The sequence below is a fragment of the Limosilactobacillus pulli genome (assembly GCF_947381555.1).
GTDB classification, from domain to species: Bacteria; Bacillota; Bacilli; order Lactobacillales; family Lactobacillaceae; genus Limosilactobacillus; species Limosilactobacillus pulli.
On record NZ_CANCWQ010000001.1, the window covers coordinates 1 to 57,671 of the forward strand.

The following is a 57,671-nucleotide window of genomic DNA, read 5'->3' on the forward strand; positions in this document are numbered from 1 at the left end:
CTCTCACGCACGTTCTTCTCTAACAACAGAGCTTTACGAGCCGAAACCCTTCTTCACTCACGCGGTGTTGCTCCATCAGGCTTGCGCCCATTGTGGAAGATTCCCTACTGCTGCCTCCCGTAGGAGTATGGACCGTGTCTCAGTTCCATTGTGGCCGATCAGTCTCTCAACTCGGCTACGCATCACAGCCTTGGTAGGCCGTTACCCTACCAACAAGCTAATGCGCCGCAGGTCCATCCCAAAGTGATAGCCGAAACCATCTTTTAAGTTTGAATCATGCGATTCAAACTGTTATGCGGTATTAGCATCTGTTTCCAAATGTTATCCCCCGCTTTGGGGCAGGTTACCTACGTGTTACTCACCCGTCCGCCACTCGTTGGTAAACCAACGTCAAGTCCGTGCAAGCACGTTCAATCAGTTGGGCCAACGCGTTCGACTTGCATGTATTAGGCACACCGCCGGCGTTCATCCTGAGCCAGGATCAAACTCTCATATAAAATATAAGAACTTGAAAAGCTCAAATTTAAATTAAGCGAATTGACTTCGCAAATGTTTTTGCATCAATCGTAATGATTGATGACCCTGCACATTTGTGTTCGTCGAAACTGTATTCAGTTTTCAAAGGTCTACCAAGTTGCCGTTTCAAACAAGCAACTCTATCAGTTTAACAAGTTGTCAACTACCTGTCAAGAACTTTTTTATTTAAATTTTCTTGATGGGTAAGCGCTAAGCCGTGAAACCTAAGTGATCAGCAACTCATCGCCGCGACAACGTTATCTAATATACAAAGATTATCATCATATGTCAACGACTTGTCAAAAGTTTTTCAATTATTTTTCAAAATGTGAATATTAAAGCATTGGCATTGACTATCATTCGAAAAAACACGAATTTAAACAGTAACTCCAGCTTTGATCGATCGTTGATTTATCAACGGCAAAATTTACGATTATCTCAACAGATTAAATACCATTGTCGGCTTTGACACGCAAGCAAGCATCTGCTTAAAGCATAGAGCACCAAGCAGCAGAAAAGTTTTGTTTTTAGCGATTGATCAGATTATGATAGCTAAAATCCCTATTATCTCACGAGGCTTCCAAAATGATGCAGCCTAAGGAAGCAACTATTACATCAATTCATAAACTATTACAAGCGGCTACATAGTTATGACACAGGCCAATCCAATTAACGACTTTTATCATCGGCATTGATCCAGTAAACATGATAACTTTAAAAATTTTCCGAAAGCATGCTCGATTTGCTATTCTCAAAGCCAACTATTCAACTTTTTATTTAATCAGTTATTTTCAATAAAATCACCGAAAACACTTGACCTAGAAAATAAAAACGCCGACAAAAACTGCCGACGCTTTTTTTAACTGAGCGCAAAACTATTTGGTTGCATCAAATGTGAACTACCCGTCCATAAATGGCCGGGCTTCGGATCTACACGGCAGCAGAGTACCATGTGATGTGCAGTCGTTAGCCACACTCCGAAGACATTTAGACCATGCCAGAGACTTATGCCTCCGGGGTTTCGTTTTGAAAACTCCACAGCGGTTCCGCTCAGCGTTTTGCCCAAGGGCTCAGAGAGATACGCCAACCACTGTTCTCATAGTCATTAAAGGCAGTAAGGTTCTGTCCCGCCTTGGGAAATTAATCCCTGTTTAATAATGCTGGTTGCTAAATGACTAGACCTATCCCAGTCGTTTTTTTAATGTTTACGATTTTTCTTTGAATTAATTTCGATTAACCAATTTGCCTTGATTTCTTTTGGCAGTTCAGTCTCATCAACACTAGCTTCTTTAGCCTGGCGAATAGCTGCCTGCCGTTCACGGTACTTGATATGTTTCTTAGGTTTAAGGGCCCATGCCAAAATATTTTGACTGGCATTAAGGTCACGGATAATCTTCTTACCCGTGTATTTGGAAACCCATTCCCGCTCCGTTGGATCATGTTTTTCTTGATAGTCGGTGCCATACTCAACCTGACTAGTCTTGTAACTGTCTACCTTAATTAAGGTCTTACCTTCACGATCGGCAACCTGGGTTAACAGCTGTGACAATTCATAAGGTTTGATTTTGGCTAATTTTCGATTTTTAGCGTGATTACCTGCTTTATTAAAGGCAGTTGACTCACGACGCATTTTTTTAGCATCAAGCTGTTCAATAGCAATCAAATTATGTCCTTCAAACAGTTTTTTTGCCATGTGTCGATAAGTTTCCGTTAAAACATTCGTGCGTCGAACATTATAGTAACGAATTAGTTCAGTAAGTTTAACCAATCGCGAACTTTTATGATTAAGAAACTTTTCAAGATGGCTTCGTTGGCTTTTAAGATTGTTGATAATGTGTTCATATTTGTCTGCATCAACAGAAACTTTAGGATTCAAGTAGATTCGCTGATTTTCGGAAGTATGGAAAATCTTGTTGTCCTTCATGTTCCAATCGGACCCAATTTTCTTGGTTGGTTTACGGCGCCGATGTTGATCTTTAAGCACCAACTGCAGTTCAAACAGGCCATCGCTTTTACGCTTAATCTTAGACGTAACAATGGTTAGATGTTTAAAATGTTTGATATTGTCAATCGTCTGCAAGTTTCCATAATCTTGAATCTTAATATGATGAGCCGAAAGTACTTCAATTTGACCATTGCTTGGCAGTGAAACCGTTGTATGGCTCTTGCCATTGCGTAAGTATGCCAACGAACCCTTGCGATACCAAGAACGATGCTGGGGATTATTGCCATATTTATTATTGCGATAATCTTCTTTTTCCTGTTTCGTCATCTTGGCAGCTTTTTTCAATACCTTTCGGTACTCGCCAAAGTTAGTCATAATGGAGACCATGAATTCATCGCGTAGTGCCTGCGAGTGAATTGGAACCTTCTTCCCATCCCATTTATCAATATGGTAAACGTCGTGCAGAAATCTAGGCATAATTTGATCCTTGATAACGTAAATCTTACCCTTCTTGTCAGTTGGATAAGGACGGTTTAGATGCCTATATCCATAGGTTTTTTCCAGATATTTAATGGTGTATTGATATGCCTTATTTAAAACATCAATATTTTCTGCGTAACGTTTTTCCAATTGCGGCGTGGTAACCAAACGACAATGACGAACTCGAATATATTCAGTTTTTTTAGGCAAATCAATCATTATCTGGTCTTTCCTTTACTCGATTTCTGGTGTTGAATATAATGACGAATTTGTTCTTCCGAGCGTTCACTAACGGTAACCGCAAAATAACTTGGTTGCCATAAATGACCACCCCAAAGCTTTTGTTTAATTTCTGGATGGTGCATAAACAGCATTCGCGCCGAAACACCCTTTAAACCCTTCATGATTGAAGAAATTGAATGCTTAGGTGAGGCATCGACCAACATGTGAACATGGTCAGACATAATTTTCATTTCTTCAATCTGCATATCAAATTGATCAGCCAAACTACGGAGCAACGCTTCCAGCTCTTGCTTAACGGAACCTACCAAAACATCTCGACGGTACTTGGTTACGATAATCAAGTGATATTGTAACGAGTACACACTGGTCCGACTGTAATGCAAATCATCAGAATGTGCTTGCATATGTATTCCTTCAATCATTTATATTTTAGTTTTATCATATCATATTTATCTTGCATACTCACCAAAATGAGTGCAAAAAATAAGCTCATTCGGAAATTCAGAAAGCGTTGTGACGCTTTCCTCTTGGCACTAAAGTACCGAGTTTCCTCGCGAGCTTCGCTACAAAGCTTAAAGAAAAGTTGCGAATCCTTTTAGGAGAAGTTTTGAATAAAGAAACGACAAAATGTAAATTTTATACGATATAAATTTTGCGTTTCTTAATTTTTACCTTTAATAAATTCATCAAAAAGTCAATTTCAGCGCTTTTTTGACATTTAGCAAGCTTTTCGACAAATAGCGAAATTTAATCCTATTATTACTTGGTTTTTGCATTATAATAGGAATGTAAGCACTTTAATCACGATAATTTATCAGAAAGGTGGCTGTTCAATGAGTACTCAAACAAAATTTTCTGAAAAAGACATCGTTAAGACCAACCCGATCTTCTCACGGACGCGGACGACGATTGAATCGGCATTTTATGCCAACAATATGACACATATTGCCGATACCGCGACTGCTTATCGTTTGGCGGCTGACAACCCTAATACCATCGTTACCGACCTGCCAATCAAGCATACCGAAGAACTGGGGCTGCCAGCCGATGCCAAGATGCTGGTTGACAACCATGGTCGGATCGTGGGCCGGACCGCGGCAGCACGGCGTTTGATCGGTTCACCAAACGTTGATGCCGAAAAAATCGATGGCGTCTTGCGCGAAGCTATCTATGAAGGTCATGAACGCGACTTTTACACGACGGACGTAATCGTGGGGCTAGATGAAGACTTTATGGTAAAGGCGCACTTGGCTCTGGCAGAAGGCTTTGAGGTCAATCTGCTTTCCTACATGCTCAACTTCCAAACAGCTACCGAAAATTGGCTGAAGCGCTATGACGATTCACGGGCCTATGACGAAGGCGACATCTATCTGTACTGCGACCCATACTGGAGCAATCCTGACTATCCACATGGCCTGGTTGTCATCGATGCTCAGCACAATGCGGCCGCGGTTTTGGGGCTGCGCTACTTTGGCGAGCTTAAGAAGTCTACTTTGACGCTGGCCTGGGCAACCGCGCACCGACATGGTTTTACGGCTTGTCACGGTGGCGAAAAGACTTTCCACTTCAGCGATCGTGATGATCAGACTTTTGCCTTCTATGGGCTTTCTGGATCAGGCAAGTCTACGCTGACCCACGCTAAGCACGACGGCAAGTTCGATATTACCGTGCTGCATGACGATGCGTTCGTAATCAATCGTGAGGACGGCAGCTCCACGGCTCTTGAACCGGCCTACTTTGATAAGACCAACGACTACCTGCCGGGCAGCCGCGAAATGCAGTACTTTACCACGGTGATGAATGTTGGCGTCACGCTTAATGAAGCCGGCCAAAAGGTATTGGTAACTCAAGATCTGCGCAATGGCAACGGGCGGACCATCAAAACGCGCTACGCTTCTACCAACCGAGTGGACCGCGAAATTGCCCCAATCAACGCCGTCTTTTGGATCATGAAAGATGACAGTCTGCCACCAGTCGTTAAACTGACTGATCCCGTCACCGCGGCTACGTTTGGCCTGACGCTGGCTACCAAGCGCTCTACCGCTGAAAACGTGGTGGGAGCTGATCGCAATGCCCTGGTTATCGAACCATTTGCCGACCCATTCCGTGCCTATCCATTAAGCGAGGACTATCAAGACTTTAAGGCTTTGTTTGAAAAACGCCATGTTGACTGCTACATTGTCAACACCGCCAACTTCAACGGCTTAGACATCCCTAAAGAACTGACACTAAAGGCTTTGGAAGACATTGCTCAAAGCCAGGCCGCCTTCCAGCCATTTGGTAAGCTGGCCAACATGGAATACATTGCCTATGATGGCTATCCTGTCGACTTTAACGATGCCGAATACGTGACTAAGCTCAAGACGCGCCTTGAAATTCGGCGTGACTGGGTTAAGAATTATGAAGCTCAACACTCGGACGAAAAACTGCCTGCTGAAATTCTGACCAGTCTGGATAACCTGATCAACTCCCTAAACTAAATACTAACAACCTTGATCTTCCAGCGCTGAACTGCTCAATGCGGCTCAGCGCTTTTTAGATGCGACGTCAAACTTTTTCGCGCAACAAGATCATAGTTTTGATCAGTTTTCATAACATGGTTGGTCAGCCAGATTTGATATTGATCAACATAATACGGATCAATCGGACGACAGCTGGCTTCATAAAAAACACGCTCCCGTTCCATAATATAGATAGCCAACGCGTTCAAAACGGCCGATAAACGTGTGTCGCTTTTGGCTGCCGAGCTGCTTAAGCTTTTTTCTCATTTTTTCTGCTTCCTTTCTCAAATCATCTATCAGCGTCTTCATAAATGCTTTAGTCGATTTAAGCAGAAATGCATTTTTAGGGAGAAAAGTTCTGAATTTACGTAGCATAATATAAAAAGCAATCGCACGCCACCAGTTTCCCAAAAGCTGGTATAGCGGGATTGCTTTTCTCAAAGTCGTTATCGATTATTAATTTTATCTTCCAGCCAGGCCAATTGATTTTCTTGGCGACTGATCGCCCGGGCTAAAATCAAGTAATGACCATAATGCTGATCAATCTGTTTTTGACGGCTGAATAATGCTTGCCGACGCTTGCGCAGATGATTAAGACTGTTGCTGATCAATTGAATCTGGTGCTTAAACAATTTTTCCAGTCGTGGATCATTACGATCATTGATGAAAAAAGTCTTTAAAGAAAATAGGTCTTTGGATACCGGCAGCTTATCAACTGTTTCCATCAGCCAGTCGTTAATAATCTCATATCCATAAGCTGTTAGACGGTAATGTATCTCTTTATCATTATCTTCTTTGGAGTAGCTTTCAATCCAACGATCTTGTTCCATACGCTTTAGCTCTGGATAAACCTGACTATGTGATGATTGCCAAAATTCCCCGATATCAAAGCGAAACTCATCCATAATCTGCTTTCCAGTACAGTCCTTATTAAGCAGGATCCCCATAATAACATAGGGCAGTATCCTTTTTTGCGGCATTTTGCAGCATCCTTCCTTATCTGATTCTGCAAAACATTATATAACAAGCTACTTAGCCAGACGATGGTAATTTTCATCAAAGAAACGGCCATTGCGAATATCGTCAGTCATGCCGGCATAAGGGGCTTCATTGATGACTTCTTCATTATCTTGACCAGCGTCGCCCATGTAGGTAATCGTCGCAAACTCAGGCACTACTAATTTTGGATAGGTTTCATACTTTTCACGCGATTCATGCATTAAATCAATGTGTTCGTTTTGGAAACAAACCGTAATTTCTGGATGTTCCTGTACCCATTTTGGAAAGAAAATCGTACCATTAAGCTTATGTTCATTAGGAACGAAATCCAACGCGACATCAGTTCCCGTTGGTTCAGTCCAGGCAATCTTGTAAATTCCTTCCGTTAATTGATGAATGTGCGCTGGTTGATCCTTAACCCAACGGCCGGCAACCATTCCGCCATGAATCCGATAGTCAACCGTATGATCATTTTTAGCGTACCATTCATATTCCCAGCCATTGTCATACGTATAGATGAAATGTGTTCCCAAAAAGTCATCCAGCGTTTTGAAATGTTTGTCCATATGATTTAAGTTTGCCATATTTATTTCCGCCTTTCATAAGTGTCGTTATCAACATAAAATAGATTATCACTTTATGTCGTTATCGTCAAATATCACCGACTAAAATAATTTGACCCCCATTCCCAAAAATACTTTTGAGAATGAGGGTCTATTGAAAATTTTTGGATTTATTTTAAAGGCTTAATAACACGATTAATCTTCACTTTGTTTGGGCAAAGCAAACGATACGATCAGCGCGATAATTGCCAAAGCCAGCGTAAAGTAAAGTCCCGTGTGTACCCCGGACGTAAAACGCACTGCCTGACTGCCAGCTGCCGCGTGTCGGCCTAATTCCAAGAAACTGGTAGCCAGAGCAGTTGCCAATGCTCCAACAATCTGCTGCATCGTATTCAAAATCGTACTGCCATCACTGGAGGCTGGTCCACGCAGCGCGTTTAGAGCACTGGTCTGCGCTGGTGACATTGCCAATGGACAGCCAATCATCAAGATCACGTGAGCCGCAATTACGTATGCAACTGCAGAATGATCAGTCGTCAAAAGCAGCATGACGATCCCGACGATGGCAATCACAAAACCAATCATGACCGGACGCTTGGCCCCAATTGAATCATACATCCGTCCAGCAAACGCGGAAACCAAAGCATTTACCAGACCACCTGGCAACATGACGATCCCAGTTAAGGCAACGGCCAACAGTAAGCCATTTTGCAGATACATTGGCATCAGATACATGGCCGAAAGAATAATACCAAAATCAAGCATGACCAATACAGCGCCAATTGTAAATGCCTTAACTTTGAAAACGCGCAGATTTAAGATCGGCGTTTCTAGTTTCAGCTGACGAATCACATAGGCAATCAATACCAAAATCCCAACCGCAAACGAGCCTAAAACTGGCCAAGAACCCCAGCCATCCAGACTGGACAGACTCGCGCCAATTACCAGACCAGAAAAGCCAAGCACGGATTCAATGATTGAAAGCAGATCAATGTGAGGACGCGTTGGCTGACTAATGTTTTCCAAAGCTGTTACGGCCAGGCATAAAGCGATGACCAAGAAAATTTCAAATGACCAAAAGATCCAGCGCCAGGAAAGCTTGGCCAGAATCAAACCAGTCAAAGTTGGCCCAATTGCCGGGGCAAACATGATTACCAAAGCGCAGATGCCCATAATGCTGCCAATCTTTTTAGGCGGGAAAATCTGCATCACAATCGTAAACATCAGTGGCAGAATCAAACCGGTACCAATCCCTTGAATCATTCGACCTGCCAATAGAACCGCAAAGTTAGGCGCCAGTGCTGAAATTGCCGCACCGATAATAAAATCCAGCAGGGCAAAAATCACAATCTGGCGAGTCGTAAACCACTTGGCAATCAAACTGGACAGCGGCAAGACGATCCCAATAACCAGCATGTAGCCAGTCACCAGCCATTGTAAGACGGCCGTACTGGTATGAAAGACGATCATCAGCTTTGGCAGCGCGATGTTTAATGAAGTTTCACTAAACATGCCGACAAAAGCCCCCAAAAGCAGACTGGCCATCGTCAAGCCAGGGTGTTTGACGCGAAAAGCAGGTTCAGAAAAATTTTGCATATATTTTGCTCCTTTAATCAAATTGACTTGATTAAAGACCAAACAGCAAGCAGACTTAATTTGATGTATTCAATTAACGCTAACTCTTAATCTTAATCAGCATGTTTGCCATTCTAGCAAAAATTGCCTCGGTTTCGTAAGTACTTTTTTTGGCAAATGGCAAATTTTTTCTAAAATCACCTGTCTTGCGCTTTTATCAAGAAACTTTGATACAATTTGCTGCATTTGGTCATATACAAATGTAATATTTTTAATTACAATTAACACAAAAATATAAAAGAAAGCAGGTATCACAATACGCAAACCAGTTCCCATGTTAGACAGCCATCTGTCAGGCGATGAATTTCTCAAGCTGATTGTCGATAGTTTTCAGTCCGTTGTGTTTGGCACGGTTGATCAAAATGGCGATCCCCATACCAACGTCGCTGATATCGAGGTTTTAGACGGCAACCGGCTGATTTTTGCGACGACCTATCAAAAACCATTTTATCAACGTTTAAAGGCTCATCCCCGCATCTCGATCACGGCTTTAAAAGGCAGCGAAACCCTGGACAGCGTTGGCTTCACCTTAACCGGCACGGCAACTGAGGTCAATCAGCAGTATCTGGAGCAGATTTTTGCCGCTCGACCGGAAATGCAGCAGATTTCATCAAATCATTCTGAACGGCGCAGCATTTTAAGACCATTTCCCATTACGCCGATTGCCGGTTCGATTTACGACCTGCGTCAACAGCCGATTTTCCAGAAGCGAATTGAATTTTAAAGCTGGCTGTCTCAAAATTTATCTAAAACATCACGACCCTGCCGCAAGTTTTGCGTCAGGGCCTTTTTGGTATGCTTAACTCAGATATATCGTTATGGAGGGGCAGTTAGATGTTTTTATAGATTTCATGGCTATAATCCCCTTAAGGGTGACACTTGAAATAATAAAAGTGTTATTTCCTTAAGGGGGGTTGCATTTCAAGTTATTCGACAATGAATAGACTAGAGTTGCTTTATGGCTATCAAAAGACAGAATTCGGCCTCAAAGTATATGCCGATATGCACCATGTCAATCATGAATACGATGACAAGATGGATTCGACAGTTTCTTTTGCATGGTTTGGCGGGAGTTCGCCATCGTTCATTCAATCATCGCTATTCACTAAATACCAAGATTGAAGCCGTCAAAGAGTATCAAGCCGGTTTCCCAGGTGAAAAAATCATTGAAAAGTATGATATTCGTAGCCTCTCTCAACTAAAACAGTGGTCGATCCAGTACAATAATGATGAACTAAAGACTAAGTCAAGAAAGCGAGTCAGAAAAATGGGTCGAAAAGTTAGTTTTGAAGAGAAATGCAAAATCGTACAGTGGGTCTTGGACCATGACAATGACTACCAAGGAGCAACAATTCAGTTTAATGTAAGCTATCAGCGTGTCTACTCATGGGTTCGCAAATACCATGAGGCAGCTGACAGTTGGGAAACCTTAAAAGATAATCGCGGGCATCGCAAGCCACAAAAAACTTTAGAAGAGATGACCGAAAAAGAGCGACTTGAAGCTGAAATTAAGACTAAAGAAAATCAATCGAGAAATGGAGCTTGAGATCGCATTTGCAAAAAAATTAGTCGAAATACGCAATCGGGGGGTGAAGCGACCGGACGATATCAAGCGGTTCAAGAATTAATCAACGAAACCGCAGGTTCCGTTAGCGAACTGACTAAAATTACCAAGGTTTCACGCAAATCATACTATCAGTAGCTCAAAAGACAGCCAACACAAAGAAAAATTGAGAACCAGGCAATTTTGGAAGTAATCTATCAGATTGAAAAACGCCATCAGAACTGTGCTGGTTACAAAAAAGTAACCGCGATTTTGAACAATGAGAACGGGAAAAATCAAGAAATTCCAGAATACACCTTTTCGTTTGACTTTCGTATCAATATTAAGCGCGTGCGTCGAATCATGCGAAAACACGGCATTAAAGCTGATGTCCGTCAGAAAAAGCGCAGTCGCAAGAAAGAACAACAACAGTATCAAGAGGATAATTTATTGGAACGGAAATTTATTCAGATAGCGCCGAATCTGGTTTGGGTGTCCGATACGACAGAACTAACCTACGGCCGCAATAACAAGGTTCGTTTACACGTAGTTTTGGACTTATACGGTCGTTATGTGCTCAGTTATCATATTTCGCCAACTGAGACAGCAGAAGCCGCAATGGAAGTCTTTAAACGCGCTACTAAGCAGGCTGGAACCTTCGCACCAATGATTCATACGGATCGTGGCGCTGCCTATACTTCAAAAGACTTTAACAACTACTTAACCAGCCATAATAGTAGGCACAGTCTCTCTGCGCCCAGCACTCCCGCAGATAACGCAGTGATTGAGCACTATTGGGGCGACTTTAAGTACATCTGGATGGCGTATCATTCACATCCGCAAACTTTGGCAGAACTGAAAGATTTGGTTAATCAAGATGTTAAATACATCAACACAGTCGAAATTTCCAACAAACGAAGCAACCTCACTGCGGAAGACTTCCGCAATGAGGCTGTATAGATTAATTTTTATTTTTTAAGCGTTACCTTGACAGGGTATAGTACCCCCCGTTTGACCGGCTTTTTTTACCTCATCAATTGGGTAGAGCCACCGAATCGCAATGCAGCTTTGGGGATCGTCCGCCAAGGCATCGTTATTGGTATACCAGGCCAGATCGATAATATCGCCAACATTGAGTTTCAGTTTTTCTTGATCAAGTGAACTAATTTTGTAAACTACCGGCTGTTCCTTAGGCTTTAGCTCGTTACCGTAGATATCACGAGTAACGACCAGCTAATCAGCATGCTTTTCAATTACGGCCTGGCTAAATACCTCGATTGGATTGTCATCAGGCATTTCTTGATGATCAACAACTTTACCCAGATAGAATTTTTCATCAGTAAGGTATGGCTTGCCACTAACCTTGACCACATCGCCAGACTGCAGGTGCCGCTTTTTGAGCAGCTTCTCGCCAATGAAAAATGCCTGCTGTCCATTACAATCCAAGAGCTTAGCCCCATTTAAGCGCCGTTTTACAATGTACTCGCCTTTACGCAGATCATAAAGCGGCGAATCGAGCTGCGGCATCGTTTCATCAAGCAGCCTTTGAAAATCTTCATCCGCTGCCGTTTGAGGTTGGTCATTTGTCGACTGCGATTGGCTGTTTTAAGAATTTAGCTTAGCCGCTTGCTCAGTCAGTCGGTGTTCAAATTCTGTAATCTTAGCGGTTTTTAGCCAATTGTTCTGTTTGGCGTTTTCAATCAGCGTGCTGAGTTCGGTCAGTTGGTCAGTATCAGAGGCATCGTTAAGTTTTTCCAGATTATTGATCAGCAGCTGCTCAACCAATTTCGTCATTTTTGTTTGATAGTCTTGGAATGAGTCTGCCAGCTGCTGCGCGCATTTCAGCCGCTGCATTACCAATGAATAGAAAATATCAACGCATGCTCCATCACTTGGCTTTAAGTCATGATGATAGGCTTCCAGATTTTGTTTTAAATCCGCCAGTTTGGCTTCATAATCGGCATTCTTGAGCAGCATCTTCAATTCATTACCAATGGTTTCATTAACTGATTTGAATTTCCGAATGGCGTTGTACTGTGACAGATTCAATACCTGATCAGTCTGTTCAACTGAATTTGCAGCCGATGCCTGGCTATCTTTTTCATTATTGTCAGACAGAGCTGGTTGCGTAGCCGTCTGATTGTTGACAAGATCTTTTTCGCCGTTGAGCTGATCAAATACCGCGCCTTTGTCTTCATCAGTAGGTTTTTGAGAATCCGCCGACCATTGCATATCAGCAGTGATGGCAGTCTGCGGATTGATCGGCTGGCCATCTTCTGCTTTGGAATCTGTTGCAGCTGCGGTTGGCCGACTGATTGACTGTTCATTCGTTGTTCCGGCATCTATCGCGATACCAGTTCACGGATTAATCGGCTGGCCATCTCCTGCCCGCACCTGGCTTACTGGCTGTTCGGCACTGTTAGCAGTTTGTCGATTAGTTGGCATAAAATCATTTTTGTCATTAGCCTTAGCGACTGGTCCTTGTTGAAAGTATTTTTCATAACCGGCTTGATGCTTTAGCAGATTGACTGCCGCCTGTACTGCATCAATTCCTTGTTTGTCGAGCGTTGTTGCATTAATAATTGTAATTAAGTCTTTTTTATAGTTATACATGATTTCCACCTCAATTTTGATTTTATCAAGGGGAAAAGCCTATAAGCACCTGCCGCTTAAAAATCTAATTTTTTTGCAAAATAAAAAGCGCCCAATCAGTATCCAAACTAATGAGCGCTGGGGGTGTTACTTGAACAACCACTTAATTAACTTTTTAGCGTGCTTATTAGGCACGATGATGATCAGAAGGAACCAATGTCCCATAGGAGTCACCTCCTAATACACACAGGCTTAAGTGGGAGCTACCCACTCGGTGCGCAAGAAATATTGTATCATAAATAGAATGTGGTATAATACAAGCATGATGATTAGAAGGCCGGTGCGCAAAACGGTGTTGAGGTAGCTCCTCACGTACCGAACCGGTTGAGGGGCGCTTAATAGGCGCTCTTTTTTATTAGCTCACAGTGTTAATGATGTGGGCTTTGTTTTGGATCTTTGCCAAATCGTAATTTGTAGCTTAAGGGGACGGCTTTTGTCCTCTTTTTTATACCCGAAATCTAATATCAGCACTCACCAATACAAGATAGTGTAGATCCAACATACCAAGCTTAAAATGTCTGAATGGCATAAAACCGACCAAACAAAAACGCCCGCCGGAATGCGCGATGTTGCGCTCTCCAGGCGGGCAGTCGAAATATATCGTGATCGGTACGCCTATGCTGATGGGCATGGCTATCTATTCACTACTAAACATCATACACCGATTCAAATATCAGCGTTCAATACTTTTTTACGTAATGCAGCTAAAAAACTAAAAATTGACAAACCAGTCAGCTCACACATCTTTCGCCACACTCATATCTCTAAGCTGGCTGAACTCGGCGTGCCGATGTATGTCATCCAGCAGCGGGTTGGTCACTCTAACAGTCGGGTTACTCAGGAAATCTACACACACGTTACTCACGAAGCAATTGTGAAAAATCGTGATCAATTGGAAAATTTGTGACAAGTTTGCTACCATTTTGCTACCACAAGCAAATAATTGGCAAAAATTCACAAACTCAATCCATATTTTTAAAATTAGGCAAAAAGAAAAACCCTTGCACAGCAAGGGTTTTGGTCGACACTCGACTACTTAACGTCGCGACGGCGTTCAGGAATACGAGCGGACTTACCAGTACGTTCACGCAGGTAGTACAGCTTAGCACGACGAACGCGACCGTAACGGACAACTTCGATCTTAGCAACACGTGGGGAGTGAACTGGGAAAGTACGTTCAACACCGACACCGTTACTAATCTTACGAACAGTGTAAGTAGCAGAAATGCCTGCACCGTGACGCTTGATAACGACACCTTGGAAGATCTGGATACGTTCACGAGTACCTTCAACGATCTTGGCGTGGACGCGAACCGTGTCACCGGCGCGGAATTCTGGAATGTCATCGCGCAGTTGGCTGGCGGTGATCTTTTCAATCAATTGGTTTTGACGCATAATATTTTTTCCTTTCGTCGATATTCTTGCCCGATTTCAGCAGCGGAATACCGTTGTTATGGCCATAAAAAGCCAAGACATAATATAACATATTCCCCTAACGACTGCAAGGTTAAATCACTTGACAACCTTTTTAAACTGCTGATTCAGGTTTGAATGCTTGATTCCATAGGCAAAGTAGATTATCAAACCAATAACGAACCAGCCAATCATCAGCAGTTTGGCATCAATATTCAAACCAGCAAAAATAACGATTGAATAGACAACCGAGATGGCTGGCAAAACCGGATAGCCCGGCATCTTAAACTTGGCTTCCGGCAGGTCGACGCCTTCCCGTTTCCTTAACGCATAGATTCCCAACGAGACAAAGATAAAGGCAATCAAGGTCCCGGCCGAAACCAGCGTCGCCAAAAAAGTAAATGGAAATACGGAGCCGAGAATCATCGCCAGCACCGTGATCAGCCATAATGCGTGATCGGGAACGTGCTTATCATCAATATGACCCAGCCGGCTTGGCAGCAGACCATCCCGTCCGAACGCATAAATCAGACGCGATGAGGCCAGCAGAATTGCGATCAAAGCTGAAAAAATCCCAATCAAGGCTACTACCGAAAGCAGGTTGGCCGTTAAATAATGACCTGAATGCCGCAGTGCCCAGGCAGCCGGTTCGGCATTATTGGCATAGCGGCTGTATTTAAACATCCCCACTAAAACCAGCGAAACGGCAATGAAAAAGCTTGTTCCCAACAGCAGCGTGCCAATCAATCCTTTGGGCATCGTGTGTTGAGGATCCTTGGTTTCAGCAGTATTGGCCGCAATTGCATCAAAGCCCACATAGGCGATGAAAATCTGCGAAGAGCCAGCCAAGATCCCCTGCCAGCCTCCGAAAGTCGTTCCTGGCTGGTGTGTGGGAATAAACGGTACATAGTTTTGTGGATGAATGGCAGTCGCGCCAATTACGACAAACATGATAATCACGATCAGCTTGACGGCCACGATCGTATTCTCGACGCGACTGACCTGATGAATGCCACGTGCGATCAAGCAGCCGACAATCAATATCGCCATCGCCGCCAAAATGTCGACATACGAGCCCTTAGCCGGATTAAAGCCACCAGTCAGTGCAACTGGCAATTTAACGCCGAAACTGCCCAAAAAGCCCTGCATATACGCCGACCAGCCCGAGGCAACGAACGCTACGGAGATAAAATATTCCGCCAGCAGCGCCCAGCCCGCGATCCAGCCAAAAAACTCGCCGAACAAAACGTTCATCCAAGAAAACGCCGAACCGGCAAACGGCAGCACTGAGGCCGTTTCCGCGTAGGCCAAAGCGGAAAGCCCCGCTCCGATCGCCGCCACGATAAACGCCAATGGCACGGCTGGTCCGGTATGTTCAGCAGCTACGATCCCTGGCAGAGTAAAGATCGCCGTCCCCACGACCATCCCCGTCCCCAGACCGATCAGATCCAAAGTCGTCAATGAAGGCTCCAGCGATGCATCCTTGAGTTGATAGACGGTTGGATCTTCTTTAGCCAGCAGTCGTTTTAAAAACTTATTCTTAATCATGCGCGTCGCCTACTGCATCGTTGGGTCTTCACCCAATTTAATGTCTTGAAGCATAATCTGCTGCTCGCGGGACAGTTTGGCCTGTTCAATCAGATCGGGGCGGCGTTCCCAGGTGCGCTTTAACGATTGATACATCCGCCACTGCCGAATTTTTTCATGATTGCCGCTGGTCAGCACTTCTGGTACCTTCATCCCGCGAAACTCAGCTGGCCGCGTGTATTGAGGATATTCCAGCAGCCCATTGCTGAACGAGTCGCCCATTGAAGAAGACATATTGCCCAAGACACCTGGCACGAATCGCACCGTGGCATCAATCATAACCATGGCCGCCAATTCACCACCGGTCAGCACGTAGTCACCTAGCGAGGCTTCATCGGTTACCAGCTGGCGAATTCGTTCATCATAACCTTCATAGTGACCGCAGATAAACGTCAAGTGTTCTTCTTGGGCCAGTTCTTGAGCGTAGTCTTGATCGAACTTGCGCCCAGCTGGATCCATTAAGATGACACGGCCTTTCGGATAGTTTTCTTTTTGAGCTTCTTCATCAATTGCCGCCATCGCATCAAAAATCGGCTGAGCCTGCAGCAGCATGCCGGCACCACCACCAAACGGCGCGTCATCGACATGATTGTGCTTGTCGGTTGTAAAATGACGAAAATCAGTTACATGAATATCCAAAAAACCATCATCCTGAGCCCGCCCCACGATTGACTGACCCAACGTTGGCTTAAACATGTCCGGAAACAGACTTAAAACATCAATTCGCATTATTCCAGTCCTTCCATTAATTCAACGTCGACTTCGCCCTTGTCCAGATCAACGTTTTTGACAACATCATCAATTACCGGCAATAAAAGATCGCTTTGACCGGTTCGTTTGACGACCCAGACGTCATTGGCACCTGGCGAAAGAATCTCTTTGATTACGCCCAATTCGCGTCCTTCCAGCGTCTTAACCGTCAAGCCAATGATTTGATGGTAGTAGTACTGACCCTCTTCTAATGGCTGCTGTTCGTCTTCAGTTACCATCAATTCGTGGTCACGGAAGCTCTGCACGTCATTGATATTGTCATAGCCTTTAAACTTAACCAGCCACATTCCCTTATGCTGACGCGCGCCGGCAACTTCCAGGCGTAATGGCTCACCGGCAGACTGCTTTAGATAAAGGACCGCGCCATTTTGGAAACGCTCTTGAGGAAAATCAGTCGTGGCAATCACGCGAACCTCGCCGCGAATTCCATGCGTATTGACGATTTTACCAACATTATAATATTGCATTTAAAAATCCTCCGAATAATAGAAAAACTCCCACAGAGTTGGTGTGGGAGTTTTTATTTAATGTCGATGGTCATTAATCACCAACCGGACTTTCTTAGAGTTGGGCCGCTTAGAACGCATGCCTTCGACTACGGTACGCAGTGCGGAAGCAACATGTCCCTGCCGACCAATCACGCGACCGACGTCAGCCGGATGAACGTCGAGGACGTACCGGTGATACCGATCAGTCTCTGATTCGGTGATGCGAACTGCATCCGGATGCTTGACCAACGGCGTGACCAGGGTACGAATCAGTGTCTCTAGATTTGTCTCAGTCATGACTATTTACCACTACTTCTTGGAAGCGTACTTGGCTTCGTGCAGCTTCTTCATGATACCAGCTTTTTGGAACATGTTGCGAACAGTATCTGAAGGTTGGGCACCCTTTTGCAGCCAGTCCATAACGGCGTCTTCGTCGAACTTAACTTCCTTTGGAGTGGTCAGTGGGTTGTAAGTACCCAGCGTCGTGATGAAACGGCCATCACGTGGTGAACGTGAGTCGGCAACCACGATACGGTAGAATGGGCGCTTCTTAGAACCCATACGCTTTAAACGGATCTTTACTGACATTGATTCACACCTCCTTGATTTTTTCTAACAGCTAATAATATACCAGTCATTCAAGTGAATGTAAAGTATTTTTTCTTGACAGGCTAAACTTTTTTCAAAAACATTGCTGCATCAATAATAGTCTATCAAAATTTCTAAAATATAATACAAGCTAAATAAAAAATCCCCGCCTGATTGATAGGTAGGGATCATTTAATGATTAGTCGCGCCGCAGCTGCATGTGTTTGGCACTGATGCGTGAGACCAGCATCATCAATAGCGTCCAGACAACCACGCAGGTGATCAATGTCACGATAATAGCCGTTTCGGCAGCTTGGCCAGTCAGATTGATCGACCAGTTGGCGCCGATGAGTTCAAAGATACCCAGTTTACTTAAAAATAGCATCAGATAGTAAATGACAAACATTGCCAAAATTGGGCCACCGATTGCTACGATAAGCTTCCATTTCCGACTGAGCAAGCCAAAGAAGTAACCGATTGCCGTTGCCGTCATCGTCGTTTCAAACAGCAGCAACAGCTCAAACAACAGCCCCCACCAAATTGAAATCGAGTTATTGTAGATGATTTTCTCAGATAGCGAACCGTTTGCCAAGAAGTTGAAAATAATAATTGCCAATTCTTGGATCAGTGTGATTACTACGGCGCTGATCATTTGCGAGCGCCACAAAGTCTTGCGTGAGATACCGTTTTGAATCGTCCATTTAAAATTGCTGTATGGCGTGATCAAGAAATAAACAAATGGCGTAACGCTGGCAATAAACGTCCAGCCGCTAAAGATCCCGCGTAGATCATCCAATAAGTCACCAAAGCCAATTCCTCCAAAGATCAAGTTGACAATGGCAAAGAAAGCTTGAATTGCGGCTAGCCAGATTGCGGCAATCACAAAGCCCCTGCCGCAGCGGTATAGGTCAGTTCGAATCACGAGTTTTTGTTTTGCTGAAATCATAATGCTCCCCCTACTTCTTCGTCAGATAGATAAAAGCCTGCTGCAGGTCCGGATGCTTGATTTGAATCTGATCCGGAATCTCCTTTTCTTCACTCAGCGCGCCACGTACGAACGCGGTCTTGATGCCAGCTAGACTGCGCGTTCCCAATACGTTTTGATCCTTAACGTACTCTTCAACCAGCATTGCCGGACCGCTGATTACAAACATTTCGCCTAGTAGATCATCCACATCGGCGTCAACGGTAATCTTTTCATTATCCAGAATAAAGATGTGCTCAACCAGCTGCTGGATCTCCTCAATCAGGTGCGTTGACAACACATAGGTCTTGACGTTTTCTTCATAAGCCTTGAGCAGTTCTTGGTAAAAAACGTCGCGATGGTTGGCATCCAGTCCCAGAATCGGTTCATCCAAGAAAACATAATTAGCGTTGACCGATAATGCCACGATCAGCTTAGCCGCCGTCTGCAGACCGGTCGAAAGATTACTCAGTTTTACGTTCTCGTCTTGAATATCAAATTCTTTTAACAGCCGCCGTGCCCGATTAAAATTAAAGCTGCCATAAGAAAGATCCGCCATTTCCCACATTTGTTTTAAAGTCACGTGCTTAGGATAGAGATTGACCTCGCTCATCAGATAAAACTGCGTTAATGCCGCGTCATTATCATTGATATCATCATTCCCCAGCTTAATCGTACCGCTGTTTGGCAGGATTCGATTAACGATCAGATTCAATAGCGTTGACTTGCCAGCTCCATTGCGCCCCAACAGCCCGTAAATCTTACCCGGCGAAAGCGTCAGACTGATATCGTCCAAAATCGTCTGCCGCCCATATTTTTTGGTAAGTTGGCTAACCTTTAATAGTTCCATCTTGATACCCCCGTTTGATCAATTCGAGTAGATGCTCTTCAGTGATTCCCAGCTTGCTGGCCTCTTCCAGCAGGCTTTTAATATAGTTTTCATAAAATGTGTCTTTACGTTCTTCAACTATCTTGGCTTGAGCTCCCGCTGCTACAAACATTCCCAAGCCGCGATGCTTTTCTAACAGCCCCCGATCAACCAGCTGTCGCATGCCTTTGAGCACGGTCGCCGGATTGATGTGCAGCTCTTGAGAAAGCTGCGTAGTTGAAGGCGCCTGCTCTCCTTCCTTCAACAGACCGGTAAAGATCATGTCTTCCAATTGATCAGCAATCTGTTGATAGATTGGCTCCGTTTGGTCAAATTCAAACTGCATGACCAGACCTCCCTATTTATCTCCTTGGTCAATTACATAAGTAACTAACTAAATAATACCAAAGCTTTGTTTTTTTGCAAGTACCAAATAAAAAATATCTGCTGCTAATTAAGCAAAACGCTTGTCCCATAAGGCTTTTGATGATCCAGAATTATCAGTTCGTGCATCATTCAAGATCCATTTTCAATTTGAGCCGACTCAATGAGTAACCAACAACTAACTAGCAGCTGAACTTTCTGGGCATCAATTACAGCTGCTGGTGATTTTGGTTATCCAATGCTGTAGCAAATTTTTTGGACAAATTAAAAACCCTGCCTCGCAGTTGAGACAGGGTTTGAATTAAGTTATTCGTGATTGGTTTTTAACTTGGCTGAATAAAGAAAGTCACCAAACCAAAACCATATTTTAGCGGCGCTTGTGCTTGTTGCGCAGCTTCCGCAGTTTTTGCTGCTGCCGCTTTTTGGCTTGCCGAGCCATGCGATTCATCGCCATTTGACCCATCTTGCCGCCCATGCCAGGCATCTGACCGCCCATCATGTTCTGCAGACCACCAAAATTGCCGTTGGTAACCTGCTTCATCATCTTGCGCATCTGGTTGAATTGCTTGATCATCCGGTTAACCTCAACAATCGGCCGACCAGAACCAGCTGCCAGACGTCGCCGCCGACTTGGGTTCATCAGATCAGGGTTTTCTCGCTCTTCAGGCGTCATTGACAAAATGATGGCCTTGATGTGGGCAAATTGCTTAGGATCAATATTGATGTTCTTCAAAGCCGGATTGTTGGCCATCCCTGGCATCATCTTTAAGATATTTTCCAGCGGACCCATCTTGGTAACCTGATCCATCTGCTCCAAAAAGTCGTTGAAGTCAAACTCGTTGGCGCGCATCTTGTCCATGGTTTCTTGGGCTTTTTCCTCATCGAAGTTCTTTTGGGCCTTTTCGATCAGGGTCATCATGTCCCCCATGCCCAAAATTCGTGAGGCCATCCGGTCGGGATGGAAGACATCGAGATCTTCCATCTTTTCACCCTCACCGACAAACTTGATTGGCTTGCCAGTAACCGCCCGAATCGACATGGCCGCCCCACCACGGGTATCGCCATCCAGCTTGGTCAAAACAACGCCAGTGATATCCAGCTTATCGTTGAACCCTTCAGCCGTCTTGACCGCGTTTTGACCAGTCATGGCATCGACAACCAGTAGGATTTCATTTGGATTAACCAGCTGTTTAATATTGACCAGCTCGTCCATCAGCTGCTCGTCAATCTGCAGCCGCCCAGCCGTATCGATGATTACATAGTCGTTATGATTCTGCTTGGCCTGCTCCATCCCGTCTCTAACAATGTCAACGGGATCTTTTTCGGTTCCTTCCTCAAAAACTGGTACGCCAATCTGATCAGCAACCTGCTGCAGCTGCGTAATTGCGGCTGGTCGGTAAACGTCGGCCGCGATAAACATTGGTCGGGCGTTTTCTTCATTTTTCAGACGCAATGCCATTTTACCGGCCGTCGTCGTTTTACCAGCACCTTGCAATCCGACCATCATGATTACGGTTGGAATGTGTGGTGCCTTGTTCAGCGGTACGGCTTCCTCACCCATCAGCTTGGTTAATTCTTCATTAACGATTTTAACGATCTGCTGAGCAGGATTTAAGCCCTTGAGTACCTCGGCTCCGGCGGCCTTTTCACGAACCGTTTTGACAAAGTCCTTAACAACGGCAAAGTTAACGTCGGCTTCCAAAAGTGCCAACCGGATTTCACGCATGGTTTCGCGCAGATCGGCCTCCGTCACTTTGGGCTTGCGCCGCAGTTTTTCCATCGCCTTTTGCAGACGATCAGTCAATCCTTCAAATGCCATTTTTTACTCCTCTTTTCATCAGGCCGAGCAAATGCAGCCGATGAGGTTAATTTATAGTTCAAACAGTTTCTATTATAACAAAAAGATTTTATCATTATAAACTACTTGGCAGTGAGTTATAAATCTTTTAGCCATTCCACCCGTGTCCTAAGCTGCATCGCGCTAACTTAGACCATTCAATCAGTACTTAAACTATTCTGATCACGTTCTGAGACCTTAATCAGATCCCAAACGACAAAACAAGCAAATATTCGTGTTCTAGGCTGCTGTAGCAATATCAATCAAAAAAGCTGGTCAACTCAATCCGAGTCGACCAGCTTGATTTATTCTTCTTCCATGTTTTCCATATTGGCAATCAGATTATTCAATTCGGCATCATCTGGATAATGCTCCTTGACATAGCGTTGAATCCGATCCGCCTGGCGATTGCGCATCTCAAAATCAGCATAGAGGTGCAATTTGTCCTCATAGCTTTCCAAAATTTTTTCGGTCCGCTTGATGTTGTCATAGACTGCCTGCCGCGAAACCTCAAATTCTTCGGCAATCTCGCCAAGCGAATAGTCGTCGGCATAATAGAGCTGAATATATTCGTTCTGCTTTTTGGTCAGCAGTGGCTGGTAGAACTCAAACAGTGCGTTGATACGCTCGTTTTTTTCAATATCCACGGCCAGCACCTCTTATTTTTCGACAACCAGACCTTTGAACAGTCCGTAGACAAAGTCGCCAGCATCAAACTTCTGCAAGTCGGTAACCTTTTCGCCCAGACCAACGTACTTAACCGGCAGATGGAGCTCATTTCTAATCGCCAGCACGATCCCACCACGCGCCGTACCATCCAGTTTGGTCAAGACGATGCCGGAAACATCAGTACTTTCCTTAAACAGTTTGGCTTGGTTCAAGGCATTTTGACCAGTCGTGGCATCCAAAACCAATAGCACTTCATGCGGTGCATCCGGAATCTCACGCGCCATGATCCGCTTCATTTTAGCCAGCTCGTTCATCAGATTGACTTTATTTTGCAGTCGGCCAGCCGTATCAACCAGTAAAATATCATAGTTCTCTTCTTTGGCCTTCTTGACACCGTCAAAGACAACTGCGGCTGGATCACCATTGGCCGGGCCCATAACGATATCAACGCCATCACGCTTAGCCCAAACGTCCAGCTGCTCAACAGCCCCAGCTCTGAACGTATCACCAGCTGCCAGCAGCACGCGCTTGCCTTCATCCTTGAAGCGCTTGGCCATCTTACCGATTGTCGTGGTCTTACCGGCACCATTGACCCCGACGAACATGATGACAGTTGGACCTTCTTTTGCAAAGTTGAGGTCGGGATTTTCATCAATCCCCGCGTCCTCATAAAGATCAACCATCTTTTCAATGATGACGTTGGAGACATCCTGCTTGCTCTTGGCATTTTGTAGCTTAACCTCTTCACGCAGTTCATCAGAGATCTTCATTGCCATATCATAGCCAACGTCGGATTCAATCAAGAGGTCTTCAAGATCTTCAAAGAAATCCTCATCAACGTGACGGAAATTAGCCAAGAAGTGGTTCAATTTGGCTCCAAAACCGGTCCGTGACTTTTTCAGACCGCGATCATACTTTTCAGTCGTCGATTCTTCAGTCTGACTTTCCGTTTCGTTTCCAGCTGCGACAGCTTGTGAATCACTCTCCGTGTTTTTGTCATCATCAGCCTCAGTTGCTTTATCTTTCGTAACGTCAGCCGACTGTTCTGCTGCTTCGCTAGCCTCGCTTTGAGTTGATGCTTTTTCGGTTACATCCGCAGTCTCACTTGTAACAGTATCGGTTACTGATGCAACTTCATTGGTTTCAACCGTTGATTTGTTTTCATCATTAGCTTCTGACTCAACTGCTTGTACCTTTTCAGCAACTGCTGACTGTGCCTGTTTTGATGCCACTGCTTCATCACTAGCTGCCGATTCAGTAACTGATTGAGCTGATTGGACCGCTTGTTCTTTGGCCGCAACAGCACTTTGTTGAGCAGCCTGTGATTGAGCTTGTTCGGCTGCTTCTTGGGCTTCTTTACGTGCTGCATCAGACTGAGCGGCCTGTTCTTTGGCCGCAGCAGCACTTTGTTGAGCAGCCTGTGATTGAGCTTGTTCGGCTGCTTCTTGAGCCTCTTTACGTGCTGCATCAGACTGGGCCGCCTGTTTTTCGGCAATTGCAGCGGATTTTTGCATGGCTGCAGTCGTTGCCGCATCTTTTTCATCAGCCTGGTCAGCTGGCTGAGTAGATGCTGAAGCGACCTCACTGACTGCAGATTCTACTGATGCTTGGCTTGCTGCGTTTTCAGTAGTTTCGCTTTCAGTTGCAGCACTCTCACTGGCTACAGTTTCAGCGACTGTACTTTCGCTAGCCGCAGCTTGGCTTTCAGCATTTTCGCTAGCCGCGGATTCCGGTACTGCTTCTTTTTTATGCTTGGACTTGCGACGAAAAATATCAAATAATCCCATTATTGCGCCTTCTTTCTAATCTAGTTCTGATCTTCGCCATTCAACGCTTCTTGTACGTCAACCGAAACCATCTTGGAAACCCCGGACTCCTGCATGGTGACCCCATACAAAACGTTGGCATTCATCATGGTCCCTTTTCGGTGCGTAATCACGATAAACTGTGGTCCATCCTCACCGAAACGCCCCAGATACTTGGCAAATCGATCAACGTTAACCTCATCCAAAGCAGCTTCGGGCTCATCTAAAATGGCAAATGGCACCGGCCGCACCTTTAAGATGGCAAACAGCAGAGCAATCGCTGTCAGTGCCTTTTCCCCACCAGAAAGCAGACTCAGCTGTTGGTTACGCTTGCCAGGCGGCTGGGCCATAATGTCCACCCCGCTAGTCAAAACGTCATCTGGATCCGTCAGTACCAATTTAGCCTGACCACCCTCAAAAATTGTAGCGAACGTTTCGGCAAAAGCGGCTGAGACCTCCTTAAACGTCTTAACAAAGCGCGTCTTAACCTGTTCATCCATGGCATTCATGGTTTCTTGCAGCTGATCGCGAGCCTTTTCCAAATCGGCTTTTTGATTGGTTAAGAAGTCGTAGCGCTCTGAAATCCGTTCATATTCCTGAATGGCTCCGGTATTGACCGGTCCCAGTTCGTCTAGACCGCGCTTCAAAAGCTTCAGCTGACGGTTCAGCTCGTCATCGCTCAATGGACTGAGTTCCTGTCTGGCATCAGCCAGCGTCATTGAATAAGTCTCACTCAAACGATTCAGGCCCTGGTCAATTCTCATCTCCAGACGTGCCCGCTGCGCCTTGATGCCAGAAAGGTCTTCGATAGCTGCCCGTTGCAAGGCCTGTAGCCGATCATTTTGCTCATTGGCGTCCTGCAGCTGATCATTTAGCGTTGTTAGTTTTTCATCACAGCTTTCCAGCTGCTTTTGCGCATCCTGCAGCTGCTGTTCAGTTTCTTTTAAGGCCGCGGCCGTCGTTTGACGATCATCGGCCTGCTGCTGATCATTCTCATCCAGTAACTGCAGCTGCTGCTTGAGCTCAGCCAAACGTTTTTCAATATCCTGGCTGCGTTCTTCAAGCTCAGCTGCCTGTTCTTTAGCCTGGCGCAGTCGTTCCCGTGCCACGGCCAGCCATTGCTGCATTTCATGGAGCTGCTCAAGCTGCGCGCTGGCGTTGTTTTGCAGATCACTTTGCTGCTGCTTGATCTTTTCCATATCGGCCTTTAGCTGCACCAACTGATCAGCCAGCTGCTGCTCGTTTTCTTTGGCCGTAGACATTTCGCGTTCAAACTGTTCTGGATTGCCGGCTGCATTGGCTTGGTAATCTAACGCCTTAAGTTGGCGCTTGAGTTCAGCCAGCTGACTGTCGGCCAGTTGCTGATTGGCCTTCGCCTCATTCAGCTGCTGATTGGCCTGGGCCGTCTCATTTTGAAGACTGGCAAGGGTCTGCTGGTTGCTTTGACGAGCCTGTTCGAGCTGTCTAACCTTTTGCTCTAATTCACTGGCACGCTGCTGTTGGGCCTGCAGCTCTTGTTTCATCTTTTCGACCATCTGCTGCTGGCTCAACAAACCAATCCGCTGACTGCGGCTGGCCCCACCGGTCATGGCACCGCTGGTATTGATCAGCTGACCATCCAGTGTAATCACGCGAACCTGATGCTGGCCGGCCTTGGCGAGCTGCGTGGCATGGTCAAGATTATCAGCCACGATCGTATTGCTCAATAAATGATCGATGACGACCTGGAAACGTGGATCATATTGAATCAGTTCACTGGCCCGACCGACGAAGCCTGGCAGCGCCCGCAGGCGATCTAGATTTCTTGGCTGATAGCCGCCACGGAGCGTATCCAGTGGCAGAATCGTTGCCCGACCGCCACGCTGTCTAACCAGATAATTGATGATCTGCTTACCATCGTTTTGCGTGGCTACGACCAGATGCTGTAATTGTCCACCCAGCACTGTTTCCAGAGCCGTTGTGTATTCTTGCGGTACCTTGATCAGCTCACTGACTGGACCAAACAGGCCATTAAACTGCCGACGCCGCTTTAAGACGTTTTGAACACCACTGTAGTAACCAGTGTAATCAGCAGCCATAGCTTGATAGTTGTTGACGCGCGCCTTACAGGATCTAACGTCGCCCAGTACTTGATACCATGCTTGCTGGATATGTTCATATTGCTGCTGCAGCTGACTTTGCTGACTGCGTTCTTGATTGAGCTGAGCCGTTTTTTGTACCAATACGCTTTGGGCATTTGAAACGGTCTGGGCCTGTTGATCAGCATTTTGCTGAGCGGTCTGCAGACGTTCTTGGATATTCTTCAATTCGTCGCTGTACTGTTGATACTGACTGAGCGCCTGTTCATGACTGCGCTTTAAAAAAGTCTGCTGGTTGCGAGCCGTTGCCTGTTTTTGCAACAGATCAACCTGCTGATCACGCATATTTTCCAGTTGCTGAGCCAACTGTTGCGAGCGCTGTTCGGCACTTTGCGACTTGGCCTCGTTTAGCGCCTTTTGATGCTCTTTGATAGACTGCTGTTGTTTGGCAATCGACTCGTTTTGCGATTTCAGCGTGTGATTTGTTTCAGCAAGCTGTGCTTCAAGCTCATTTTGCTGAGCCATTAAACGTTGCTTTTCATTCTCACGCTGCTCAAGGCGAACTGATGAAAGCGACTGTTTGCTGTTGAGCTTGCCGATCATCGTAGTGGCATCCAGGATCTTTTGCTGCAGCTCGTCTTTGACCGTTAACAGCCGTTTTTGCTGTGCTTGTTGCTGCGCCAGTTTTTGGGCAGCCGCTTTAGCCTGCTCATCATATTCGGCTGCCATTGATTGTGAATTTTCCTGTCTGGCGACAACCTGTTTTAGGGCTGTCTGACCAGCATCCAGCTGGCGGACCGTTTTGGTTTTGTCCAACAGATCAAACTTGCCCTTTTGCTCCAGATAATCTTGAGCCAAGGCACTCTGTTCGGCTAGCGGTTCCAATTGATCTTCCAGTTCGGATACGATGTCGTTGACGCGGTTCAGATTTTCACGCGTGGTATCCAATCGTTTTTCAGCCGTTGCCTTGTTTTGCTTGTATTTTGATACACCAGCCGCCGTTTCGATGATGGCACGGCGATCGGTTGGCTTGCCATTAAAAATCTCGGCAATGCGGCCTTGTGAGATCACAGAAAACGACTCACGACCAACGCCAGAGTCAACAAACAGATCAACGATATCTCGCAAGCGGACCTGCTGATTGTTGATCAGATACTCGCTGTCGCCGTTGCGATACAGCTTGCGCGTGATCTTAAGTTCAGAAAAGTCACTGTTCAAGTAGTGGTCGCTGTTGTCAAAAGCAATCGAAACCAGAGCCCGATTCAACGGTGCCCGGTCTTCAGAACCATTAAAAATGACATCTGCCATTTTGTTGCCTCGCAAGGTCTTGGCTGACTGTTCACCCAAAACCCAGCGAATAGCCTCGATGATGTTTGACTTACCACTACCATTGGGACCAATAATCCCGGTCATTCCTGGGCGAAATTCAATTGTTGTTGGTTGGGCAAATGACTTGAAGCCATCCAACGTAAGCGACAATAAGCGCATCGGGATTCCCTGCCTTTTAGTTGTTTTTGCGCAGCTGATTCAAAGCTGCCTGGGCCGCCTGCATTTCAGCATGCTTCTTGGAGCTGCCAATGCCTTGTGTGATTGGCTTGCCATTCACACTGACGCTGACTTTAAACTGTGGATCGTTTTCGGTACCTTCTTCACTCAAGAGATGGTATTCAATGTCGACATCCCCATTGCGCTGCAAGAATTCCTGCAGACTGGTCTTGGCATCAACGGCATGATCAAACCAGCCCATGTCCAGCTTAGGGAAGATAACACGATGAATAAACTTTTCGACGGCATCACGGCCTTGATCTAGGTACAGCGCACCAATAAACGATTCAAAAATGTCACACAATAGGCTGGCCCGCTGACGTGCACCGGCCATCTCTTCACCATGGCCCAGCCGAATGTATTGATCAAAATGGCATTCCTTGGCAAACTTGGAAAAACTGTCCTCACATACCATTGCTGCTCGTAGTCGTGTCAGTTTGCCCTGTGGCAGCTTAGGGAAACGCTTGTAGATATATTCAGAGACAAACAGCTGCAAAACGGCATCGCCTAAAAACTCAATTCGTTCATAGTACTTGAGCCCCTGGTGTGGATGCTCATTAACGTATGAAGCCTGCGTAAAGGCCTCCGCCAGCAGATCTGGGTTGTTGAAATGAATGCCAAACTCCTTGGCAAGATAGTCTTCTAATTCCTTAATGGGGAAAACTTCCTTTCTGTTTGATCGAAAATCTTTGGAAAAAAAGACCGCCGACAAAGTAATGCTTCATCGCGGTCCCGGTGATTTTGCTTATTTTTTGTCCTGTTGATGGGCAGCGATGTAATCAACCACTTCACCGATCGTGCTGAGCTTTTCGGCTTCGCCGTCTTCGATTTCAGCACCAAAAGTGTCCTCGACTTCCAGAACGAATTCTACAAAGTCAATGGAATCGGCATCCAGGTCGGTCTTTAAGTTCAGGTCTTCCGTAATTTTGGCCCGATCAATGTCAAAGTGATCGGCTACGATTGATGAGACCTTGTCAAAGATTTCCTTTTTATCCATCGTCTGTTCTACCTCACAATTTTAATTTGAACTAACTTTTCCTATTGTATTAGTTTTTGGCTTGATTGTCCATGTTTTCCTCGGGACTGAAGTAGTCAACGGCCTCTTTGATAACGCCCGTTTGAATCATGGTGCGAATCTGACCGATCGTATTTTTAACCGCTACTTCATCAGCCGAGCCATGAGTCTTAACGACTGGTGCCTTAAGACCCAACAATACGGCCCCACCATAAGTTGACGTGCTCATCTGTTTGGCAATGTTTTTAAAAACCGGCTTTAAGAACAAATAGCCCAGCTTGGCCCGCAGACCGCCATTTAAGATTCCGTTTTTAATCAGCTTCAAAAACATCTTGGCAGTTCCCTCGGTGGCCTTTAAAGCCGCATTGGCCGTCCAGCCGTCACTGACTACGACATCCGCCTTGCCTGCCAACAGCTCGCCAGCTTCCACGTTGCCGATGAAGTTTAAGTTATCCTCTGCCTTAAGCAGCTGGTGAACCTCTTTATGCAGTCGATCACCCTTGTCTTCTTCGGCACCATTATTAAGCAGAGCCACGCGCGGATTCTTGACGCCCAGCACGCTTTCGGCATAGAAACGGCCCAGGTGCGCGTATTGAACCAGATTGCGCTCCTTGGCCTCTGCATTGGCACCACTGTCAAGGTAGACAAAACTGTGACGATCATTGCCCGGCTCAACAATTGGCAAAACGCTGGTCAGTCCAGGACGATCGATCCCCTTGATGCGACCAACGATCAAAAGTCCCGATGCTAAGATGGCGCCGGTATTGCCAGCAGAAAAGAACGCATCGGCCTTGCCTTCCTTAACGGCTTGAGCAGCACGAACGATTGATGAGTCTTTTTTACGGCGAATGGCCCGCACTGGTTCCTCGCCCATTTCAATTTCTTCGGTGGTTTCAATCAAATGCAGCCGCGTCTTGTCTTTAATCAGTGGCGCAACTTTTTGCGGATCGCCATACAGATCAAACTCCAGATCCGAATACTGATCGCGTGCGGCTTCAACTCCGGCAACGATTGCCTGGGGGGCGTGGTCGCCTCCCATGGCATCTACGGCAATTTTAATCATATTTTCTCTCCTTAATCAAAATGCGTTTCCAGCTGATGGCGTCTGAGATATAGTACCAGCGGCTGATTCTCGTCTTTTTCATCCCAATGCGGCGTATCCAAAAGTGCTCCGGCATCAGCCCGGGCCGTCTGCAGCATCTTTAAGTCACCGATCGGATCGCCAACCTTAAATTGTGGCAGCCCTGATTGATTGGTGCCCAAAACGTCGCCTGAGCCTCTCAGTTCAAGATCACGCTGCGCCACTTCAAAGCCATCCGTGGTTTCGGTCATTGTCTGCATCCGAGTCTGACCGTCTTCGGTTTTAGGATCGGCAATCAGCAAACAATAGCTCTGCCGCTGACCACGACCAACTCGGCCGCGTAATTGATGCAATTGGGCCAAGCCAAAGCGATCCGCGTCATAGATCAGCATCACTGAGGCATTCGGGTTGTCGACACCGACTTCAATAACCGTCGTTGCGACCAGTACCTGTAGCTGATTATCCTTGAATTTTTCCATAACCGCGGCTTTTTCATCGCTGCTCATACGGCCATGCAGTAAGCCAACCTGATAGTCAGGCGCGAAATATTCAGCAAACTTTTCATATAAGTCAGTAGCGTTTTGTACATCGATTGACTCCGATTGCTCGATCAATGGACTGACCACATAGACTTGGGCACCTTTAGCCAATTCCTCTTTTAAAAACGACAGTGCCGCGCCGCTTTGATTCTCTCGCAGCCAGCGCGTTTCGATCGGCTTGCGTCCTGCCGGTAATTGATCAATGATCGAAACATCCATCTCACCATAAGTCGTAATTGCCAGCGTCCGCGGAATCGGCGTGGCCGTCATTGCCAATACGTCAGGGTTATTGCCTTTTTCGCGCAGGAGCTGACGTTGGCGAACCCCAAATCGGTGCTGTTCATCGATAATGGCCAGTCCCAGATTGGCATAGTCGACCTTGTCTTGAATCAAAGCATGCGTCCCCACGATTAGGTTAACGGTACCGGATTTGATCTGATCAACCAGCTGCTGATGCTGTTTGGCCGTCATCGAACCGGTCAAAAGGCCTACATTGACGTGCGTACCTTCAAAAATTTGGGCCAGTTTGGCGGCATGCTGAGCTGCTAAAATTTCAGTTGGTGCCATTAAAGCAGCCTGATAGCCAGCATTGACCGTGGCTGCGATTGCTAGAGCAGCCACGATCGTCTTGCCTGATCCTACGTCACCTTGCAAGAGTCGATTCATCTGATAAGGTGCGCGCAGATCACGACAGATTTCGTTGACCGAGCGTTTCTGCGCGTCAGTCAGCTCAAAGGGAATCGTTTTGATGAATTCCTTGAGTTCTTGATTATTATACAAAATCTGGTTGCCATCAGTTTGGCGGTGTGCCTTGCGAATCGCCTGGAGCCGCAGCTGAAATAAGAAAAATTCCTCATAGGCAGCTGCTTTTTGGGCCTGCTTAGCAACAAAGGGCGTGGTTGGCCAGTGCATCTGTCTGATCATTTCACGGCGCTCCATCAACTGATAGCGCTGACGCAGCGAAATCGGCAACAACGTAGCGATTACGTCTTTATATTGATCGTAGGCCTGTTTGATTAATTTGCGCAATGTTTTTTGTGAAACATGCTTGTTGGCCGGATAAATCGCACCCAGCTCCTGTTCGTGTCCTTGTGTGATCAGCTTGGTACCCAGAATCTGCTGGCGTGCGGCATCCCATTTGCCCATTACGGTGACATGCGTATTTAAAATCGCACTGTTCTTTAAGTATGGCTGATTAAAAAAGGTCGTCATGACCACGTTGCGATCAACCAGCAGCCGAAAGCTCAAGCGGTTGCGGCGGTAGCCATAGCGCGTCAAAATCGGTTCAGATGTTACCGTACCATGAACCGTAACTTTTTGACGATCTTTAGCAACACTCAGATCAGTTGGGGCAAAGTCGTCATAACGTGATGGAAAGTACGTCAGCAGGTCCTCAACCGTTTTGATGTCCAGCGTTGCCAGATTCTCAACCGTTTTAGGCCCGACCCCTTTGATGCTTGCGACCGGATCCTGCAGACTCTTCAAGAAAATGCCCCCTTTTTCTTAGTAGCTAAAAAGTCGTGCCGCCTGCTGACGACACGACTTGATTACGCCAATTCAGCGCTGATATTTATTCAACGGAGATCAGGTATGGGTAGACTGGTTGTCCGCCATCGTAGATCTGGACATCCAATTCATCATCAACATCCAGAATAGCTTCTTTAATAGCTTCAGCAGTCTCTTTATCGCCATCGACCCCGTAAAGAATCGTTACGATCTCGCTGTCTTCATCCAGCATCTGCTTGACCATTTCAATTGCCGCCGTCTTAACGTCAGCGGCCGTGTTGATGATCTTGCCGTCTACGATGCCCATGAAGTCGTCTTTTTTAATCGTTTGACCATCAATCGTAGTGTCGCGCACTGCGTTGGTAACTTCACCACTCTTAACGGTATCCAGGTTGCCTTCCATGTTAGCCTGATTTTCTTCCAGATCTGCCTCTGGATTAAATTCCAGCATTGCGCTCATGCCTTGTGCAATCGTCTTGGCATGCACAACTTTAGTCGGAATGTCGGCCACCTCAGCAGCTTGGTCAGCCGCCATGAAGATATTGCCATTATCTGGCAGTACCAGCGCCTGCTTGGCACCACTTTCATTGATGGCTTCGGCAATTTCTTGAATGCTTGGATTCATGGTTTGACCACCATTGATCACGTGGGTAACGCCAAGACTTTCCAAAAGCTTGGCAATCCCATCACCGGAGGCTACAGCAATCACTGCCGTATCCAAAGCCGGCTTTTCAGCTTCCTTGGCCTTTTCCAGCGGCGTTGGCTCACCTTCGTCTTTTTCCATGATCTCCTCTTGCTGCCAGCGCATGTTGTCGACCTTGACCGTTTGCAGATCACCAAACTGCTGACCCCAGGAAAGTACCTTGCCAGGGAATTCAGTGTGGACGTGAACCTTAACGACCTCATCGTCATTGATTACCAGCAGACTGTCACCTAGCTTGGCCAGATAGTTATAGAAGGTATCGTAGTCAAACTTTTGCGTGACCTGCTTACCGCGACCGATCCGCACCATCATCTGCGTGCAGTAGCCATACTTGATGTCGTCAGGATTAAGCTTGCCTTGCGCACTTTGGTGATGCTTGGCATTGATCATCTCGTCGATTTGCGCATTATCAGGCTTAGCCAGGTCGTTTTCGACTACCTTGCCGCTTAATGATTCATAAAATGCCTGCAGCACGAATACCAACCCCTGGCCACCAGAATCAACTACGCCGACTTCTTTTAGAACCGGCAACAGATCAGGCGTCTTTTGCAAGGCTGCTTCGCTGGCATCATAGATTTTTTCCATGATGTCAACCAGATCCTCATTACCGGCCTTAACCTCGTTCAAACCAGCCTGAGCCGATTCGCGAACAACCGTCAAAATCGTCCCTTCCGTCGGTTTCATGACTGCTTTGTAAGCCGTTTGGGCACCGTTGGCATAAGCATCAACAAAATCCTTGGCCGATAATTCCTGCTTGTCAGCACATCCCTTAGCAAAGCCACGGAAAATCTGTGACAGGATCACGCCGGAATTGCCCCGTGCACCCATCAAAAGGCCCTTTGCCAATGCTTGCGCCAAATCGCCAACGCTGGTGCTGGTGGCATCACGTTCATACTTGGCACCGCTGGCCATTGACATGCTCATGTTGGTTCCCGTATCACCATCCGGAACCGGGAATACATTCAATGAATTAATAAATTCGGCTTGAGCGTTCAGTTTGGCGGCTGCCGCTTGAACTATCTTACCAAATTCAAGATTAGTAATCTTGGTAACTGTCAAAATCAATTCCTCCCGTGGCACGTCTTAATCATCGCCCAAAACGCGAACGCCTTGAACGTATACATTGACCGCATTGGCCGTGACGCCCAGCATGGATTCGAGGTTGTACTTGACCTTTTCTTGGACGCTCTTGGACACTTCTGAAATCTTCGTGCCATAGCCAACAATGATGTTAACGTCAACGGAAACGCCATTGTCTTGCTGACGAACAACAACGCCCTTGCTATAGCTGTCATGCCGCAGAATCTGGTTGACGCCGTCCTTCAATGGATTGCGACTGGCCATGCCTACCACGCCATAGTTATCGGTAGCGGCGCCGCCTACGACCGTTGAGATCACATCATTAGCAATATCGATCGTGCCAGACTTTGTTTTAATCTTAACTGCCATCTTCAATGGCCTCCCTTAATCGTTTGTCATCAAGTTGATATCTCTATCATCTTACCATAGCACAGCAATGTCAAAAAGCAAAGTAGCCCACATTGCTTGAATCTATCGACAAAAAAATAAGCCGCCCGCAAGGCGGACAGCCTATGTTTTTGGACTAAACCCGAGTCACTTTACCCGACTTCAGGGTACGTGCTGAAACGTAAACCTTCTTTGGCTTGCCATTTACCAAAATGGTAACCTTTTGCAGGTTTGGCTTCCAGGTACGACGACTTGAGTTAAGGGCGTGTGAACGCTTGTTGCCGAAGCGCGTCCGCTTACCGGTCATGAAATCCTTAGCCATGTGGAACCCTCCTCTCCTCATCAGTTATTTTCTCCGCGCTGAGGTGCGCGCTGTAACTCACCTAAATAATTTACCATAGGGGGGCCTTCAATGCAATAGTTTTCTTTCAAGTATTTTCACTTGACACCTTGCAAAGGCCCCTGTGAATAGGCATCACGACTTTGAATAACGGCCATGATACCACTATCAAAAGAAAAATGATTGACCGTTCCGACAAACTCGTTGCTGGACCATGAGATGGGCAGCGAGCTGTCAAAATGATCCAGATTGTACTTTTCATCCGGCAGCGTCAACCCCGTGACCGGCGTCAGATTGACAAACGCCAGATATGGCATCTGGGGCACCTTATGAATCTCATAACTACCTGGCTCATAAAAATCAACCGTATTTTGCCGATCAATCAGATGAATTCGATCCAGATACTGACGATATGGATCCATTAATGGCGTATACAGATTGGCCAACAATTGATCGAGCCTGCCACCCGTAGTCCCCCAGATCGTAATTGATGCCGGCTGATAATGTTTCATCGCCAGTAAAATCCCAATCTGAGTATCAGTATAGTCTTTTTCTGGTGGGTAGATGTCTACTTGCTGCACTGCAGCTTGCACTCTAGCCAGCTGCTCAGGCGTGCTGGAGTCAAAGTCGCCCGCTGCATACGCGGGAACAATGCCGTGCTCAAGCAGGCGAGTGGCACCTAGATCAACTCCCAGCCAGGTCTCAGAACGTCTTTTTTCAACTTGATCATAGGGAATCAGAGTTTCTGGTCCGCCCACCATGATATTGATTTTTTCGTCCATTAATGATTATCCTCTAAAAAAACGCGACGAATTTCTTCGTCACGTTTTTGTTCTGATTACTTGGTAGCGTCGCGCAGTGCTTGAATGCGAGCCAGTGGGTCTTCAGCATTGTAGACGTAGGAACCAGCAACGGCAACCGTAGCCCCGGCCTTGTAGCAGTCAACAACTGTTTCATTGTTGATCCCACCGTCGATTTCAATATCAAAGTCGTAGCCATTAGCCTTCTTGATGGCATCCAATTCAGCAATCTTGGCAACCGTTTCTGGCAAGAACTTTTGACCACCAAAACCTGGGTTGACCGTCATAACCAAGACTTGGTCTACCATGTGCAGGACCGGCTTGATCATTTCAACCGGCGTACCTGGGTTGATAACGACTTCAGCATCCTTGCCGGCGTTTTTGATCAGCTGCAGCGCACGGTGAATATGCGGCGTTGCTTCAACGTGCACGCCAATGTTGTCGGCACCTGCTTCAGCCATTGCTGGAATCAGGTGTTCTGGGTTTTGAACCATCATGTGAACATCCAGGTACATGTCCGTAATCTGGCGGATGGCCTTAACAAAACCAGGTCCGTAAGAAATACTTGGAACAAACGTACCATCCATCACGTCAATGTGCAGTTCTTCGGCACCAGCTTGGTCAACCAGCTTGATGTCTTTTTCAAGATTCATGTAATCGGCGCTCAAAATCGATGGAGCTACTTTAATCATAATCCTATTCCCTCGTTTCAATAGTTTGGTTTTTGGCTGACAATCAGATCATTAAACTGAACGTAATTGTCATACCGGCTCTTCATTATTGTACCATGCTCAACCGCGTTCTTCACGGCACAGCCAGGTTCTTTTAGATGCAGGCAGCCGCGAAACTTGCATTCTGGGGCCAATTGCCGCATTTCTGGAAACAGTTTTGGCAGTTCCGTGACATCCATGTCAAAGTCTTCATAAGAAGAAAAGCCTGGCGTATCGGCAATCAAGGCTTCGCCGACATGCAACAGACTGACCTTGCGCGTGGTGTGTCGTCCTCTCTTCAAGGCCTGTGAAACCTCACCCGTTGCCAGATTCAATTCCGGTGCCAGATGATTTAAAAGCGTTGATTTGCCAGCCCCGGTCTGACCCATCATCGTAACGATATGATGACTGAGCAGCTGCTGGAGCTGAGTCAGTGATTCTTTACCAAACGGCTGGCGTTGGGCAATCACTGCATAGCCGATCTGGCGATAGCCGTTTAAGACTGGCTGCAGCTCATGCCATTCATCATCACTTAACAGATCAGTTTTTGAAAAATAGATGATGGGTTCAATGGCTTGTTTTTCTAAAGCAATCAGCTGACGATCCAGTAAGTTGCTGGAAAACTTGGGTTGTTTGGCAGCCGTAACCACGACAGCCTGATCAACATTGGCTACTGGCGGCCGCCGCAATTGGTTTCTGCGGGGCAATACCTTTAGCAAATAGCCATCTTCAAACTCGACTTGATCGCCTACGATCGGCTTGATGCCGCGCTTGCGAAAGTTGCCACGGCCACGCGTGCGAAAGACCGTACCGTCGGCAAGCACGTCAAAAAAGCCGCTGAGCGATTGTTGGATGATTCCTTGTTGCACTTTGCACCTCAACTATCCTGTAATATTCGTCGCGCTCATAATCGTCTGACCGTTGCGAATTACTCGGTAGGCACCGGTCTGGCCACTACGCAGCGTAAATGGTACGTTGATCGTTGTTTCTTGGTTGATGGTAATGTCTTGATATTCCATTGTCAGATTGTGGTAGGCATCACGGATATATACCTGTACCCGATTTTCTTTTTTGCCGCCACTGCTATCAAACGGAATATTGATTTGAATGTTAGTGGTACGCAGCTCATCAGAATTGCTGGCAATCTGAACGGTCAGCGTATCGCCATGCGTCAGTTTGCCGCCTGCTTTTGGCGTCTGCTGAATCACATGGTTGGTTGCGACGGTCGTTGAGTTCTTTTGTGTTGTCGTCAGCTGCAGCTGATGCTTATTGGCAAAATCCTGTACCTCGCTGATGTCCTTGTCCTTAAAGTTTGGAATCGTAATCTGCTTTTTGCCGGCACTGACCGTCAGCGTAACCGTCTGTTGGCTGGGATTAATCGTCGTACCGGAACTGACGCTTTGCTTGATGACCTTGCCAGTTGCGACAGTATCAGAGTACTTTCTGGTCTGTTTAACGACAAAGCCTTTGTCACGCAATTCATCGGCCGTATCCGAATAGTTGTCGCCAACGTAATCAGCCATCTTCCAGGTTTTGACGCCGCGGCTGACAATCAGATCAACCGATTGACCGGCATGCGCATGACGCTTGTTGCCGGCCACCTTGACCACATGATTTTTGGATACCGTCTGACTGGTCTTTTCGGTAACGTTGCCTAGGCGCAGGTGATGCGCCTGCAGCTTTTTTTCAGCCTGCGCCGTAGTCAAACCATCGACATCAGGAATCGTGACCGTTCGATGCATGTACATCCCGACCCCGGCACCGATCAAGGCCAATACCACCACGATCACGACCGCCCACTTGCGGATAGGATGTCGCTGGATGGTACGCTTCATACGGCTTTGCCGAGTCGGCGTCAGCTGTTTGGTGTCGTCATCAACTTTTTGGGCACTGGCTGCTTGTTGATCAGCAGCTTCTTTGATGGCGTTAAGATCCAATACCTTGGTCTCTTCGTTGCTGGACTGCTGACCAACGACGTACTTAGGCTCATTGGCACGTGACGGATCCAGCGAGGTCTGCAGGTCAGCCGCCATTGCCGCTACATCTTGATATCGATCACAAGGGTGTTTGGCCGTAGCACGATAGACCACATTTTCCAAGGGCTGCGGAATCTGTGGGTTGAATTTGCGTACTGAGGGAATCTCATCGCGGAAGTGTTTTAATGCAATCGATACCGCCGTTTCGCCTTCAAACGGTACTTGGCCGGTCAAAAGCTCAAATAAAATAATTCCCAAAGAATAAATATCTGACTGCGGCGTTGCAATGCTGCCGCGTGCCTGCTCTGGTGAAAGGTAATGTACCGAACCCAGCAGGCTGTTGGTTTGTGTCATTGAATTTTGCGATGCCGCCATGGCGATCCCAAAATCCGTAATTTTAATATTTTTATTGTCATCGATTAAGATATTTTGCGGCTTAAGGTCGCGGTGAATAATACCATTGGCGTGGGCCGTCTGTACCGCGGCTAAGACTTGCTCCATGATATCGATGACTTGCGGCAATGGAATTGGGTAGTGATCCTGAATATAGGTCTTCAAATCAGTCCCCTTAACATATTCCATAACCATGTATTGGATGCCATGCTCCTCGCCAACGTCATAGATACCCACAATATGGGGATCGTTGAGCTGCGTGGCCGCCATGGCTTCTCGTTCAAAGCGGCGTTTAGTGCTGGGATCATCGCGCAGGTCCAAGCGCAATAGTTTGACCGAGACATCGCGATCCAGCACCAGATCGTGAGCCAGGTAGACATTGGCCATGCCGCCCTCACCCAGCGATTTGATTATCTTATACCGGTGATTAAGCTCATATCCGGATTTCATTGATTTTATCTCTCCTGATCATTTTGGCTGATCAGAACGGTGATATTGTCCGGACCACCAGCTGCATTGGCTTTTTCAACCAAAACGCTGCACTTGTCTTCCAGCGGTGCATCGCTTTGCAGCACCTGGGTCAATTCCTGTTTGTCAACAGTTTTGGACAGGCCATCCGAGCACATTAGCAATTGATCACCGGGCTCAAACGGAAACACATTGACATCGATCTGCGCGTCATTAGAGATTCCAATTGCCCGGGTTATAATATTGTTCTGTGGTGACACGGCAGCTTCCTGTTCGGTTAAATCGCCGTTCTTGACTAACTCATTTACCAAGGAATGATCAACCGTGACTTGAGTCAAGACGTTTTGATGCATAATATAGCCACGGCTGTCGCCAATATTGGCAACAACGATTTTTTGTTGATCATTAAAGAAAATGGCGGCTACCAAAGTGGTCCCCATTCCTTGATATTTTTTATTCTTGCGTGATTCGTCAATGATTTGATCATTGATCTGCTGCACCTGATCAGCAAGCCACTGTTTGGCAGCTGCCTCATCATTGGGCGCAGACTTTAAGAAGCGCTGACCGAGAGCCTGGACAGTCGTTTGTGCAGCTACATCGCCGCCTCGATTGCCACCAATTCCATCAGCAACCAAATCCAGCTGCTTTCCAGAATTCGTGGTGAAACTATCGACGCGATCTTGATTTTCAGATCGCTGTTGACCAATATCAGATTGATAGGCTGTTTTCATGGGTCTAAGTTCCCTTCTACAAACGTTGCAGGCTGCTGATAAAGAATCCATCAGAGCCATAATCACTTGGCAAAATTGTCAAGGTTGCCCCCGTTCGCGCGTTTTTCAAGGCACGCGCCGTTTGAGTTTTAAGCAGCTTAAAATCTGGATGGGCAGCCAGAAATGCCTGCACGGTACCATCATTTTCCTGCTGTAAAATTGTGCACGTACTATATGTTATTATACCGCCTTTTTTCACTTTTGGGGCAACTGCATTTAAAATTGCCAGTTGAATTTCGTGCAGCTGCAGACTATCGCTAAGTTTTTTATCGTAGCGAATCTCTGGCTTGCGGCGTAAAAGCCCGATGCCACTGCATGGTGCATCAACTAAGATCTTATCAAAAAATTCATCGGCAAACTTTTCATCAACCTTGCGCGCATCTAACTGACAGGCATGCACGCGATCAGCTACGCCTAAACGCTGCGCATTTTTTTCAATCAGCTTGATCTTGTGAGGGTGAATATCCAATGCCGTAACGCTGCCGCCAGATTTAACGTCTAAAGCTGCCGCACTCTGAACGGTTTTACCGCCAGGTGCCGCACAAGCATCCAAGACCTGATCGCTCGATTCGACTTGCATGCTTTCTACAGCCAGCATGGCACTTTCGTCTTGGATCGTAACCAGACCATCCAAAAAGGCTTGCGTATTGATGACATCCCCACTTTTGACCACCAGGCCATCTCTTGCAACCTGACTTTTTTCAATCTCAACGCCCTGCTCTTTTAAGACATTAATTGCCTGGGAAATGGTCGTCTTAGCCAAATTGACCCGCAATGAGACACGTGCTGGTTCGTTAATGGCAGCAAAAATCTCATCAGCAGTCCGCTGACCATACTGCTTGGTTAACTCTTCAACTAGCCATTTTGGCAGGCTGAATTCAACTGAACAGCGCTCAATCGGATCCTGGATATCGCTAGCGCTGCGTAGGCCTTGACGCAAAATCGCATGCAAAACGCCAGTCACAAAGCGTCGCGTGCCCGGATTGCCAAGCGTTTTGGCCAACTCAATCGATTCATTGGTAACCGCCCAATCTGGTATGCGATCCAAATATTGGTACTGATAAATTGACATCAAAAGAAGCGTCTTAACCCAGCTTTCGGTTTTCTTGCCCTTAATAAACGGAGCCAGCCAATATTCTAGCGTTAATTTATGCTGCAGTACACCATAGACCAAGTTGGTAGCCAAGCGCTTATCAACTGCGCTTAACTGACTGTTTTTTAAGACCTGGTTTAACTGCAGATTGGAATAGGCGCCTTTTTGCAGGACCTGATCAAGCGTTTTTAAAGCGGCGCCCCGTGCGGTATTGATCTGCTTATTCTTCATCGGTGATTGCCTGAACTCCTTGCTTTAGATTCTGATGACCATTCAAATAGGAAGTAATGTCCATCTCGCGCTTGCCCTTTGGCTTGAGGCGGTTGATCCGGTAAGTCGTACCATTGCCGGCCGCCAAAATCAAGGCATGTTTTTCAACGCGTACAACTTGACCAGGCGCCAGATCAGTCTTTTCATCCAGTGGCGTGACGTCATAAATCTTGGTCTGAATACCATCGATGATCATGTTGCCAATTGGGAATGGACGCAGACCACGAACCTTGTCATCAATACGATCAGCTGGCAGGCGATAGTCAATGCGCTCTTGTTCACTGCTAATATTTGGTGAAAAGACGACTTTTTCTGGATCCTGCTTGACTGGCTGAACATCGCCTTTTGCCAATTTGGGCAGAGTTTCCATCAAAAGATCGCGTCCCAATCGACTCAGCTTTTCAAACATCGTACCGCTATCGTCATTTTTGGTGATTGGAATCGCCTTTTGGGCAATAATATCGCCAGCATCCATGGCCTTAACCATATACATGATCGTTACACCGGTTTCTTGATCACCGTTGATAATTGAGTACTGAATTGGTGCTCCACCACGATATTTAGGCAAAAGCGAGCCATGTACGTTAATCGCCGCGATTTTGGCTGCTTCAAGCATCTTGACGGGCAAAAACTGGCCAAACGCTGCCGTAATCTCAAAGTCAGGTGCCAAATCGATCACCCGCTGCATCTCGGTACTGCCGCTTAGTTTTTCTGGCTGCAGTACCTCAATTCCATATTTAACGGCCAGTTCCTTAACCGGCGTGGCCCGCAGCTCATGTTTGCGGCCTACTCGGCGATCAGGCTGCGTAACGACGGCCTTAACGTCATATTGATCATCATTAATCAAGGCTTGCAGAATCGGTACAGCAAACTGTGGCGTTCCCATAAATACGACTGATAATGACATAATAAAAATCCTTTCTCGTTACATAAAGTACTGTGGTTCCGGATCAATGCTGACCAAGGTATCCTGTCTGCTCTTGGCCTGCGTTTGTTTCATGACATCAAGCAGCAATTCGTGCAGCTTTTCATCATGCTTGTATTTAACGATAATCTGATAATAGTATCTTCTTTTCATCCGGGCAATTGGCCGTGGCGTTGGGCCCAAGACAACCGTATCCTTACCCAGACCGGCGTTCAATTGATCTTTGATTGCATAAATCGCCTTGGCAGCTGCATCTTCATCCTCGTTGCTGGCCATAATACGCACAGTGTAGTAGTAAGGCGGATAACCGGCCTGATAGCGAATGTTCATCTCCGCTTTAAAAAAGTCTTCGTAGTCATGCAATTGAGCATAGCGAATCGCGTAGTTATCTGGATTAAACGTCTGAATCACGACATGTCCCGGCTTATCGGCTCTTCCGGCTCGTCCACTAACTTGACTGAGCAGATCAAACGTCCGCTCACTAGCCCTAAAGTCTGGTAAATCAAGCCCCGTATCGGCATTCAAGACCCCCACCAAGGTAACATTGGGAAAATCCAGTCCCTTGGCAATCATCTGCGTGCCCAATAAAATATCGGCCTGATGGGCACCAAATTCTTTTAAGAGCTTGGCATGCATCCCCTTGTGCCGCGTCGTGTCAACGTCCATGCGAATCACACGAGCATTGGGCAGCAGTTTTTGCAATTCGGCAGCGACCTTTTCAGTCCCCGTACCATAGTAGCGAATATGGCAGCCATGACACTGCGGACAGACAGAAGGAATTGGCTCTTCATGACCACAGTAGTGACACTTCATGGTATGTGAGTCCATATGCAGGGTCAAAGAAATATCACAATTGGGACATTTCAGCACAAAACCACAGTCCCGACACATGATAAATGAAGAAAAGCCCCGGCGATTCAGCATCAAGATACTCTGCTCGCCTTTTTGCAGCCGATCGGTTAATAGACCCAGCAAGCGATCCGAAAAGTTGGTCTCGCCATTGCGCTGCATTTCCGGGCGCATATCAACGACTTCAACCGGTGGCAACGGCCGCCGATTGACTCGCGTTGGCATCTTCAATAATTGATAGACACCAGCCAGAGCCCGGGCGCGACTTTCCAGACTGGGCGTGGCCGATCCTAGAACCAATGGCGCGTGATGATATTTAGCGCGCCAGCTGGCAACGTCGCGGGCATGATAGCGCGGCGTTTCGTCTTGCTTATAGCTGGTTTCGTGCTCTTCATCCATGATAATCAATCCTAGATTTTCTAATGGTGCAAATACCGCTGAACGGGCACCAACCACGACCTGAGCCTCGCCACGCTCAATACGACGCCATTCGTCATAGCGCTCGCCATCCGAAAGGCTGCTGTGTAAAACGGCCACACGCTGACCAAAGCGCCGCCGCACACGATTAAACATCTGCGGTGTTAATGAAATCTCCGGCACCAGCAGCAAGGCCGTCTTGCCCATTTTAATTGCCTTTGCCATCGTCTGCAGATAGACCTCGGTTTTGCCAGATCCGGTAACGCCTTGCAGCAAAAAGGTCTGATTCTGTTTTTGTTCAATGGCCTGATCGATCTTTGCAACGGCTTGTTTTTGATCGGAATTCAATTTTAACGGCGCATCCAGATGCTGATCATCAGGAATCATGCCGCCTGGCGTTCGGTAGGCCTCAACGGCGGTTTTCTTAAGCCAGCCACGCTTTTCGCCGATGTTAAACGTTGCCGCCTTTAAACCCGATTGCTGCATCGCCTGCTTTAGTTTAATGGTTTTACTATCAAGACTTTGCAGATATGAGATCAACTGCTGCTGGGCATGGGCGTTGGCCCGAATCCCCATCCGCTCGTCTTCATACTGCTCAAACGACATCAAAGGCTGAATCGCCGTTTCTTTTTTGATGCGAGCCCGGTCCTCAACCTGGTATTCAAACGAGACCCTGCCTTGACGCTTGAGCTTAAGCAGCTGACTGACGACTTTGGGATCGTTTTGGCATCGTTCAAAGTCCAGTTCATCTTTTCCATGAAATAATTCCAGTGCCGTCTGCTCGTCAATTTCGTCAATAATACGGACGACCCGATGACTCTTGGCTTTTAAGGCGTTGGGCAGCATCGTGTACAGACACGAGATCCAAAAAGCATAAGTCTGATCGGCCATCCATCGACTCAGTTTTAAAAGTTCTGGATTGACGACCGGCACCAAATCCATCAGCCCGGCAATTGGCTTGAGCGTCCCATCGTATTCGGTCGGCTGATCGATACCAACGACAAAGCCCTGTACTTCACGCTTGCCCCGACCAAACGGCACGATTACGCGCATCCCGACTTGAATCTGGTTTTCCAGTCGCTTGGGGATTGCGTACGTATATGGTTGATCAGTCTGCATCGTTGGTACGTCAACGATTACCTGTGCCAGTTCGGCCATCTAATCACCAGCTTTCAACAGTTGATTTGCCAGGTCAACGATTTTTGCGGCAATTTTTTGCTTGGACTGACGCGGCCATTTTAAAGGTGCCTGGTTCGGCCGCAAAATCGTAACGGCGTTGGCATCTGAGCCAAAACCGATGCCTGGTTTGGAGACATCGTTAGCCACGATCACATCGGCATGCTTTTTAGCCAACTTGGCATTAGCATTTTGCAAAAGATCGTTAGTTTCGGCCGCAAAACCGATCACTGCCTGCCCCGGTTTTTTTTGGGCACCCATCGTAGCCAAAATATCTTCAGTTGGCACTAGATGCAGCGTCAGGGTGCCGTCACCATGCTTTTTGATTTTTTGATCAGCCAAAACAGCCGGACGAAAATCAGCAACGGCCGCGGCCATGATCAAAGCATCCGCATGGGCAAACTTTTGTGATACGGCGTCAGCCATTGCCTGCGTAGAAAGCGCTGTTGTAATCGCGATGTTTGGTGATTGCGGCAATTCAACCGAAACGCTGCCGACAATCAATTCAACCTTGGCTCCTGATGCCGCTGCTGCCTGGGCAATTGCAATCCCCATCTTGCCTGAGGAACGGTTGCCCAAATAGCGAACTGGATCCAATGCCTCTCTGGTACCACCGGCCGTAACTACGATTGTCTTACCCTTCAGTTGACCATTGGCAGCCGATGATTGAAGCGGTTGTTTGGTCAAACAGTTTTGTACCTGCTTGACGATCTCAGCTGGTTCTGGCATCCGCCCCTTGCCGGCATATCCTTCCGCCAACATACCATCTGCCGGTTCCATAATGATCACGCCGTCTCGTTTAAGCTGAGCAATATTTCTTTGGGTGGCAGGATTGTTCCACATGTGAACATTCATAGCTGGGACTGCCATCTTGGGCGCACTGGTAGCCAAAAGTGTGGCTGAAACGGCATCGTCAGCCAGTCCATTTGCCATTTTTGCCAAGATGTTGGCGGTTGCTGGAACCACCAGTGCCAAATCGCTCCAGTCGGCCAGTTCGATATGCGGTACCTGACCATTAAGCGTGGCTGACCATTGATCAATCAAAACCGGATGCTTAATCAGAGCTGCCAGAGTCGCTGGCCCAACAAAGCGCGCAGCATTTTTGGTCATCGCCACGCGTACTTCGTGTCCCTGCTTTTGCAAGCCACGAACAACTTCAACTGCTTTGTAGACGGCAATTCCGCCTGTCATATGCACTGCAATCTTTGCCATGTTTGCCCCCTTGATGAAAATAAAAAGAGCAGCACCAAACCCTTGTCTGGTGTCGCTCTTTGGCAGCTGCAACTAGTCTTGCAAGTCTTCCGTATGATCAGTATCAATCGTTACCTTGCCGGCTTCGATTTCTTCTAGCGCCATCCCGACCGACTTGATTGAGTCGTAGTGATCCAGCAGCAGTGGATGATCTTGTGCCAATTCCTCGGCTGCGTGGTTGTCCTTTGACTGATCTGCGTTTTCTGCCCGCCACTTGTCTGCACGGTACTTATCGATTTCGTGTGCCCGCTTGCTTGCCAGCATAATCAGCGAGTAGCGAGAGTCAACGCACTTCAGCAATTCATCGACTGATGGAAAAAGAATCATTTTTCTGAATCTCCTAACATTTCAAGGTAATCCGGCATTACGCGAGGTACCCGCAAGCGTTCGGAACGAATGATGTCCTTGATCTTGGTAACGGCATTGTCGACCTGATCGTTAACCACGGCATAGTCGTAGTTTTGCATCATTTGAATCTCACCGAATGCTTTGTGGATTCGTTTGTTGATGACCTCCATGCTGTCGGTGCCACGATGGATCAAGCGCTGACGCAATTCCATCAGGTCCGGCGGCGTAAGAAAAATGAAGACGCCATCAGGACACTTGGAGCGAACCTGCATGGCACCGTTGACTTCAATTTCCAAGAAGACATCTTTACCTTCATCTAGCGTATCATTTATATATTTTAAAGGGGTGCCGTAATAATTGTCAACATACTTGGCATATTCCAGCATCTGCCCTTCGCGAATGTGCTGCTCGAACTCTTCTTTTGATACAAAGAAGTAGTCCTTGCCATTGACCTCACCTGGCCGTGGCTGCCGCGTCGTCATTGAGACTGAGTATTGAAAATCATTGCCAGGCTGACTAAACAGCGCCTTTCTAACTGTTCCCTTACCAACGCCTGATGGACCAGACAAAACAATCAGCATTCCTCGCTTGCTCATATTGCTTCCATACCTTCTTTTCTCATTGCTCTTTTAATGATTAATGATAACATATTCTGCTTTGGTTTCGCGCATAAATTTAGCGATCATGTGGCATGAATCTGTATTTTCAATTACTGCGGCTGCCCAATGCCAGTTAAAAATTTAGACGATCCGGTTCGTTTTTCAAGCCAATGGCGAACCCTCAAATGACAAAACCTTCAAACTAAACGAGATCGTTTTTCACTAATGAAAGATAGCCAAACAGCCTGTCATTAAATGAATCTAACATGATCTCAGCACTATTAAAAAATTAATTGGAATTTACTGCTTGCGTTTTTGAACACTTGTTCGTATACTATAGTCACAAACGAGTGTTCGGAGGAATGATCATGCAAAATCAGCGGCAATCTATCATCAATCGTAGTACCAAAATTATCTCGCAAGGTCTGCACCACTTGTTCGAGCCAATTGAGTTCGCCCCAATTCCAGACCTGCTGAATCCCCAACCAGATTTTCAAAGGAAGCTTTTTATAAAAAAGGCCCTGGCTGATCACTTGTTGGTCTATGTGCAGCTGATGCCCAAAACCGCTGCCGGCCAACCAGTCGAAGCCCGTGGCTATTTAAAGTCGTTTGGTCAGAACCGCTACCTGATTCAATCAAAAAATCTTTCCTACTTCTTTGATTTTGATCAATTACGCTACATTGCCCATCCCGTTAGAGGTCGGGAATAAAGTCCGAAAATAGAAAAAAGGCTGAAGATTGCGTCATCCAAAACGTTGATCTTCAGCCTTTTATAATCACTAGAACAATTACTTTTTCCAACTTCTTTTATTTATTACGGAACGATTTACAACATATGTCTTATTACGGAATATCTCGCTTAAATAAACTACAACATGTAGATTGTCATCTACATTTAGTAATGTTATATTATTCTGGTTAAAAAAGTAAAGGAGGGATTTCATGACAAAGCGACGAACCCTTGATCGGGAAAAAGTACTTGCTACTGCTGAAAAATTAGCCGATGAACAAGGGCTTGAAGCTTTAACCATGCCCAATCTGGCTAAGGCACTCGATATTCGCTCGCAATCGCTTTATAACTACGTTGCCAACCGCGAAGAAATGGTGTCGCTGACTGGTGCTCGGTTGATGCAGCAAATGTACCGGCGGGTCGTTGATGGCATTATCGGCCTTTCCGGTTCCAAAGCCTACTTGAAATTCGCGGATATCATTCGTGATTTTTTGTTGGCTCATGCCTCTTTATCCGCAATTTTGTACCATGCCCAGCGTTTCTCGACTGACTCGGCAATGTATCACGAAATCAAGCGAATGATCAAACTGGTGGATCAAGTCGTCGATGTTGATGGCAACCGGCTGATTTCATCGCATGTGTTGGTAGGTGCCGTTTTAGGCTATATTTTCCTTGAAACGGCACCGCTCTACCAAGATGAGGATGAAGAAACCGCCACTGCAAATTACCATCAAATGCTTTTTCGGCTGATCGACCCGGTTGAAAAAGCCTCGGGCATGTAAGCTGCAATTTTTGTACATTATTTTTTATATAAATAGGTAAGGAGAAATTTTGAGATGCGATTTATTAAAAACCACGTTGGATCCTTGATCGCGTGGATTCTCATCGTTGTGATCTCGATCTTCATGCTGCCTAATGTCAATCAATTAACGCGTGAGCACTCGACAATCTCACTGCCTGCTAACGTGCAAAGTGAGGTTGCCAGTACGATTGGCAATCATTGGGGACATCATCAAAACAACACTTATCAAGTCGTTGCCGTCTTTAACAATAAAAACGGCGCGATGTCTAAATCGGATCAAAAAAACGTCAATAAGACGATCCGCTACTTAAAACGGCATAAATCCGAACTGGGCATTAAGTCCATGTTGACCCCATATGAAAACTCGGCTACCAAGAAGAACCTGATCTCTAAGGACAAGACCACTGAACTGGTCCAAATGAACGTTTCGAAAAAAGAAACCGTTTCAAACATCAACAAAAAATTAACCAAAGCCGTCAAGACCAATGGCATTCGGACCTACATTACTGGGGCCGATATCCTGCAAGACGACTTTTCCGGAGCTATTCAAGAAGGGATCAAGAAGACTGAGGTCATCTCGGTTATCTTCATCTTTATTGTCTTGATACTGGTCTTTAGGTCACCGATCGTTCCATTGATCTCACTGTTGACGGTTGGGGTTTCGTTCATTACTGCCTTTTCAATCGTTACCAACTTGGTTAAGAACTTTAATTTCCCATTCAGCAACTTCACCCAGGTCTTTATGGTTATCGTTTTGTTTGGGATCGGGACCGACTACAACATTTTGCTCTATGATCGGTTCAAAGCCAACCTGGGGAATGGAATGGATAAGTTTGAAGCCGCCAAAAATGCCCAGTGGAATGCCGGCAAGACGATTTTAATGTCGGGATCTTCCATTTTGATTGGTTTCTCAGCCCTGGGTCTAGCCCGCTTCTCGGTTTACAAATCAGCATCCGGGGTTGCCATCGGGGTTGCCGTTTTGCTGATCGTTTTGCTGACGTTAAACATGTTCTTTATGACGACCATGGGCAAGACCATGTTCTGGCCGGTCAAGACATTCAATGGTGAAACAGAAAGTCCATTCTGGCGCTTCTTGTCCAAGCATTCCCTAGCCCACCCAATCATTGCATTGGTCTTGGTATTGGCTGCTCTTTCGCCATTTTACTTCACTTATCAAAACAAGCTGAACTATGACGATACGGCCGAAATTTCTGACTCAACGCCATCCAAGCAAGGATTCCTGGTTGTACAAAAGCACTTCTCTAAAGGGACGGCTGAACCGGCTACCCTTTACATCAAGTCCAACCACACGCTGGATAATGAAAAAGATCTGAAGCTGATCGACCAGTTAACGGAACAGATCAAACATACCAAGGGCGTTAAGACCGTGGCTTCCGTTACTCAGCCGTCTGGTTCCAAGATCAAAAAGCTTTACGTTACTAGTCAAATGAAGACGGTCAACAATGGCGTCTCCACGGCACGTAACGGGATCAGCAAATTAAGCGCCGGCAGTCAGCAGATGACAAATGGGCTTAACTCGGCCGCAACTGGTACCAACCAGCTGAATAGCGGGATCAACTCCGCGGCTACTGGTGCCAATCAACTGACTTCCGGTCTGGCGCAGCTTAGTTCTGGCGGCAACCAAATGACGAATGGTTTAAACCAGCTTAGTGCCGGCAGCCAGCAGTTGGTCAACGGCATGAACCAGATGAGCCAGCAGCTCAGTTCCCAATTGACCGGCGCCAATGCCTCGCAGCTGCAGCAGCTGGAAAGCGGTCTGCCACAGATCAATAATGGGATCCAACAGCTGAACAGCGCTCTGCAGAGTCAAGGAACGTCAATTGATACGACTGGCATTCAAAACAACCTGCAAAACGTTGCCAGCCAGGCTCAAATCATCGGTGATCAACTGACGCAAGCCGGCAACACCTTAAAGAGCATTCAAGGAGCTACCAGTTCTTCTAGTTCAGCCAGCCTTAGCTCGATTATGACCCAGTTTAAGGCTGCGGAAAGTCAAGCCAACCTGAACGATCAGCAAAAAGCCGTGATGGAAGGTGCCATGCAGCAGATTCTTGGCGGTATTCAAAGCCAGATTGCCTCTCAGACCAACAGTCAAACCAGTGCTTTGAGCAGTCAGCTGCAAAGCGTGGCTCAAAACCTGCAGGCGGCTGGCAATGCGGACAAGTCACTGGCTGGCTCACTGCAAAACGTCGCCGGTTCGGCATCCAGCCTGCAAAATCTCAGCACCCAGGTTGCAACGCTGAAGGTTCAGGTTGCTCAATTGGCCCAAGCCTCTAACGTTGCGCTGCCAGGTGCCGTTTCAGCCTTGCAGCAGTTAACCAGCGGTCTCAACCAGATTCAAAGTGCGCTGGGTCAAGGTACCAGTGCTTTAGGTCAACTAAACACTGGGATCAATAAGCTGGCAGCCGCATCGCCACAGTTAAGCAACGGCATCAACTCAGCCTACTCTGGCAGCCAACAGCTCAGCTCCGGTATGGGACAGCTCAGTTCCGGCAGTCTGCAGCTTAACACCGGCATCAACAAGCTGGCTCAAAGCTCGCCGCAGATCACCAACGGCCTTAACCAGCTGAACTCTGGGCTGGCATCTGGTCAAGGCTATCTGACAGGCCTGCAAAAGTCAGCAGCTGCTGAAACCTTCTATATTCCAAAGTCGGTTCTGCACAGCAAGACCTTTAAGCCGGCAATTGACAACTACATGTCATCCAACCGCAAGATCACCAAGATTACGATTGTCTTTGACACCAATCCTAGTGACGAAAAAGCCACAAAGGATGCCGAAAACATCTCCAACATGGCTCGCAAGTCATTGAAAGGCACTGCTCTTAACAACGCCACGGTTGCCATGGGCGGTCAGTCTTCACGGATCAACGACATTAAGAACACGGCCAGCGGCGACTTTGTGCGGACCGCAGCCATCATGCTGATTGGGATTGGCATTGCACTGATCCTGATCACGCATTCACTGCTGCAGCCAGTCTACATTCTGGGTTCGCTGTTGTTGGCCTACATTTCCTCACTGTCAATCAACCACTGGCTGGTCGGTATCTTCATGCACCGCAGCATGTTGGCTTGGAATACGCCGTTCTTTAGCTTCATCATGCTGATTGCCCTAGGGGTTGACTACAGTATCTTCTTGATGACGCGTTATCGTGAAATCGACGAAAACAAGTATCTGCCAGGCGAACGAATCTACTATGCCTGTGCAATCATCGGGACCGTCGTTATCAGTGCCGCTATCATCTTGAGTGGTACGTTTGCTGCTTTGATTCCATCTGGCATTCCAACGCTGATTGAAGTTGCCATGACGGTGATCGTTGGTCTGATTATCTTGGTAATCATCTTGCCAATCGTTATGACCAGCACGATCTACTTGAGCTATCCAATTCGTAATCACGTCAAGGATAATCAAAACAAGCGCAAAGATTAATCAAGCATAAATCAAAAGAGCTCGCTGACTGGCGGGCTCTTTTCTTATATCGACATCCGGAAATTCGGCAGTCCCAATGTCCCAATACTGAGGGCCATTTATGGACGGGTAGTTTATCCGATTGTCTTGTTATTCAGCTCCCGACATCCTTGAATTGATCATCGGTAGCTTAACATCACTAGTCGTAGAATGATCCGTCTTCTGCAAAAACTTTGGTCAGTCCATCAACCGCCCGCTTAAGTTTTTCCATTGAAGCCGCGTATGAAATTCTAAAGTACCTTACCGGGAGCTTGGTGAAGGCCGCTACCGGAACAATGGCTACTTTGGCTTTTTCCGCCAGATGCTCTGCATAGGCCATTGAATCACCATCAAAACTGTCTGGAATTTTGACCCACAGATAAAAGGTCCCCATCGGCTTAGTGTAGTGGAAACCAATCTTATCCATGGCGTCCATTAAGAACTGTCGACGCTGATCATATTCCGTCTTCATTTGAGCAGTATCAGCCTTGCCATGACGAAGCGCTTCTTCAGCGGCATCCATGTTCATCGTAGCATTAGTCGAAATTGCTGCTTGATGAACTTTAGTAAGAGCTTTTAAGACATCACTCGGTCCACAGATATAGCCGACCCGCCAGCCAGTCATCGCGGCATTCTTGGATACCCCATTGACATAAAGCGTCTGGTCTGGCAAAAGCTTAGCCATTGGCAGGTGCTCGCCTTCGTAAAGCAGATCAGCATAGATCTCATCATCCAAGATAGCAACGTTGTAGTTCTTGAGCAGATCAGCCAGTGCCCGTACCTCGTCAGGAGTGTAGATGACACCGGTTGGGTTGACTGGATAGTTAAGTACCAAAACCTTTACTTTTTCACCATATTTATCCAACGCCTTTTTCAGTAATTCTGGCGTCACCTTAAAGTCAGGCTCTGTCGTTTCCAGTTCAACCGCTTTGGCATCACGCATCTCAGAGTTGATTCGATAAAGCGCGTAGGCAGGACAAGGAACCAGCACGACATCACCCGGCTGACACAAACCTGTAATGATCGTACTGATGGCCCCACTGGCACCTTCTGCAACGAAAATCTCGCTTTCCGGATCGTAATGAAGGTCTAAATCGTCTACCAGATATTCACTGATTGCGCTGCGCAGCCCTGGCGTCCCTCAGTTATGCGCGTAATGCGTATGGTCGTTAAGGATGCTTTTAATGGCCGCCAGCTTAACATGATCAGCCGTCTTGAAATCTGGCTCACCGATAGTCAGGTTAACCATTTCTGGATCACTGCCATATTTATTGTTAAGGACCCGAATCAATGATGCCTTGGCAAACTTTAAGCTTTCTGGAACCAACGATGCAATTTTACTCATGGAAACTTCCTCCTTATGACTTATCGACATAATAACAATCTGTTTTTACTTGACTACCAGCACATCGGCCTTAGCATGACGAACAACATAATCTGTGTGAGATCCCTGTACTGCTAAGGACAATGAGATCAATATCGTGCCGCTCCGGAAAATCATAGGCAAGAATGGTTTTGATACTGCCGATAACGACCTCGGCACTGGCATCTGCTCCCTTATCCTGCGCTTTTTTCAGATATGGCTGTAAACGTTGCTTGGTACGCTTGGTAAAGTCTTGATAAAAGTCTTCGTTGACCCCAAATGATGAATCCATCCCGCGGTCACGATTGACTACCCAAACCAAATACAGTTTCGCTGAAAAAACCTTGGCCAGATCAACTGCAGTTTCAAAGGCTTGATCAGCACGCTTAGACCCGTCAATTCCGACTAAAATATTTTTATAGGCCATTTTAATCAGCTCCTTTATAATCTAGATTTAAAAATTAATGCAAATATCCCCAAAACAAATATATTCTGAACCCAAACTCAGCTGACAAATTTCAATTTAATAGGCGTTTAATATAAAAATACCCTGCCATCATCAGCTTATTTCTGCTGACAATCACCGGGCATTTTTAATTATTATTTTCCATTTGATTCGTAGAAAACTGGGCCATCATCTTCAGGTTTCTTGGGCAATGCGTCTGGGATAATCATCGCCGCAATTACATAAAGAACGATCGATGGCACAATCGCGGTGAAAAGAGCCAGAGCAGCAATTACAAGTCGTACGATCGTTGAGTCAAAGCCAAAATAATCCGCGATCCCGCCACAAACACCAGCGACAATCCGATCGTTTGATTTCGTCAGTTTTTTCATAATGATCCCCCTATTTAATGGTCACGTCACCATCTGAAGCATTGACTTGCAGACGGTTTGGCGCAGTTTCGTTTTGAGTAAGCGTGCCACCATTTTCACTGGACTGATTGAATAAACGATTGTCGCCGTCACTAACCGAGGTCGAGTAGCCATCAGCTTTAGTGTTCAATGCTTCCACATCGCCATCCTTAGCTGTAATCGAGTAACCATTGGCAATCGTGATGTCGTTAAAATGAACGTCGCCATCCTGGGTACTGAGATTGCCACTATCCAAGGCAACAGAATTCATCGTAATATCCGAATCGGCCGTCTGAACCAGCGTCTTGGTTAAAGTAGAATCATTAACGGCAAGATCGTTATCGTTAAGGTGCAGCTGGCCACTATTGATCGTTAAGCCATTAAAAGCAGTATCCGTATCGTTAAACCGGAAGTCGGCCCGCTCAATTTCCAAATTACTCAGACTTACCTGACTGGCATCATTTACCTGCAAGTCATATTTTTCGATTTTCATTTTGGCAGCTGGTTCTTGAATGACTTGGCCATCATTAACCCGTAGCTGCAAATGCTTGAGCTTTACGTTCTTAGGTACCGTGATCGTCAGTCTGTCGTTTGCGACGCCATGATAAAAGCCAGTTGAAGAAAAACTAAAGCCATTAAAGCTAAAACCATGCTTACGACTCTTGGAATTGATGATTATCGTGCCGTTTTTCTTTGCAATGGTTGGCTGATTGCTCTTCTCACCAGCATACTTAACAGAGAAAGTCTTGCCCTGTTTGACAACGACATTCATATCGCTTACGTCTGCCTTAATTCGCTCAGCCTTAGCATAGGTCTGGGTCCGTGTTGTCTTGGATTTTGATACCACATGCGGAGTCAAGCCGTCAAAGATTACTGCTCGCTGACCATGCATTCCAATGCCAAACGCCAGCATAACAGCGCCAATCACTGTGATGACCAGGCCACTTACGATAGTCTTTTTCATTTTGCTGCCTCCCTTTTGATGTACCGGTAGTAGACGTGCTGAACGAGGCGCGTGCATGCCTTAACGATCCAGACAGAACAGCCCCAGACGAGCGGAATGACGATCAATAACAGTCCTAGTCCAATCAAGCCGATTCCCAGATAGAAAAGGGCCGTCCCCAGGTTGGTAAACAAAAGACTCAGACCAGTAAAAATGGCTGCCGCCGTTAGGAAGATGCCACCACCAGCAAGCGATATGACCACCACCACTCCACTAAAGACGACTGCAAAAATGGCAATCAGCACGCTCAGCAGAATCAAACCGACAATTAAAGTTGCCGGGGTGGCCAACAGCGCAAGGATAATCAGCCATGTCGTCTTAATCTTGGTTTTAGAGACAACCCGCTGATCTTTAGCCTCTTCTTTGATAGAGTGATCGGCAAGAATTTTTAAGGCAAGCTGACGCGGCGTTCCTAGTTCCCGCTCAATTTCTGCTTTGGTATCAATGCCGGCATCTGCCAGATACTCACTGTAAAATTCAATGACGTCATCAATCTCATCATCGGGCAGCTTGCGAAGGTAACGTCTTAACATCTGCATGTACTTTGCAGTTTCAGAAGTCATGTGTCTGATCCTCCTTTAAAGGATAATTGCTGGCCTCAAAAATCGAATCGAGGCTTTCCTTATAGTCTTTCCATACTTGCTTGACACGTGCCAGATGCGATTCACCAGCAGACGTAATGCGATAATAACGGCGATTGCGTCCGTGATATGGCTGATCGTACGTTTCGACGAACTGATCCTTTTTTAGCCGGCGCAGCACTGGATAAAGAGTGGATTCTGAAATCGTAATCGCTTTTTGCATGTCTTGCGTCAGCGCATAGCCGTAATAATCTTTGCGTTCAAGCAGCGCCAGTACCAAGCCATCCAAAAGATCAGCTGAAACTTGAATTTTCATTCCTCGTTTCGCCTCTTTTCACTTTTATTTTATAATATTATATCGTATATAATATATTGAGGCAAATAGATACCGCTGAATTTTAATTGAAACGCATACCGTGCTCAACCGTAGATAGCAAGCCAATAAAAAATGGGACTCCTGTCACTTGACAAGGCGTCCCTTTTTGATCTTCATCAATTAAATTTGATAAAGTTTCTTTAATCTATTCTTAATCGAAAATTCCGCAACTTCAGATAGTGGCTGGATAATCAATCGCATCTATATATTTCAATCCAACTTCCGTGCGTTCACAAAGGTAAAGCACCAAGAAGTTTAACGTGATGCACTCAGCAAATACCGAGCCTAGCGCGAATCATGAATGTGCCATCTGTAGCAGTTCTTTGGCATGCTCGCGACTCAGCTTGGTGATCTCTTCGCCCGAAATCATCCGTGCCAGTTCGTTGATCCGCTCGGCTGGCTTTAAAATCGTCACATGTGTGGTCGTCCGATTGTTTTGAACAGTCTTTTGAATCAGAAAATGATGCTGGGCAACGGCGGCAACCTGTGGGAGGTGTGTAATACACAGGACCTGTGAATGCTGGGCAATCAGCTTGATTTTATCGGCAATGGCCTGAGCAACGCGTCCGCTGACCCCGGTATCGACCTCGTCAAAAATAATCGAGGTGACGCCTTCATGCTGAGCAAAGATCGTCTTCAATGCCAGCATGACCCGCGAAAGCTCTCCACCAGAGGCAATCTTGACTAATGGCCCCATGCTTTCACCAGGGTTGGTTTGAATATAGAACTCAACGTTGTCAATGCCATCTGGGTAGAAGGTCATTGAATCGTTTTGATGGAACTTCACCTCAAAAACAGCCTTATCCATGTAAAGTTCTTTTAACTGTTGATGTACCTGACCGTTTAACTGATGGGCAGCTTTTTGACGGACCTGACTCAATTCACTGCCCAATTTCTGCAGCTCGCCAGTCACCGCGGCCAGCTGCTGCTTGAGCTCATCGTCTGAATCAGCGGTCTGCTCCATCGTCGATAGTTCCTTATGAATCTTTTCATAGTATGCCAAGACATCTTCAACCTTATCGCCATACTTACGTTCCAGGTCACCAATGATGGTCAATCTTTCATTGATCTGTTCCAGACGGCCATCATCAAATTCGAGCATATCTAACTGACGACTGGCAGCATTGGCAGCGTCTTGAAGCGAATAGTAGGCATCCCCCAGCGACTTGCTCAACTCATCATAGGCCGCATCAAACGGCGCGATTTCTTGAACCTCATTCATTGCCTGAGCAACCTGATCAAGGACCGGTGCCTCACCTTCATTTAAGACACCAACGACCAACTGCAGGGCATTGTTGATCTGTTGAAAATGCTCCAGGCGATCGCGTTCGCTGGTCAGCTCATCTTCTTCATTGGCGTGCAGATTGGCATCACTGATCTCTTTAACCTGGTAGCGCAGCATGTCCAAACGCTGTGCCCATTGCTGCGAGTCAGCCTGTTTACGACTCAGTGTTGCCTTTAGCTTAGCATAGTGCTGGTAAGCTTCTTGATATTTAGACAACAGCGGCTTAACCTGAGCGGCCGCAAACTGATCTAGCATGTGCAAATGGTTTTCCGGCTGCATTAGTTGCTGATGATCGTTTTGCCCTTGAATATCAACCAGATGCGCGCCGATTTTACGCAGCGTAGCAGTATTGATTAAGGAGCCATTAACGCGAATCACGTTGCGGCCGTTACGATGAATCTCGCGGGAAATAATCAGCGTGCCATCCTCGTGCTCGATTC

The 57,671-nt window shown here is 46.5% G+C and carries 54 protein-coding genes, 1 rRNA gene and 1 pseudogene (1 of these 56 running past the window's edge); 8 read left to right on the plus strand and 48 right to left on the minus strand.

The window, feature by feature from the left end; translation table 11 throughout:
• The 3 genes from QOS03_RS00005 to tnpA all read right to left on the minus strand — a co-directional run.
• Positions 1 to 497: ribosomal RNA gene (locus QOS03_RS00005) — 16S ribosomal RNA — on the minus strand; the annotation flags it as partial.
• 1,217 nt (positions 498 to 1,714) lie between these two features.
• On the minus strand, positions 1,715 to 3,160 hold the full coding sequence (locus QOS03_RS00010) for a transposase (protein ID WP_283574924.1): 1,446 nt from the start codon (positions 3,158 to 3,160) through the stop codon (positions 1,715 to 1,717).
• On the minus strand, positions 3,160 to 3,588 hold the full coding sequence (gene tnpA, locus QOS03_RS00015) for an IS200/IS605 family transposase (RefSeq protein WP_283574925.1): 429 nt from the start codon (positions 3,586 to 3,588) through the stop codon (positions 3,160 to 3,162). The genes QOS03_RS00010 and tnpA overlap by 1 nt, the downstream gene beginning before the upstream one ends.
• 429 nt (positions 3,589 to 4,017) lie before the next feature.
• Here tnpA and QOS03_RS00020 point away from each other — a divergent pair, with 429 nt between their 5' ends.
• Positions 4,018 to 5,664: a phosphoenolpyruvate carboxykinase (ATP) gene (locus tag QOS03_RS00020; RefSeq protein ID WP_283574926.1), complete on the plus strand. Its 1,647-nt coding sequence runs from the start codon at positions 4,018 to 4,020 to the stop codon at positions 5,662 to 5,664.
• Positions 5,665 to 6,131: 467 nt separating this feature from the next.
• Here QOS03_RS00020 and QOS03_RS00025 read toward each other — a convergent pair whose 3' ends face one another.
• From QOS03_RS00025 to QOS03_RS00035, 3 genes are all read right to left on the minus strand, one after another.
• Positions 6,132 to 6,665, minus strand: coding sequence for a PadR family transcriptional regulator (locus tag QOS03_RS00025; protein ID WP_283574927.1), 534 nt, complete (start codon positions 6,663 to 6,665; stop codon positions 6,132 to 6,134).
• A 48-nt stretch (positions 6,666 to 6,713) separates the two neighbouring features.
• A complete protein-coding gene (locus QOS03_RS00030) occupies positions 6,714 to 7,250 on the minus strand; it encodes a phenolic acid decarboxylase (protein WP_033935200.1) in 537 nt (178 codons plus the stop codon).
• A 192-nt stretch (positions 7,251 to 7,442) separates the two neighbouring features.
• Positions 7,443 to 8,843, minus strand: a complete 1,401-nt coding sequence (locus QOS03_RS00035) for a DHA2 family efflux MFS transporter permease subunit (RefSeq protein WP_283574928.1) — start codon at positions 8,841 to 8,843, stop codon at positions 7,443 to 7,445.
• 295 nt (positions 8,844 to 9,138) lie between these two features.
• Here QOS03_RS00035 and QOS03_RS00040 point away from each other — a divergent pair, with 295 nt between their 5' ends.
• From QOS03_RS00040 to QOS03_RS00050, 3 genes and pseudogenes are all read left to right on the plus strand, one after another.
• Positions 9,139 to 9,606 (plus strand): pyridoxamine 5'-phosphate oxidase family protein, encoded by a 468-nt coding sequence (locus QOS03_RS00040; RefSeq protein WP_283575023.1) that lies wholly within the window; start codon positions 9,139 to 9,141, stop codon positions 9,604 to 9,606.
• Positions 9,607 to 9,840: 234 nt separating this feature from the next.
• Positions 9,841 to 10,428, plus strand: coding sequence for a helix-turn-helix domain-containing protein (locus QOS03_RS00045; RefSeq protein ID WP_283574929.1), 588 nt, complete (start codon positions 9,841 to 9,843; stop codon positions 10,426 to 10,428).
• 81 nt (positions 10,429 to 10,509) lie between these two features.
• A pseudogene (locus QOS03_RS00050) lies at positions 10,510 to 11,385 on the plus strand (IS3 family transposase).
• A gap of 273 nt (positions 11,386 to 11,658) precedes the next feature.
• Here QOS03_RS00050 and QOS03_RS00055 read toward each other — a convergent pair.
• From QOS03_RS00055 to QOS03_RS00065, 3 genes are all read right to left on the minus strand, one after another.
• Positions 11,659 to 11,952 carry a hypothetical protein gene (locus tag QOS03_RS00055; protein WP_283574930.1) on the minus strand — a complete coding sequence of 98 codons (294 nt, stop codon included), beginning with the start codon at positions 11,950 to 11,952 and terminating at the stop codon, positions 11,659 to 11,661.
• 78 nt (positions 11,953 to 12,030) lie between these two features.
• Complete coding sequence (locus QOS03_RS00060; RefSeq protein WP_283574931.1) at positions 12,031 to 12,657, minus strand: hypothetical protein; 627 nt, start codon at positions 12,655 to 12,657, stop codon at positions 12,031 to 12,033.
• A gap of 126 nt (positions 12,658 to 12,783) precedes the next feature.
• Positions 12,784 to 13,038, minus strand: coding sequence for a hypothetical protein (locus QOS03_RS00065; protein ID WP_283574932.1), 255 nt, complete (start codon positions 13,036 to 13,038; stop codon positions 12,784 to 12,786).
• A 553-nt stretch (positions 13,039 to 13,591) separates the two neighbouring features.
• On the opposite strand from QOS03_RS00065, the gene QOS03_RS00070 reads away from it, so the two are divergent.
• Positions 13,592 to 13,984: a tyrosine-type recombinase/integrase gene (locus QOS03_RS00070; protein ID WP_283574933.1), complete on the plus strand. Its 393-nt coding sequence runs from the start codon at positions 13,592 to 13,594 to the stop codon at positions 13,982 to 13,984.
• A 125-nt stretch (positions 13,985 to 14,109) separates the two neighbouring features.
• Here QOS03_RS00070 and rplS read toward each other — a convergent pair whose 3' ends face one another.
• The 31 genes from rplS to gmk all read right to left on the minus strand — a co-directional run bounded on the left by rplS (position 14,110) and on the right by gmk (position 46,767).
• Positions 14,110 to 14,472 (minus strand): 50S ribosomal protein L19, encoded by a 363-nt coding sequence (rplS, locus tag QOS03_RS00075; protein ID WP_006499633.1) that lies wholly within the window; start codon positions 14,470 to 14,472, stop codon positions 14,110 to 14,112.
• Between the two features lie 117 nt (positions 14,473 to 14,589).
• On the minus strand, positions 14,590 to 16,038 hold the full coding sequence (locus QOS03_RS00080) for an APC family permease (protein WP_283574934.1): 1,449 nt from the start codon (positions 16,036 to 16,038) through the stop codon (positions 14,590 to 14,592).
• Positions 16,039 to 16,047: 9 nt separating this feature from the next.
• Positions 16,048 to 16,806, minus strand: a complete 759-nt coding sequence (trmD, locus tag QOS03_RS00085) for a tRNA (guanosine(37)-N1)-methyltransferase TrmD (RefSeq protein WP_006499630.1) — start codon at positions 16,804 to 16,806, stop codon at positions 16,048 to 16,050.
• Positions 16,806 to 17,315 (minus strand): ribosome maturation factor RimM, encoded by a 510-nt coding sequence (gene rimM / locus QOS03_RS00090; RefSeq protein ID WP_006499629.1) that lies wholly within the window; start codon positions 17,313 to 17,315, stop codon positions 16,806 to 16,808. Before rimM ends, trmD begins: the two co-directional genes overlap by 1 nt.
• A gap of 57 nt (positions 17,316 to 17,372) precedes the next feature.
• Complete coding sequence (locus QOS03_RS00095; RefSeq protein ID WP_033935154.1) at positions 17,373 to 17,633, minus strand: KH domain-containing protein; 261 nt, start codon at positions 17,631 to 17,633, stop codon at positions 17,373 to 17,375.
• A gap of 12 nt (positions 17,634 to 17,645) precedes the next feature.
• Positions 17,646 to 17,924, minus strand: coding sequence for a 30S ribosomal protein S16 (gene rpsP, locus QOS03_RS00100; protein ID WP_033935155.1), 279 nt, complete (start codon positions 17,922 to 17,924; stop codon positions 17,646 to 17,648).
• A 199-nt stretch (positions 17,925 to 18,123) separates the two neighbouring features.
• On the minus strand, positions 18,124 to 18,870 hold the full coding sequence (locus QOS03_RS00105; RefSeq protein ID WP_283574935.1) for a hypothetical protein: 747 nt from the start codon (positions 18,868 to 18,870) through the stop codon (positions 18,124 to 18,126).
• A gap of 10 nt (positions 18,871 to 18,880) precedes the next feature.
• Positions 18,881 to 19,738: an ATP-binding cassette domain-containing protein gene (locus QOS03_RS00110; RefSeq protein ID WP_283574936.1), complete on the minus strand. Its 858-nt coding sequence runs from the start codon at positions 19,736 to 19,738 to the stop codon at positions 18,881 to 18,883.
• The gene (locus QOS03_RS00115) at positions 19,719 to 20,102 is read right to left on the minus strand and encodes a GntR family transcriptional regulator (RefSeq protein ID WP_283574937.1); all 384 of its coding nucleotides are present in this window, start codon (positions 20,100 to 20,102) and stop codon (positions 19,719 to 19,721) included. Before QOS03_RS00115 ends, QOS03_RS00110 begins: the two co-directional genes overlap by 20 nt.
• Before the next feature lie 405 nt (positions 20,103 to 20,507).
• Entirely contained in the window at positions 20,508 to 21,959 is a 1,452-nt protein-coding gene (gene ffh / locus QOS03_RS00120) for a signal recognition particle protein (protein WP_283574938.1), read from the minus strand.
• 323 nt (positions 21,960 to 22,282) lie between these two features.
• Positions 22,283 to 22,624: a putative DNA-binding protein gene (locus QOS03_RS00125; RefSeq protein ID WP_033935160.1), complete on the minus strand. Its 342-nt coding sequence runs from the start codon at positions 22,622 to 22,624 to the stop codon at positions 22,283 to 22,285.
• 12 nt (positions 22,625 to 22,636) lie between these two features.
• Positions 22,637 to 24,433: a signal recognition particle-docking protein FtsY gene (gene ftsY / locus QOS03_RS00130; protein WP_283574939.1), complete on the minus strand. Its 1,797-nt coding sequence runs from the start codon at positions 24,431 to 24,433 to the stop codon at positions 22,637 to 22,639.
• A 20-nt stretch (positions 24,434 to 24,453) separates the two neighbouring features.
• Positions 24,454 to 28,017 (minus strand): chromosome segregation protein SMC, encoded by a 3,564-nt coding sequence (smc, locus tag QOS03_RS00135; RefSeq protein ID WP_283574940.1) that lies wholly within the window; start codon positions 28,015 to 28,017, stop codon positions 24,454 to 24,456.
• Positions 28,018 to 28,033: 16 nt separating this feature from the next.
• The gene (rnc, locus tag QOS03_RS00140) at positions 28,034 to 28,729 is read right to left on the minus strand and encodes a ribonuclease III (RefSeq protein ID WP_283575024.1); all 696 of its coding nucleotides are present in this window, start codon (positions 28,727 to 28,729) and stop codon (positions 28,034 to 28,036) included.
• Between the two features lie 90 nt (positions 28,730 to 28,819).
• Positions 28,820 to 29,071, minus strand: coding sequence for an acyl carrier protein (gene acpP / locus QOS03_RS00145; RefSeq protein WP_283574941.1), 252 nt, complete (start codon positions 29,069 to 29,071; stop codon positions 28,820 to 28,822).
• Positions 29,072 to 29,120: 49 nt separating this feature from the next.
• Entirely contained in the window at positions 29,121 to 30,149 is a 1,029-nt protein-coding gene (gene plsX, locus QOS03_RS00150) for a phosphate acyltransferase PlsX (RefSeq protein ID WP_283575025.1), read from the minus strand.
• 14 nt (positions 30,150 to 30,163) lie between these two features.
• Positions 30,164 to 32,194: an ATP-dependent DNA helicase RecG gene (recG, locus tag QOS03_RS00155; protein WP_283574942.1), complete on the minus strand. Its 2,031-nt coding sequence runs from the start codon at positions 32,192 to 32,194 to the stop codon at positions 30,164 to 30,166.
• An 85-nt stretch (positions 32,195 to 32,279) separates the two neighbouring features.
• Positions 32,280 to 33,977 carry a DAK2 domain-containing protein gene (locus tag QOS03_RS00160; protein WP_283574943.1) on the minus strand — a complete coding sequence of 566 codons (1,698 nt, stop codon included), beginning with the start codon at positions 33,975 to 33,977 and terminating at the stop codon, positions 32,280 to 32,282.
• A 24-nt stretch (positions 33,978 to 34,001) separates the two neighbouring features.
• Entirely contained in the window at positions 34,002 to 34,367 is a 366-nt protein-coding gene (locus QOS03_RS00165; protein ID WP_006499614.1) for an Asp23/Gls24 family envelope stress response protein, read from the minus strand.
• 154 nt (positions 34,368 to 34,521) lie between these two features.
• A complete protein-coding gene (gene rpmB, locus QOS03_RS00170; protein WP_006499613.1) occupies positions 34,522 to 34,707 on the minus strand; it encodes a 50S ribosomal protein L28 in 186 nt (61 codons plus the stop codon).
• Positions 34,708 to 34,823: 116 nt separating this feature from the next.
• Complete coding sequence (locus QOS03_RS00175) at positions 34,824 to 35,507, minus strand: thiamine diphosphokinase (protein WP_283574944.1); 684 nt, start codon at positions 35,505 to 35,507, stop codon at positions 34,824 to 34,826.
• A 56-nt stretch (positions 35,508 to 35,563) separates the two neighbouring features.
• A complete protein-coding gene (gene rpe, locus QOS03_RS00180; RefSeq protein WP_034540451.1) occupies positions 35,564 to 36,217 on the minus strand; it encodes a ribulose-phosphate 3-epimerase in 654 nt (217 codons plus the stop codon).
• Positions 36,218 to 36,234: 17 nt separating this feature from the next.
• Positions 36,235 to 37,104 carry a ribosome small subunit-dependent GTPase A gene (gene rsgA / locus QOS03_RS00185; RefSeq protein WP_283574945.1) on the minus strand — a complete coding sequence of 290 codons (870 nt, stop codon included), beginning with the start codon at positions 37,102 to 37,104 and terminating at the stop codon, positions 36,235 to 36,237.
• Positions 37,105 to 37,116: 12 nt separating this feature from the next.
• Positions 37,117 to 39,054, minus strand: coding sequence for a Stk1 family PASTA domain-containing Ser/Thr kinase (pknB, locus tag QOS03_RS00190; protein WP_283574946.1), 1,938 nt, complete (start codon positions 39,052 to 39,054; stop codon positions 37,117 to 37,119).
• A 5-nt stretch (positions 39,055 to 39,059) separates the two neighbouring features.
• On the minus strand, positions 39,060 to 39,803 hold the full coding sequence (locus QOS03_RS00195) for a Stp1/IreP family PP2C-type Ser/Thr phosphatase (protein ID WP_272209283.1): 744 nt from the start codon (positions 39,801 to 39,803) through the stop codon (positions 39,060 to 39,062).
• 16 nt (positions 39,804 to 39,819) lie between these two features.
• Positions 39,820 to 41,166 carry a 16S rRNA (cytosine(967)-C(5))-methyltransferase RsmB gene (rsmB, locus tag QOS03_RS00200; RefSeq protein ID WP_283574947.1) on the minus strand — a complete coding sequence of 449 codons (1,347 nt, stop codon included), beginning with the start codon at positions 41,164 to 41,166 and terminating at the stop codon, positions 39,820 to 39,822.
• On the minus strand, positions 41,156 to 42,112 hold the full coding sequence (gene fmt / locus QOS03_RS00205; protein ID WP_283574948.1) for a methionyl-tRNA formyltransferase: 957 nt from the start codon (positions 42,110 to 42,112) through the stop codon (positions 41,156 to 41,158). Before fmt ends, rsmB begins: the two co-directional genes overlap by 11 nt.
• 18 nt (positions 42,113 to 42,130) lie before the next feature.
• Positions 42,131 to 44,554, minus strand: coding sequence for a primosomal protein N' (priA, locus tag QOS03_RS00210; protein ID WP_283574949.1), 2,424 nt, complete (start codon positions 44,552 to 44,554; stop codon positions 42,131 to 42,133).
• Positions 44,555 to 45,784 (minus strand): bifunctional phosphopantothenoylcysteine decarboxylase/phosphopantothenate--cysteine ligase CoaBC, encoded by a 1,230-nt coding sequence (coaBC, locus tag QOS03_RS00215; RefSeq protein ID WP_169462167.1) that lies wholly within the window; start codon positions 45,782 to 45,784, stop codon positions 44,555 to 44,557.
• A gap of 72 nt (positions 45,785 to 45,856) precedes the next feature.
• The gene (rpoZ, locus tag QOS03_RS00220; protein WP_283574950.1) at positions 45,857 to 46,150 is read right to left on the minus strand and encodes a DNA-directed RNA polymerase subunit omega; all 294 of its coding nucleotides are present in this window, start codon (positions 46,148 to 46,150) and stop codon (positions 45,857 to 45,859) included.
• A complete protein-coding gene (gmk, locus tag QOS03_RS00225; RefSeq protein ID WP_006499602.1) occupies positions 46,147 to 46,767 on the minus strand; it encodes a guanylate kinase in 621 nt (206 codons plus the stop codon). Before gmk ends, rpoZ begins: the two co-directional genes overlap by 4 nt.
• 371 nt (positions 46,768 to 47,138) lie before the next feature.
• Between gmk and QOS03_RS00230 the strand changes: the two genes are divergently transcribed.
• The 3 genes from QOS03_RS00230 to QOS03_RS00240 all read left to right on the plus strand — a co-directional run bounded on the left by QOS03_RS00230 (position 47,139) and on the right by QOS03_RS00240 (position 51,750).
• Positions 47,139 to 47,480: a hypothetical protein gene (locus QOS03_RS00230; RefSeq protein WP_169462169.1), complete on the plus strand. Its 342-nt coding sequence runs from the start codon at positions 47,139 to 47,141 to the stop codon at positions 47,478 to 47,480.
• 232 nt (positions 47,481 to 47,712) lie between these two features.
• Positions 47,713 to 48,282, plus strand: coding sequence for a TetR/AcrR family transcriptional regulator (locus QOS03_RS00235; protein WP_283574951.1), 570 nt, complete (start codon positions 47,713 to 47,715; stop codon positions 48,280 to 48,282).
• Positions 48,283 to 48,336: 54 nt separating this feature from the next.
• A complete protein-coding gene (locus QOS03_RS00240) occupies positions 48,337 to 51,750 on the plus strand; it encodes an MMPL family transporter (RefSeq protein WP_283574952.1) in 3,414 nt (1,137 codons plus the stop codon).
• Between the two features lie 178 nt (positions 51,751 to 51,928).
• Here the strand turns inward: QOS03_RS00240 and QOS03_RS00245 are convergent, their stop codons facing one another.
• The 8 genes from QOS03_RS00245 to recN all read right to left on the minus strand — a co-directional run.
• The gene (locus QOS03_RS00245; protein ID WP_283575026.1) at positions 51,929 to 52,897 is read right to left on the minus strand and encodes an aminotransferase class I/II-fold pyridoxal phosphate-dependent enzyme; all 969 of its coding nucleotides are present in this window, start codon (positions 52,895 to 52,897) and stop codon (positions 51,929 to 51,931) included.
• 12 nt (positions 52,898 to 52,909) lie between these two features.
• The gene (locus QOS03_RS00250) at positions 52,910 to 53,113 is read right to left on the minus strand and encodes a hypothetical protein (protein ID WP_283574953.1); all 204 of its coding nucleotides are present in this window, start codon (positions 53,111 to 53,113) and stop codon (positions 52,910 to 52,912) included.
• Positions 53,114 to 53,183: 70 nt separating this feature from the next.
• Positions 53,184 to 53,558 (minus strand): universal stress protein, encoded by a 375-nt coding sequence (locus tag QOS03_RS00255; protein ID WP_283574954.1) that lies wholly within the window; start codon positions 53,556 to 53,558, stop codon positions 53,184 to 53,186.
• A 173-nt stretch (positions 53,559 to 53,731) separates the two neighbouring features.
• Entirely contained in the window at positions 53,732 to 53,968 is a 237-nt protein-coding gene (locus QOS03_RS00260) for a PspC domain-containing protein (RefSeq protein ID WP_283574955.1), read from the minus strand.
• A 10-nt stretch (positions 53,969 to 53,978) separates the two neighbouring features.
• Positions 53,979 to 54,950: a DUF4097 family beta strand repeat-containing protein gene (locus QOS03_RS00265; protein ID WP_283574956.1), complete on the minus strand. Its 972-nt coding sequence runs from the start codon at positions 54,948 to 54,950 to the stop codon at positions 53,979 to 53,981.
• Positions 54,947 to 55,552 (minus strand): DUF1700 domain-containing protein, encoded by a 606-nt coding sequence (locus QOS03_RS00270; protein ID WP_283574957.1) that lies wholly within the window; start codon positions 55,550 to 55,552, stop codon positions 54,947 to 54,949. The genes QOS03_RS00265 and QOS03_RS00270 overlap by 4 nt, the downstream gene beginning before the upstream one ends.
• Positions 55,542 to 55,886, minus strand: a complete 345-nt coding sequence (locus QOS03_RS00275; RefSeq protein WP_283574958.1) for a PadR family transcriptional regulator — start codon at positions 55,884 to 55,886, stop codon at positions 55,542 to 55,544. Before QOS03_RS00275 ends, QOS03_RS00270 begins: the two co-directional genes overlap by 11 nt.
• 355 nt (positions 55,887 to 56,241) lie before the next feature.
• Positions 56,242 to 57,671, minus strand: the 3' portion of a protein-coding gene (gene recN / locus QOS03_RS00280; RefSeq protein ID WP_283574959.1) for a DNA repair protein RecN. Its footprint extends 250 nt past the window's final position; the window shows 1,430 of its 1,680 coding nt (coding positions 251-1,680); its start codon lies off the right edge, out of view; it ends in the stop codon at positions 56,242 to 56,244.

What these genes read in the sequence shown, in the direction of transcription:
- pknB (WP_283574946.1), bottom strand. Translation starts at nt 39,054, where the DNA reads ATGAAATCCGGATATGAGCTTAATCACCGGTATAAGATAATCAAATCG.
- QOS03_RS00065 (WP_283574932.1), bottom strand. Translation starts at nt 13,038, where the DNA reads ATGTATAACTATAAAAAAGACTTAATTACAATTATTAATGCAACAACG.
- QOS03_RS00250 (WP_283574953.1), bottom strand. Translation starts at nt 53,113, where the DNA reads ATGAGTAAAATTGCATCGTTGGTTCCAGAAAGCTTAAAGTTTGCCAAG.
- rsmB (WP_283574947.1), bottom strand. Translation starts at nt 41,166, where the DNA reads ATGAAGAATAAGCAGATCAATACCGCACGGGGCGCCGCTTTAAAAACG.
- QOS03_RS00165 (WP_006499614.1), bottom strand. Translation starts at nt 34,367, where the DNA reads ATGGCAGTTAAGATTAAAACAAAGTCTGGCACGATCGATATTGCTAAT.
- QOS03_RS00020 (WP_283574926.1), top strand. Translation starts at nt 4,018, where the DNA reads ATGAGTACTCAAACAAAATTTTCTGAAAAAGACATCGTTAAGACCAAC.
- QOS03_RS00030 (WP_033935200.1), bottom strand. Translation starts at nt 7,250, where the DNA reads ATGGACAAACATTTCAAAACGCTGGATGACTTTTTGGGAACACATTTC.
- ftsY (WP_283574939.1), bottom strand. Translation starts at nt 24,433, where the DNA reads ATGGGATTATTTGATATTTTTCGTCGCAAGTCCAAGCATAAAAAAGAA.
- QOS03_RS00240 (WP_283574952.1), top strand. Translation starts at nt 48,337, where the DNA reads ATGCGATTTATTAAAAACCACGTTGGATCCTTGATCGCGTGGATTCTC.
- QOS03_RS00060 (WP_283574931.1), bottom strand. Translation starts at nt 12,657, where the DNA reads ATGCAATGGTCGGCGGATTCTCAAAAACCTACTGATGAAGACAAAGGC.
- rpe (WP_034540451.1), bottom strand. Translation starts at nt 36,217, where the DNA reads ATGATTAAAGTAGCTCCATCGATTTTGAGCGCCGATTACATGAATCTT.
- rpoZ (WP_283574950.1), bottom strand. Translation starts at nt 46,150, where the DNA reads ATGATTCTTTTTCCATCAGTCGATGAATTGCTGAAGTGCGTTGACTCT.
- QOS03_RS00175 (WP_283574944.1), bottom strand. Translation starts at nt 35,507, where the DNA reads ATGGACGAAAAAATCAATATCATGGTGGGCGGACCAGAAACTCTGATT.
- QOS03_RS00270 (WP_283574957.1), bottom strand. Translation starts at nt 55,552, where the DNA reads ATGACTTCTGAAACTGCAAAGTACATGCAGATGTTAAGACGTTACCTT.
- QOS03_RS00110 (WP_283574936.1), bottom strand. Translation starts at nt 19,738, where the DNA reads ATGGAACTATTAAAGGTTAGCCAACTTACCAAAAAATATGGGCGGCAG.
- rpmB (WP_006499613.1), bottom strand. Translation starts at nt 34,707, where the DNA reads ATGGCTAAGGATTTCATGACCGGTAAGCGGACGCGCTTCGGCAACAAG.
- QOS03_RS00055 (WP_283574930.1), bottom strand. Translation starts at nt 11,952, where the DNA reads ATGCCGCAGCTCGATTCGCCGCTTTATGATCTGCGTAAAGGCGAGTAC.
- rimM (WP_006499629.1), bottom strand. Translation starts at nt 17,315, where the DNA reads ATGCAATATTATAATGTTGGTAAAATCGTCAATACGCATGGAATTCGC.
- fmt (WP_283574948.1), bottom strand. Translation starts at nt 42,112, where the DNA reads ATGTCATTATCAGTCGTATTTATGGGAACGCCACAGTTTGCTGTACCG.
- QOS03_RS00235 (WP_283574951.1), top strand. Translation starts at nt 47,713, where the DNA reads ATGACAAAGCGACGAACCCTTGATCGGGAAAAAGTACTTGCTACTGCT.
- QOS03_RS00260 (WP_283574955.1), bottom strand. Translation starts at nt 53,968, where the DNA reads ATGAAAAAACTGACGAAATCAAACGATCGGATTGTCGCTGGTGTTTGT.
- QOS03_RS00095 (WP_033935154.1), bottom strand. Translation starts at nt 17,633, where the DNA reads ATGACTGAGACAAATCTAGAGACACTGATTCGTACCCTGGTCACGCCG.
- gmk (WP_006499602.1), bottom strand. Translation starts at nt 46,767, where the DNA reads ATGAGCAAGCGAGGAATGCTGATTGTTTTGTCTGGTCCATCAGGCGTT.
- rpsP (WP_033935155.1), bottom strand. Translation starts at nt 17,924, where the DNA reads ATGTCAGTAAAGATCCGTTTAAAGCGTATGGGTTCTAAGAAGCGCCCA.
- QOS03_RS00255 (WP_283574954.1), bottom strand. Translation starts at nt 53,558, where the DNA reads ATGGCCTATAAAAATATTTTAGTCGGAATTGACGGGTCTAAGCGTGCT.
- QOS03_RS00195 (WP_272209283.1), bottom strand. Translation starts at nt 39,803, where the DNA reads ATGAAAACAGCCTATCAATCTGATATTGGTCAACAGCGATCTGAAAAT.
- priA (WP_283574949.1), bottom strand. Translation starts at nt 44,554, where the DNA reads ATGGCCGAACTGGCACAGGTAATCGTTGACGTACCAACGATGCAGACT.
- coaBC (WP_169462167.1), bottom strand. Translation starts at nt 45,784, where the DNA reads ATGGCAAAGATTGCAGTGCATATGACAGGCGGAATTGCCGTCTACAAA.
- ffh (WP_283574938.1), bottom strand. Translation starts at nt 21,959, where the DNA reads ATGGCATTTGAAGGATTGACTGATCGTCTGCAAAAGGCGATGGAAAAA.
- QOS03_RS00035 (WP_283574928.1), bottom strand. Translation starts at nt 8,843, where the DNA reads ATGCAAAATTTTTCTGAACCTGCTTTTCGCGTCAAACACCCTGGCTTG.
- QOS03_RS00115 (WP_283574937.1), bottom strand. Translation starts at nt 20,102, where the DNA reads ATGCAGTTTGAATTTGACCAAACGGAGCCAATCTATCAACAGATTGCT.
- QOS03_RS00105 (WP_283574935.1), bottom strand. Translation starts at nt 18,870, where the DNA reads ATGATTTCAGCAAAACAAAAACTCGTGATTCGAACTGACCTATACCGC.
- trmD (WP_006499630.1), bottom strand. Translation starts at nt 16,806, where the DNA reads ATGCGAATTGATGTTTTAAGTCTGTTTCCGGACATGTTTAAGCCAACG.
- QOS03_RS00070 (WP_283574933.1), top strand. Translation starts at nt 13,592, where the DNA reads ATGTCTGAATGGCATAAAACCGACCAAACAAAAACGCCCGCCGGAATG.
- QOS03_RS00080 (WP_283574934.1), bottom strand. Translation starts at nt 16,038, where the DNA reads ATGATTAAGAATAAGTTTTTAAAACGACTGCTGGCTAAAGAAGATCCA.
- rplS (WP_006499633.1), bottom strand. Translation starts at nt 14,472, where the DNA reads ATGCGTCAAAACCAATTGATTGAAAAGATCACCGCCAGCCAACTGCGC.
- QOS03_RS00045 (WP_283574929.1), top strand. Translation starts at nt 9,841, where the DNA reads ATGGCTATCAAAAGACAGAATTCGGCCTCAAAGTATATGCCGATATGC.
- acpP (WP_283574941.1), bottom strand. Translation starts at nt 29,071, where the DNA reads ATGGATAAAAAGGAAATCTTTGACAAGGTCTCATCAATCGTAGCCGAT.
- QOS03_RS00010 (WP_283574924.1), bottom strand. Translation starts at nt 3,160, where the DNA reads ATGATTGATTTGCCTAAAAAAACTGAATATATTCGAGTTCGTCATTGT.
- QOS03_RS00025 (WP_283574927.1), bottom strand. Translation starts at nt 6,665, where the DNA reads ATGCCGCAAAAAAGGATACTGCCCTATGTTATTATGGGGATCCTGCTT.
- QOS03_RS00230 (WP_169462169.1), top strand. Translation starts at nt 47,139, where the DNA reads ATGCAAAATCAGCGGCAATCTATCATCAATCGTAGTACCAAAATTATC.
- smc (WP_283574940.1), bottom strand. Translation starts at nt 28,017, where the DNA reads ATGCGCTTATTGTCGCTTACGTTGGATGGCTTCAAGTCATTTGCCCAA.
- QOS03_RS00275 (WP_283574958.1), bottom strand. Translation starts at nt 55,886, where the DNA reads ATGAAAATTCAAGTTTCAGCTGATCTTTTGGATGGCTTGGTACTGGCG.
- tnpA (WP_283574925.1), bottom strand. Translation starts at nt 3,588, where the DNA reads ATGCAAGCACATTCTGATGATTTGCATTACAGTCGGACCAGTGTGTAC.
- QOS03_RS00265 (WP_283574956.1), bottom strand. Translation starts at nt 54,950, where the DNA reads ATGAAAAAGACTATCGTAAGTGGCCTGGTCATCACAGTGATTGGCGCT.